This is a genomic window from Methanosarcina sp. WH1, from assembly GCF_000970005.1.
In the GTDB taxonomy this organism is placed as follows: Archaea; Halobacteriota; Methanosarcinia; order Methanosarcinales; family Methanosarcinaceae; genus Methanosarcina.
On sequence record NZ_CP009504.1, the window covers coordinates 1845012 to 1902682 of the forward strand.

Genomic DNA, 57671 nt, shown 5'->3' on the forward strand with positions numbered 1-57671 from the left:
AGGGAGAAAAGCTCTTTCTTAAATTCAGAGAAGAAAACTCTCCCTGGTACAATAATGGCTTCTATATTTTTGTCTGGACAATAAATGGGACTCAGGTAGTCTACCCTCCCGACACAGGAAGTGAAGGAAAGGATATGAGAGGGCTTCTAGACGCAGACGGCAAGCCCATAGGGGAACTCTTCATAGAGGCAGTTCAGAGTGCAAATGGCGAAGGATGGATAGATTACAACTGGCAGGAAGCAGGAAATTCCGAACCTTCCCGCAGGTTCACCTTCGTTAAAAAAGCTACCTTTGAAGGGCGGGTTTACATCGTAGGATCAAGCTTCTACGTGGATGATCATATAATATGCAAGAACCTCAGCGACTGCATATATCTTGAAGAGCCCGGAAATATCCATGTTGTGGAGCTGCTGAACCCCGGAAACGTTAATAGAAACCTTGACCTGAACTACAGCGTCGCCCATGCAGTTATTGAACCTGGCGAAAATATCGCCCCTCATCTGATGAACAATCCTGAAGTTCATTATATCCTCGAAGGGGAAGGCATTCTTTATATCGACGGGATCACGGTTAAACTGAGCAAGGACCAGCTCATATATATCCCTGCAGGTGCTGTTCAAACCACATACAATACCGGAAACACGACTCTCAAATTCCTCGCTATAAACCAGCCTGGATGGTCAAAGAAAAATATTGAAATCTTTGAATAAAGGAGATCCCGATATCAATTGAGATAATCCTTAAAGAAACTCCGGGTCACTTTCGTATATAATACATAACTCCCAGCTGTCAAGGCTGCCTTCATTTCCTTCTGCCTGGTCTGCGACCTTCAGGGTCCAGGCCCCTTTCATCTCTTTATTCACAGCAGGCAGCAGGACCTCATCAGATTCGGTACTGAACATTTTCTTGAGATCTTTTCTCCCATATCCGGCTCTGTTATGCAGTACCAGTTCCTCCTCGGAAGGCATGACGAGTACGGCTCTCAGGTCTCCTATCGAGGGGTGGGTAATTTCCAGGGACACACCGAAGCTTACTATTTTTCCCCTTCTTTCGATCTCAATGAGGCTTTCTACGCCTGCGGGATCGTTATCGGGAACTTTGAGGAAGGGAAAAATCTCCCTTTTAAGTTCTTCCTTTTCGACCTTCTGTACCAGAAACTTAATTCCCCAGCTGTGGAAAGAACCTGTATGTTTCCTTGCAAGATCCTCAACCTTTAGAATCCATCTTCCCCAGACCCTTTCCCCTATACAGTCCATGAGAGCAGGAACTGAGCCCGAGTTATATGTTCTGACAAGGCTCCTGTCCTTCCGGGCTAGCCGGTCATGCAGGACTATGCTCTTTCCGGCAGGTGTAAACAGTTCAATTCTGAGGTCCCTTAGATAGGAGTGTTCAATGTTTATACTGACACGGATGTCTTTTATAAGCCCTTCTTCCGGAACATATATGGAGCTCAGGACTCCGTCAGGGCTTACATCCGGGATAGGGATTCCGGGAGAAACCTCTTTTTCAACCAGAAACAGGCCTTCAAGGTCTCCTGCCGGTTTTCCAAGGCCTACTGCAGCCCAGGCATTTTTGATTGCCGCGTACTCGGACCCTTTTTCTCCATACAGTTGGCGGCAGGCGTTCAAAAGGGCATATCTGGCTTCCCGGAACGTCCATCTGCTAAGGGTCGCACTGCACAGGTATGCGGTAAGGGCAAGATAATAGATCTTTTCGGCTTTTTCCCTGGGAATTCCTTTGACTTTTATCCCGTAGTGTGTCCCACCCTCAATGGTCAGATAAGCGGCCTTGTTAAGAATCCCGCTGTTCAGGTGAATATACCCTGCCTGGTTCCTGTGAAGGTCAGGGACCTCCCCGGGAGCAAGCTGCATGTAATTGTCAATGTGGTCAGGCTGCCAGAACCTGGGTGGGTCGGAAAGGTCCCTCAGGGCGTCTCCTTCATGGAAAGGGGTGTAGACTCCTTCCCCTATTTCCCAGTTCGTGATTTTCTCTTCGTTTGAGATAAAAACTGCAAAAACGTCTGCAAAGGACTCATCAAGAGCTCCGGCTTCTTCACAGTACACGAATTTGGCTGTCTGGGCGGTAACGGCATGTGTCAGCTCATGAGCTACAATGTCGAGCGCAAACGCCATGGGTCTCCAGCGAAAACCATCTCCGTCCCCGAAAACAAGCTGTTTGTGGTAGTCGCTCCAGAAAGAATTGTTGTAGTTTCGCTGAAAGTGGACCGTAGAAACGAGAGGTGAGCCTTTATTATCATAACTGTCCCTTCCGAAAGTGTTTTTATAGTAATCGTACACTATTCCCATATTTTCATGAGCTGCTCGGGCTACCTCATCTGCGACAGTCTGATCGTTTTCAAGCAGAAGTTCGCCGGGCAGGGAAGATTCGTTTTTTGCAGTGTATGTCTTTCTAAAAAGGGCGGACCTGATCTGGGAAAAATTGTAAAGCTGCTCGCCGGTATGGGCATCAATGAAATGGAACTTCCCTGCAAACCCTTCGGCAAATATGGACTCAATCTGCCAGACCAGATGAAGCCTTTTCAGTCGAAGCTCTTTCGGATGAAGCTTATTCAGCTGGAAATCTTCCGCTGGAAGCTGTTTTTTACTGTCCAGAAAAAGCATCAGCCTTGAGCGGGGAATCGTAACAACGTTTTTTGAGCTAATATCCCTGCGGACAATTTCAATGGCTTCTTCTATTTTTATTTTCGGCTCAAGCGCAACCGGCACCTCAGTCACGCGAAAGTCCTTGTGTGCAATTACTTCCCCGGCGGGGTTTATATGGACCTGAACAGACCCCTCAAAAACAGGGATGCCTTTTATGTGCTGGAGGTAAATAACATGGTGAAACCCGCTGAAATCAGTCTCTACGGTGAAAAGTTCCAGTTTTTCATCAAGCCCGGGCTGCATGTCCAGAAGCGCCCTGTATTCTTCCAGAAACGTTCTTGCTATTGTTTCAGGATTTTTGGCTGAAGGCTTTGAAAGGGTGCCTTTTATGAATTTAGGAATTTTCATGCGGGAATCCCAGATAATTTCAGATTCGGGGTCGATTTCTTTTAGTTTCTCGGCAGCTTTTGCCTGCTTTTCGCTCAGTACCGGCATATTACCCTCAGCTTTCCAATCCCCTTTTTATACAATCCCCGGCTATATTCAATCCTGTTTATCCGGTCCTTACCTGATTCATTCCCTTTTGTGGCTATTACTTAATTGATCCGATTAAATTTAAAGCTAATTTGAACTTTATTCAATTCCTGATTTTAATTCCTGCCTTTACCCGCCGTCTGAAACTTAAAGCTTAAACAGGACTCGGTCAGCCCGGAGGAGAGGTTTCTCGAAGAAAAAGAGTCAGTTAGGAGGCATGACTTCCGTAAGGATACTCCAGCAAACCAGAAAATAGGCCAGAATGTAAAAGTTACTCCGTGCCAAATATTTTATTATATTCAGTGAACGATTCACAGAAGATCTGAAACAAAAAACATTAATCCCATGCCTGCTATCATTCAACTCGAATGTACAGAGCAATTCGGATTCCGCCTGAAAAAGGAGAAGAAATCAGGGAAAAAGCAGTTGTCGAGAAATTCCTGGACACTACGAGAAAAATCCGACGAATCCAGACCGAAGAAAGTACTTTTCTCGAAATCCCGGTAACTGAGGCTGCAGGAGAAAAGGTAGGAGATTTTCCGGTAACTGAACAGGAATACCCTGAATTTCTGGAAAAAACCGGGTCCATGAAAGAATACCTGAAAGGTTCCCTTTCCGAAACCGAACTTTCTCAGGTCCCTTCCGGCTGGCACATTTTAGGAGATATAATAATAGTCAGCATCCCCGATACGCTCGAAAGCAAGAAAATTCAGATTGCAAAAGCCCTGCTTTCTATGTACCCGAAATGCAAAAGTGTTGTCAGAGATTTTGGGATCGAAGGGCAGTTCCGTCAGCCAAAAAGAGAACTCCTCCTCGGAACCTCCACCGAAACTATCCACAAAGAACATGGCTGCTTTTTCAAGCAGGATGTAACAAAAGTGATGTACTCCAAAGGGAACCTTGAAGAAAGGAAAAAGATGAGCAAACTCGGGAAGGGAGAGGTTGTTGTAGATATGTTCGCAGGAATAGGGTATTTTTCAATTCCCGTGGCTGTTCATGCGCATCCGGAAAAAATCATCTCGATAGAAATAAACCCTGAATCCTTTGCCTACCTGAAAGAAAATATCAGGCTGAACCATGTGGAGGCCATAATTACCCCGATTCTCGGAGACTGCTCACAGGCTGCTCCTGAAGGGGAAGCTGACAGAGTTATTATGGGGTATGTGGGAACAACACACCACTATCTGGAAACGGCTATTAAATCCTTGAAAATAAGCGGAGGAATCCTGCATTACCATGAAACGGTGCCTGAAAATCTCGCCAGGACGAGGCCTGAAGAAAGGATTAAAAAAGCTGCCAGATGCCTGGGAAAAAAAGTTGAGATCCTGACAACCCGAAGGATAAAGAAGTATTCTCCAGGTGTTCTGCACGTGGTCGTGGATGCACGGATTTTTGAATGAAGGCTTTAACTCTGCTTTTCTCGCCTGCCGTCAGCTTTTATTCGGGAACAGATGGCTATCCGGGAATAAGCGGTTATCTGACATTTTTACACCGTGTGGGAGTCTGATATGACACTTACATTCATGTCAAGAATCTTCCTGTAAACACTTCTCTTGTGCACAATGGGTCACCATCCATAGAGGTAAACATAAATCGGTTCCCACATGGCAACCCAGCCGATGACGGTCAGGTCCTCAGAAAGCATGGTCGTTAGCAGCCCGCCTTCTAAGGCTGAAAGGAGCCGGATCATAAGCAGGCAGAGAAAAAGGAAGAAAACGGCGATTGTCATGTTTTTTCTCCCCCGTTGAAGAAGCCTCCTCAGGTCTATTTCCGTAAGGATTTTTTTGTAGAGAAAATGGTTTCTGATTACTTCTTTAAGGATACGTTCCGTTTCAGCATTTAATTCGGAAGGGGGGATATGTATAATAATTTCAAGAGGCTTTTTTAGAGGGATTCCCCAACTATGTCATAAATATACACTTCAGCGTCTTCATCAAGCTCTTTTTCCTGAAACGGAGCGGGACCAAATGAATTAAAGATCTGCATCATACTGCGAAGTTCAAGTTCGATTAAGAGCTTCCCCTCACGCTCTCTGTAAAGGGCTTCCGTCCCCTTTGGGGAAAAATCCACTCTTCGGACCATTTTTTATCTACCTTCTATAAAATATTTTTTCAATTCACATAAACACCCTTAAAACTGTTGTTATGATTTTATATCAGGCTTTACTTTCCTGTTCTCGGATATTAAGCTGTTCAGGGAGCTTTTTTTGGAGTAAAACGATATCCTTGAGACCTTTCCCCTGATGGAGACCTCTTCCCTATGTAGACATCCATATGTACAATTTTTTCGAAAATGTTCCGCCTGTGGACAATCGGCCACCAGCCGTAGAGGAAAATATGTACCGGTTCCCACATCGCGACCCACCCAATGATAAGGAGTCCTTCAGAGAAAAGCGTGTTCAACAGGCTTTCTTCAAAACTCGAAAGCAGCCGGATCACGAGCAGGCAGAGAAAAAGGAAGGTAAGGGCTATTATAAGGTTTTTTCTCCCCTGATAAAGCAGTCTTTTCAATTCTATTTCGGCGAGGAGTCTTTTGTAAGTAAAATGATTTTTTATAGCCTCTTTAAGGTCGGTTTCGAGTTGTGCGCCGACCTCGGCAGATGGCAGATATATCATTATCTCAAGGGGTTTTTTCAGGGGGAATTCATCTACAGCATTATAGAGGTATTCTTCTGCATCCAGATTAAGCTCTTTTTCGTGAAACGGGGCAGGGTCAAAAGAATCAAAGAGCTGAAGAAAGCTTTTGAGTTCGAGTTCAATCACAGGTATTCCTGCATGCTCCCTGTAAAGAGCTTCCGTCCCTTCCCCTGAAAACCTTTCCTTCCCGCCTGCTCCGTTGCCTCCTCTTATATATTTTCCCCCTTGAAGGTTTCATGAAGCACGTATCTGCATTGAAAAATAACACAACTTCTCCCCTGTCATGCTCATGTCCTATAATCTACCAGAAATCCCTGATTAATATTGGGTTGGCAAGATATAAACCTTTAGATAGTTCACAAATCAGGAAATAGTCCAAAAAACTGTTTTAATCGAGCTTTTTCCGGAATCCGGAAAGTAACAAGCTGTGTGTAAGTTATAACCTTAATGACCTCTTTCAATTTCCCGCTGAAATCAATCTAACAAATTGATGTTTGGGTCTTCAGGTATCGAATTTGGAAAATAAGCAAAAAACAAAAAATGCACTCAAAAACAACCTTTCCTCTTGGCCTGAATACAGGTTTCCTTCTAACATAGTCAGCCGAACTAACCATAGATATATATCGTTCTCATTCAAAATAGCCAATTGTGACCTCTGGAGAAACTGTACGGGCGGCTATCCTTGTATCCGGAAGGGTTCAAGGCGTGGGTTTTCGAAGGTTTGCGAGAAACGCTGCAGTTCGCTTTGGGGTGGACTGCAACCCTATAAACCTCAGGGATGGAAGGGTTTTTGTTCTCGCTGAAGGCAGACGGGAAGCTCTCGAACTTCTGATAAATGAGCTTCGGAAAGGGCCTACTTTTGCCCACGTAGAAGATGTTGATGTCACTTTTGAAAAAGCCCTGGGAAACGTTTATGAGCTTTCTTGAGATTAAAATGATCTTTTTTGAAGCTAATGATTTTTGAAGCTAATGATTTTTGAAGCTAATGATTATTGAGTCAAGTAATCTTTTCAAATTTTTATAATTTATTGTTTTTACCCCTTTTTTATCGATTGCTTTCGAAGGCAGACTTCTTTTTTTTCAGAATGTACTGGATGTTCCGGAATTTTTCCGTCCTCGGGGTTTCCTGTGGGTTCGCGTTCATAGGGTTCGGCTTTTACAAGGACATAGGTATAGGACCCGAAGGCTTTTTTCAGGTTATGTTCCACGTGGATGGAAATTCGGTTTGCCTCTCCGATGTCAAGGGCATTGTCAACTTTGATGCGGACATCCACAGCAATATTATTTCCTATCTTCCGGGTCTTGAGGTTTGAGAGAGTTTTTACTCCTTCGGTTTTCTGAATAATCTGTCTGATTTTACCTTCGGTTTCTTCATCAAGAGAGGCTTCTATGAGTTCGTTTATGCTGCTGCGGAATATCTTCAGGGCGATATTCAGAATGATAATACTAAGAAAAACCGCCATCAAAGGATCGAGTATAACCCATTTTCCTCCCAGGAAGATTGCAGCTCCGATTCCAATCATGGTACAGAACGAGGAAAAAGCATCAGAACGATGGTGCCAGGCATTCGCGGTTAGAGCCATGCTGTTGATCTTCCGGGCATGCAGGATTGTATAGTGGTACATGAGTTCTTTTGAGATTACGGAAAGCAGGGCTGCATAAAGAGCAATAAGGGCAGGCTGCTCAAGGGTCTCTCCTTCTACAAACAGCAGAGTCCTCCGAAGCCCGTAAATAAAAATCTGCCCGGCAACCACAAAAAGCATGAGCCCAACAAGGCTTGCACTGAGAGTCTCAATTTTCCCGTGTCCGTAGTTATGGCTTTCATCCACTGGCTTTTTTGCAACCTTGAAGCCAAAGATCACCACAATGTCAGTCAAAAAATCCGAAAGGGAATGGACAGCATCTGCAACCATTGCTGCACTGTTCCCAAGAATTCCTGCAAATAACTTGAAAAGAGTTAGCCCGAGGTTCAAGAAAAGCCCGGCACCAGTAACCTGGACAGCCTTCTCAAACCTTTCTTCATGTTCCATTTTTGGTCACTTCCGTTAAAGGAAATCTATTTTTCGGGCTTTCTTCCTGCTCTGCGGTCCTCTTCAGGAAGCCAGGGATTTTCACCATTTTCAAGCCAAATCGTTTCAGGCAGTTTCAGATTGGTTCAATGATATTCTTTCTATGATATTCACTCAATGGAGATTGGTTCAATGATATTCTTTCTATGATATTCACTAAATGGAGATAGGTTCAATGTCGTTCTATGATATTCACTCAATGGAGATATAATAAATATGTCTCTATAAACTATATTAAATATATCTTTTATATAGTAAAGTTTTCGAATTCATTGTATAATATTTTCAGCTATTGTTACCGTTTTTATAGCTTCATTACTTTTTTGATAGTGTGTCTCGAAATTAAATTTGATTCTACAATGGTGACAGTAATTATCATTTTAACTGAAAAATAGTGTCATAAAACTGTTAAATGTCTAAAGTGTAAATTTTAACCATGATGTCTAATGTATTTGCTTTCATACATCGAGCGAGTAAGCCTGATGTAATAAATTTACAGTCTGAATTTAAAGCCAGCAATGCCCACTATCCAAATGTAAAAATGAGTTGAATTTTAAGCAACCTCTAAGAGCTCTCAGTGGTCCTTCAGTATTTTTTCAGAACCTTCATAATGATAAAAAACCCTGCAATGTTTATTGCTCCTATCAGGAAATATCCTATCAGGTAACTTGAGTTTCTGCCAAAAATTGAATTTCCCTCTTCTAAAACACCTGCAGAGCGGATCCCTTCTTTTGGTTCCGTCAGAGAATATTCATTTTCCTTTGTTTTGGTTCCTTCCATCCCAAACTCGATCACCAGGTCAGCTTCAGGAAAAACCTCTTTTTCCTTTTCTTCAAGGCTTTTTCCGGAGTCAAGCACAGCGTTGACCGTATAGGAGTTATCCGGTTCCAGGCCGAAGAATATGAACTGGTCATCGTTTCCTGCGGATTCGATAAGTTCCCCGTCTTTCCTGAGTTCTATAGTTCCTTTTTCTGGAAGTTTTACTTTAAGATTTACGTGCCCTGTAAGCAGGATCTGTTCCCCTTTGGCAAACCTGGGCCTGGCAGGGATATCAAGGACACCGAGCAAAGTCTGAGCAAAGTCTTCCTGTCCGAATTCTCCTCTGATAATCCCACTCTTAACATCCCGTGCAGATACGATGAGCGGGACCATCTGCGCTTCATCCGAACCTGAATATTTTTCGGACTGGTGTCCTCCTTTAGAACCATCTGCCGAAAAAGCCATGCCATGGTCTGCAGTCAGTACAAAAGCAAGGTTGTTTTTCTCACAGAGGGTATAGAGAGACAAAAGTTCGGAATCAAGGCTTTCGATGCAGTCTATATATCCGTAATTGCCCCTGTAGTGCCCGCTCATATCAATTGCCCCTACGTTGATAGTCAGAAGGTACTTTTGCCCTGGCCTGTTTTTTGCCATGTATTCCACAACAGCACAGGCAGTTTCAATGCCCCACCTGTTATACCCGTTATATCTTTCCCTTGTTTCCTTTGAAGTGACATATCCCGGAGCCCTGTCAGCCTCCTCTTCCATTAGCTGCAAAAGTCCAGAAGGCACCGGATTATCCTGGGAATGTTCATACTGCTTAAGCATTATCTCCATATTCTTTATGGAGTTTTTTTCATCCCTCAGGATAACGTCCTGTTCGGCGCAGATTGACCAGAAATCCCCTTTTTCCATTACAGCAATACAGAGGTAGCCCTCACTGTGCAAAGCATCGAAAATACTTGCGTCTTTAAAGCTAACAAACTCACTGTCTGCACCCGGGTTTCCGGTAACAAGGACTGAGTGCCCTCCTTCGGTAAATGTCTGAGGAGCACGAAACTCGAGAATCCGGGCACTGTTTTTGCCTATTTCCGGAATATTTTCAAGCCTGGCTTTTTCAAGGGGTGTACCGTCAAGTGCGTGTGGTGTGAGCTCCGGATAGATAAAAGGGGAACTTAACCCGTCAACGATCAATATGACTGCACCGTCAGGTGTATTGACAGGGTTTACCTCGACTTCGGTAAGGGCAGATGCAGGAGCTGGAAAAGCTGCAGAAAAAATCAGTAGTGTTGTAAATAAAACCAGAACTGAAAATAACTTGAAGTTTGGGGTCCTGAACATCATTGTAAATTATTTTACACACACCCAATATAAAGAATTTACCTTTTCGAAAAAAATCCTGCTGGCAAAGTTCGCTGCTTTATCCGTTTTACTTCATCAGTTTTATAAAACTTAGAGGGAATACATTGGAGCTGTAGTGAAGTCTTCAGATTTAAATTATTTCTTTTATATTCAGGTTTACAGGTTACCTTTTTAAAGGTTTATTTTTTAAAGGTTTATTTTTTAAAGGTTTATTATACCAGAAGGGGTAAAGGTATGAGTAAAGGTATAATACTTGCCGCAAATACCATTAATACTTGCCGCAAATACCATTAATACTTGCCGCAAATACCATTAATATTCCGAAAACGCCTATCCCTTAATCCAAAAAATAGGGAGAGTTCCCATGAAGATGAGCCCACGCTGTACCTACTGCATGCTTTCAAGAGTGCATTTTGAATCCAAGCTTTCAACGGATGATGAAGATCTGATCTGCAAGACGCTTCATGAATGCCTTGGCGTTATGAATAAATACTATGATCCTGAGGCTATATCAGCATCTGTAGCCACTAAAATTCACCGAAAGTGCTATGAAATCCTCGAAGATAATGATCCATATGCAGTCACAAAAAAGCTCATTAGCCAGGCTGCACTAAAAGTCCTGCCCGTAGCAAAAGAAAAAATTTACGAAAACTCTCCCGACGACGGGGAACTCTTCAGGCGAGCAGTGCTTGCGTCGGTTATCGCCAATTATTTTGATTTTGGGATTATGGGCTTTGATGCTAGCGAAGATAAATTTGAAGCTGCTTTTCTAAAACTTTTCGAACATGGGCTTGACGTTGATGATACCCCGAAAATGCTGGGGCTCCTTAAGGATGTTATTTATATTGCCGACAACTGCGGAGAGATCCTTTTTGATATGATTGTTTTCGATGTGATTAAAAAACTCGGTGGAAATATCACACTCGTGGTCCGCGGAGGCCCCATTCTTACAGATGTTACAATGGAAGAAGTAAAAGAGTTCGAAATCGACAAAAAGGTTGACAGGGTACTGACCACGGGTTCAAACGCCATAGGTATCCTGGTCGAAGAAGCCCCTGCCGAATTTCTCGACGCAATGAAAGACGCAACCCTTATCATCAGCAAAGGCATGGCAAACTACGAGACTCTCTCCGAACACAACTTTGGGCCTATTGCCTATATGCTCCTTACAAAATGCGAGTGTGTAGCTGAAGAACTCGGGCTTGAAAAGGGCCTATCAGTTGCGAAACTGATGAACTTCCCCTGACAATCACACCTGCTGGATCTTTTGTCCTGATATTCGTGGAATCTTTTCCAATATTTTTTGGTTGTCGGATCTTTTTCGACAACTTTTTATTGAGCAGGGTTACAACTTAAATATAGTTAATGAAAAATACTTTAAGGTCAGTGTGGTATTTTATAATATCTGACAGTTTAAAAAATAGGCATCTAGATATTTATTGATATTCATCAGAACAGTATAAGAAGAACAGTATAAGAAGAACAGTATAAGAAGAACAGTATAAGAAGAACAGTATAAGAAGAACAGTATAAGAAGAACAGTATAAGAAGAACAGTATAAGAAGAACAGTATAAGAAGAACAGTATAAGAAGAACAGTATAAGAAGAACAGTATAAGAAGAACAATGTAAGGAGAGATACAATATGTGTGAAATCAGTATAATTATGCTTCGTGGAGAAAACCGTGAGAAGGTTATGGAGTCTGTAGCAAAGATTCTGGTTGAAGGAACCTCAATCCAGCTTACCGGAATCCTCGGAGACAAAATGACGGTTGAAGGCTCAATCAAGGAAATCAATTTCTCACGCGGGGAAGCCCTTATTATATCAAAATGATTTTTTTACTTTACTTCTTCCTGATTTTTACCTGCTTATTAACATTTTTTCGTTAGCAGGAGTTAATAAACCTGTTTTAGTGGTACAGATAGGTTTGATAAGAAGCTTTGCTAATTTACTGAAAAAACAGTGAATTTCTAACCTTTTGAAAAACCATCTGGAAGCTCCGAAAGTACTGAATATGTCTCACGGTTTCTTTAATTTGTAATAGCTACCCGGGAAAAGCATTTATTTATTCTAATCTATTATCTATCGCAGTGTTATTTCTCAATGTAATCTCAAATACGGATCTCATGTAAATTGAGATATAACAATCAATAATCGGGCGTAAATTAAAGCACTCAAAATATTTATTACTTAAATCAGTATCTTAGATCGAATATCGGGTATTTTTTAGCGTCTCTTAATTTCAGACGTACATTATAAATCAATAAAACACTTTAAATTTATGCATATACTTTAGATTAATGTAATTCACTGCCTGAAAATCACAAATTCAAAAAAACAGTTTTCAGCTACTCAGACTGTTAATTAGACCATAATTCTCTGTAATTTAGTCTAATTTGAACTAATTCAGTCTAATTTAAATTAATTTACTTTAATTCAGATTATATTATGATATGATAGTACAGGATAGGATAATAAATGGCTAAAGCAAAAATTGCAGTAAACGGTTACGGAACAATTGGAAAAAGAGTTGCAGACGCCGTACTGGCTCAGGATGACATGGAAATCATAGGCATTTCCAAGACAAGACCTAACTATGAGGCTGCAGTAGCCCACCAGCTCGGGTATGATATCTATGCCCCTGCCGCCAATCTGGAAGCTTTTGAAAAGGCAGGAATGCCTGCTGCCGGAAGCATTGAGGAAATGGTGGAAAAAGTCGACCTGGTTGTGGACTGTACTCCGGGGGGAGTGGGGGAAGCCAATAAAGCCCTGTACGAAAAAGCCGGGGTAAAAGCCATCTGGCAGGGCGGTGAGGAGCACGAGCTTACAGGCTTCTCCTTTAACGCGGTCTCAAACTACGAAGGGGCTCTTGGCCTTGACTTCGTAAGGGTGGTTTCTTGCAATACCACAGGGCTCTGCAGGATCATCTATCCCATAGACAAAGCGCTTGGGGTAAAGAAGGTCAGGGCAACCCTTGTCCGGAGGGCAACCGACCCCAACGACATAAAGAAGGGGCCGATCAATGCAATCGTGCCGAACCCGATCAAGCTGCCTTCTCACCACGGTCCCGATGTTAAGACCGTTATTCCCCATATCAATATCACTTCAGTCGCTATGAAAATCCCGACGACCCTCATGCACGTTCACACCGTGAACATGGAGCTTAAGAACGAGTGCACTGCCGAAGACGTCAGGAAAGTGCTTGGTTCCCAGTCTAGAATCCGTTTCGTAGAGCAGGGAATATCTTCCACGGCCGAAATCATCGAAGTTGCCAGGGACATAAAGCGCCCCAGAAACGATATGTGGGAAAACTGTGTCTGGACTGACTCCGTCACCATACACGAAGGGGAACTCTACTTATTCCAGGCTATCCACCAGGAGTCCATTGTGGTTCCCGAAAACGTGGATGCTATCCGCGCAATGATGGAGCTTGAGAGCGACGGTGCAAAATCAATTGCGAAAACAAATAAAGCCCTTGGGCTCTAAGCCTGTCCAGGGCTCTTGATTTTCAGGGCTCTTGATTTCCAGGGCTCTTGATTTCCAGGGCTCTTGATTTCCAGGGCTCTTGATTTCCAGGGCTCTTGATTTCCAGGGCTCTTGATTTCCAGGACTCAGGGTATCTGATGCACTTTCTTACGAATTTCCTGAGTCCTTATTTTCAAAATCCCAGTTCCCGGCACCCAAAATACTGGTCAGTGTACCTGGAAAACTGAGAGAAGAAGGATCCGAACTTTGATGACTTCAGATTCAAATTTTTTGAAATTGTGTCGGGAGGCGTATAGGGCTGCACATGATGCAACCTGTGAGCTTGTAGGCACTGAGTCGGCAAGCAGCTTCATATGCATGGGAGCTGACGGGACGCCGACTACCGGTATAGACCTTGCAGCAGAGGATGCCATTGTCGAGGTGTTTAAAGCTGACGGCAGGTCCATGAGGATACTCAGTGAAGAACTCGGTGAACTTGTTATCGGAAATTCTCCTGAGTTTTCTGTTGTGCTTGATCCCCTCGACGGGACATATAATGCTTCTGCAGGAATTCCTTTCTACAGCGTTTCAATAGCTTTTGCTTCTCATGACCTCTCAGACATAAGGTTCGGGTATGTGAGCAACCTTGCCTTCAGGGAAGAGTATTATGCAGAAGCTGGAAAGGGAGCATATCTTAATGGAAATAAAATTAAACCCTCTATGAATTCAGACCTGAAGAGTCTCTGTGTCAGTGTATACGGATACAGGCAGAACGTGGAAAGGACTCGAAAGATCTACAGCAATGTCCGTCGTGTGAGGTTGTTCGGAAGCGTGGCTCTTGAACTGTGTTATGTAGCCTCAGGCAGGCTTGATGCCTTTGTGGATGTCCGGAAATCTCTGCGTGTAACAGATGTGGCAGCAGGTCAGCTTATCCTTGAAGAAGCCGGTGGGCTTGTTACGGACGGATACGGAAAGAATTTAAGACTTCCTGATAATGTTACCGCTAGAGTGGAGATGGTCGCTTCCAATGGGCGCGTACATAAAAAAATTTTAAGCTTACTCTCAGGGGGATAATTTGGCAATTAAAAAAATAGGGCTTGCATCGCGCTGTGATAGACCTGAAGTACTTCAGATGGTAAGGGATATTATCACGAATTTCCAGTCGAAGGTGCAGATCTGTGTTTCCACTGCCACAGCTGATGTCCTGGGCATTGAGGGAACTCCTGTTGAAAAAATGAGGGACCAGGGAGTCGAACTTATCATAAGTGTAGGAGGCGATGGGACAGTCCTGCGGAACATTGCCAAAATGAAAGACCCTCTCCCTGTATTGGGAATTAATATGGGCACTCTCGGTTTCCTTGTAGATGTGGAGCCTGAAGATGCGATTGAGACCATAGAAGAAGTCCTCTATGGGTTTTCGTATCTTGAAAGGATGCGTGTAGACGTCTTCCTTAACGGGGAGATGCTTGAAACAGCCACCAACGAGGTTGCTGTAATGTCTGCCAAACCCGCAAAGATTATCCAGTTTGAAGTCCACATCAATGACTGCCGTCTTGATGAAATTCGCGCGGATGGTGTGGTTTTTGCAACCCCCACAGGCTCAACTGCCTATGCAATGAGTGCTGGAGGACCTATAGTAAATCCTAGAGTAAATGCAATTGTGGTGGTTCCGGTTGCTCCTTTCAAGCTATCTTCAAGGCCCTGGGTTATCCCTTCGGACAGTGAGGTTACAATTAAATTGTCAGACAATAAAAAAGAGGCTGTAATTGCAATTGACGGGCAGAAGTCTTACAGGATCAGGCCTGATGATGTTGTCAAACTGAAAAAATCAAAATACCCTGCACGTTTCGTAAGGATTGCCGATACATGTTTTTACGAGAGAGTACAGCGGAAACTTTCCTGAAAAAAAACCTTATTCAGGTTTGATTTCTAATTAACTTTAATTTTTCTTATGGACCCATGTTTTTTAGAATCTTTTTCCTTAAGATCCTGTTTTACTCCTGATATTTCCCTGAAATTTATTCTCTGGCATTTTCATCTCTCAGGTTGAAGAACTGAAAGCGAATTTTTTACCCCTATTTTTTACCAAAAATAGGAATATTGCTCACGGAAACTCTTTTCCTCCAAGGAAAACATTTATACATGTGTAGGTAAAGCTAATGCTTATCTTAGCTAAATATAAGATTTTTTGACTTCTAATAGTGTTTTAGCCTCTTACTTTCTTATCTATGCCTTTGAATTGCTTTTCAGGGCAGTTGAGACAAATATCATTAAAAATAATCACAAATTCCTCAAAATAATAAAAATCACGGGAAACAATAACCATGTCAGAGAGCGAGCAGTACTCCAGAAATACACTTATGGACTTCGTCGAATATCGCCCCCTTGATATCGAAATCTGTGACGTGACTCTACGCGATGGGGAACAGACCCCTGGCGTTGTGTTCACAAAAGAACAGAAGCTTGCAGTAGGCAGTGAGCTTGATTCCATGGGTATTGAAGTTATAGAAGCCGGATTTCCGGTAGTTTCCGCATACGAAAAGGAAATCGTAAAGGAAATTGCAAACCAGGGCTTTAATTCAAGGATCTGCTGCCTCTCAAGAGCAGTAAAAGGGGATGTTGATGCTGCCCTTGAATGTGACGTCGATATTGTGAGCATTTTCATTGCAATGTCCGACATGCACCTCAAATATAAGTATCACAGAAGTTTTGAGGATATGCTCGGCTGTGCCAAGGAAGCCATTGAATATGCAACTGATCATGGTTTAAAGGTGCGTTTTGCAGCTGAAGATGCAAGCCGTACGCCGGTTGACCGTCTCAAGCAGGCTTTCAAGGAAGTTGAAACCGAGTACAAAGTGCAGTATGTAAGCCTTGCAGATACAGTGGGCATCCTGAATCCAATCACAACCCACTACCTTGTGAGTGAGATCTTTAAGTCCGTAAACACTTCAATCTGTATCCACTGCCACGATGACCTTGGAATGGCTACAGCTAACACTCTTGCAGCTGCTGAAGCCGGGGCGAAGCAGCTCCATACAACAGTCAACGCTATTGGAGAAAGGGCAGGAAACGCCTCCCTTGAAGAAGTGATGGTAGCTCTCAGGGTACAGTACGGGATCGACCGCTATGATACAACAAAGCTGACCGCACTTTCCAGAATGATCTCGGAATACTCAGGCATTACACCCTCGGTAAACAAAGCCGTTGTCGGACAGAATGCCTTCACTCACGAATCCGGAATCCACGTCGCTGCAATCCTTGAAGAGCCGAGGACCTACGAACTTTTCCTTCCCGAAATGGTTGGTGGAAAACGCAACCTTGTTGTCGGAAAGCACACCGGGACAAAAGCCTTGAAAGGCATAATCAACAGCATCGGTTTCTGCCTTGAAAGAGACGAACTCTGTGCCCTGATCGAAAAAGTCAAGGTATGCACCGAAGAAAAGCGTAAAAGCATCTCACGGGAGCAGCTTGAAAGGCTCATTACCCAGGTCATGCAGGAACAGAAAACAGGTACATTTGAAGGTGAAGAGAAGATTTCTATCTAAAGTGAATAAAAAATGAAGATGTCTTTCACGCCCGAATTGTGCCTCACCCGAATTGCGCTTTGGGATCGCAGGAAATCGGAGATTTTCTGAGAGTTGCGATGTAATCGCAACAGTACGCGGTCCTTTTCGCTGCGCTCAAGAGGACTTATTTATGGGTTTTAGCAGTGAACTTTGTCCAGGGGACTAAATTACGATTTCTTTAACCCGTACAACCTGCTCGACGCAGGAGCAAGGTCTTAGAAGCTTCTTAAAATTCAAACCATTTCTACATTTGGATAGTGGTCATTACTGGTAAATTCAGACTGTAAATTTATTATATCAGGCTTATTCGCTCGATGTATAACAGTTTAATGACACTGTTTTTCAGTTCAAATGATAATTACTATCACCATTGTAGAATCAAATTTCATTTTAAGACACGCTCTTACAAAGAAATATGTAAAAAATCTACAAAGTATATCGGTAGAAAAATCGGCTCTTCGTTGTTTTGTGTGGCTATTCTCATAAAAACCAACGCGGTCTTGAAGTGAAAATCGTCTTATCCATAGAGAATGATAAAGAGCCGAAAAATCTGTGTCTGAATATCTTACCGATTCAGGCACCTCAAAAATTAAAGTAAGTTAAAATAATAGAGCCCAATGTCTTAGTATTTTCTGCACTGGCCTTTTATATAAATTACTGAAATTCCCGGAAGGGCGAGTTTTTCCAGGATCAGGTCAGAAAGTTCTGAACCGGGAGTCGGTTTTTTTCCTTCTTCTCGATCTAAATCAAAAAAAGACACATCAGGTACTATTGCTTTTACCACTTTTCGCAGGTCAGGGACTTTCTGCCCACCTGTCATGGCTGCAACTTCGTTCTGGAGCACGAGTACAAGCACTTCAGAACCTTCGCTTGCAGCATTTAAGAGCCCGAGGATGCCGGAATGTGCAAGGGCAAAGTCTCCGATTACAGCTATGCCTTTTTTCTCAAAGCCGCAGGCAACCGAGATCGCCGAACCCAGGGCAAAGCTGACATCAACTGCAGCAAGGGGTTCGGGTGCGCTCCGGACCGAACATCCCATGTCTCCAGCGATTTGAACGTCAGGTATGCGGAGAAAATGGTACAGGGGGAGATAAGGACAGTCCTCGCAGATGGCAGTCCTGTCTTTTTTCCCTGATTCGGTACGAACAGAATCTACAGGACTCGGGATCATTTTATCTTCGATATGCTCAAGGGCAAACTCGATATCTTCCGGCATTATTTGCCCGTATGGGAGGTGCCCCGTTTTTTTGCCGCAGACATTGCCTGCGATAAGAATCTGCTCTTCTATGAAAGGTTCTGACTCTTCAGCTACCAGGACTCTCCGGTTATTTTTAAGGAAATTTCCGATTTTCTGCAGGGGAAGGGGATTTACAAGGTTGAGTACAAGATGGGAAACTCCAGGGTAACAGCCTGATTTTTTCAGCGTATCTTCCACAATTGAGGACGCAAAACCCGAGGATATAATTCCGAATCGTTCAACTCCTTTAATCCGTTCTACTTCTTTTTGTTCAGAAACCTGTGTTTCCGCTTCGATTTCTTCTGTTCCTTCTTTTATTTCGTTCAGGTCGGTGTTTTCAGCTTCAGCTTCAAGCACCGGGTAAACTTTTGAATGAAAATGCTGGTGTTTTTCCACCATCCGGAGGCCCCAGATTGAACGGTCAAACCGGGGGTGAACTGCTGAAGATGTAGGGAGGCGCCGGACTTTTCCTTTACTTTTCTCCAGGCCTGCGGTTACTCTTATAATGACCGGGACATGGGTTTCTTCTGAAAGTTCGTAAGCCCGCCGGAGGGTTCTGTATGCAGCATCGGGACCTACCGGGTCAAATACTGCAACTTCAGCGATCCTGCCATACCAGCGGGAATCCTGCTCATTCTGAGAGCCTTTTACTCCGGGGTCGTCCCCTGCAATGATTACCAGACCTGCACCTATAGTGTGCGTAACCGAAGTTATAAGGGGGTCGGAAAGCAGATTCATCCCAACGTGTTTTACAAGCACAAGAGCTCTTGTGCCTGAAACCGACGCTCCAAGTGCTATTTCCAGCGCAACTTTCTCGTTTGTAAGCCATCTGGCTCTATAAGTTGAACTGTGTGTGGGAGTTGATGAGTTATCGGTTTTAATTGATGAAGTTGATGGATTAGCTGTTTTCAAAAAAAGTTCCATTAGGGAGGTAACAGGATATCCCGGTACCCCTGTTATAAGTGTGACATCACTGTCGATGGCTGCAAGATAAAGGGCTTCAAACCCATTACATGGTGCTACTTTTTCATTCAAGTCGACCCCCCTTCCGGGAATGATAGGATTTTCGATAAATTCCGGCACCGTTTTATCAGTTTTTAAACAGTTTTTTCCATGTTCATTGACTTTATTTCTGTTCCGGGAATAATGGATTCTTCGGGTTTTGCGAACCAGGGCAGGGCGGCAAGAGCGCCTATTACCCCGTTGCCGTCAAGCAGGACTTCCACATTGTTTTCTTCGGCGCAGTGCAGGGCGTCTGCCTTCGAGACCCTTTCGGTTCGGCAGCGGTTGCTGTATGAGTAAAGCCCTTTTGCGTAAAAATCAGATAGTACTACAAGCCCTGTTTCTCTGGATGCGCTGTATTTTTTAAGGGCTTTTTTCAAAGAGTCTATGAGCCTTGACTTTGCTTTTTCGTCCACGCAGCCGAATTCCAAAACCGTTGACATGCAGTTCTGAGTCTTTTCCGGAACAGGAAAGAGCTGGACAAGGGCATGGGAAAGATAAACGGCTTCCTGGCAGTCCAGTTCCTTTGCGATGTTATGGGTCAGGGTCCAGGTGGCTCCTACATCCTTTGAATCGGTGTCATCTATGCCTATAAGGACGCGGTCCCTGCGGGGAACCACAACTGTTCCCTTGGCACAGCGTTCTCCTCCTGATTCAGAAATCCTGTAACGCAGAACTCCGTCTGCAAGTGCTCTGCAGCGGGTTGCACCAACGCCTCCGCCTCCCAGCCCTGCATAGGTGATCTCCACTTCGTCCCCCTGCACGATCACGGATTCTATGCCTGCGGCTGCAATCGAGGGTTTGAGTTCGAGTTTTGAGGTTCCGGTTTTCATTAAATAGCGTATCATATTTCCCGTCGAACGGGCTTTCAGGATAAGAGGAGCTTTTGCGTAGTGGTAAAGGGACCAGGCTGCTCCGCTGTAGCAGTTGGAGTGTTCCATAATCTCCGCGTACTCGTTTTTCGCGTCACAGACCGCATAAATGCCCCTGTAAGGTACAGTATAGGGGTCGTCCAGAGTAATCTCCTCAATCTGTCTATTATCCAGTGCACAGGCGTTTATATGTTTTGTAATGCCGAAGACCTCCTTTTTATAGGGGATAGAAAGTGGGAGGATAAATTTGTTTGATCGGAAAGCCCATTTCCTATAAATATATATAGGTATCGTAGGTTTGCCCTGAATAAGGTAAAGGTTTACCCTGAATAAGGTAAAGGTTTACCCTGAATAAGGTAAAGATTTACCCTGAATAAGGTAAAGGTTTACCCTGAATAAGGTAAAGGTTTACCCTGAATAAGGTAGAGTTTTTCCGGGTAAACCGGGCTCGAGTATAAGAATCTTACAATACAAGTATCTAACTGTTTTATCTCAATTACAATGAGTTTTTTTCAAGAGCCATGCCATATTTTGCCCGAGATTCATCAGATTCTCGATGCCTTCCTGATCTTGTTCGACCTCTCCTTTGACATTTCCGTGAACCATGCTCAGTAGCTTGAGCCTGCAAGAAACATTTCTTTACTGTATAATAAGTTGTTCAGGGTATCAAATGCTCTGATCGCTCCCCCACGGCGGGCAACTACAACTGATGCTTCGACTTTATTTGAAAGGCCACACCAGCAGAATATACGGGAGAACCAGGAATTATTCCATCCGAAGTAGCCATTTTTGCCATATACTCATTAAAAAAATCATATGTAATGATACATTGTTTATTTTTATTTTTACCTTACAAAGCCCTCATCTTTGAGGCTCACGTACCTGCCATCTCCTATGATGATATGGTCAAGAATATCGATCCCAAGAAGCTTTCCTCCTTCAACAAGTTTTTCAGTGACCATTATGTCCTCCCTGCTAGGGCTCGGGTCTCCTGAGGGGTGGTTGTGAACCATGATCACCGATGCTGAGGATTCAAGAAGAGCCAACTTAAAAACCTCGCGCGGGTGCACGATGCTGGCGTTCAGGCTGCCTATGGATACTACTTCTTCTTTCAGGATCTGATTTTTTGTATCAAGGTACAGTGTTATAAATTTTTCTTTTTTTTGTTCCCGCATTTTAGGATACATCAGAGTATAGACATCCTTCGGAGAACAGATTTTCCGTTTCGGTTCTTCCACAAACGTCTCAAGCCGCCTTGCAAGTTCAAAAACTGCAGCTATCTGGGTAGCCTTTGCTTTTCCAACCCCTTTGACCTGTGTAAGCCTTGAAACATTTGCAAGGCTAAGTTGCTTGATGCTGTATTCCGATAATATCCGGCCGCACAGGCTAACAACATTCTCTTCCCTTGACCCTGTCCTCAGGACTATTCCCAGCAGTTCAGCGTTTGAAAGGGCTTCCGGCCCGTTCTTAATGAGCCGTTCCCTGGGACGCTCTTCCTCAGGAATATCCTGAATCCTTATTTTGGTTACTTCCACATTCCATCCCCCCTCTTCCATCCTGACCGAATAGATACTCATGACTGGCATGTTTGCTGTATACAGAGCACTAATCTGTACCCTTATTGGCAGAATCTGTACCCTTATTGGTAGAATCTGTGCCTTTATTGGCAGTAACTGTTCGGGCGAACAGTCAATTATATTATAAACAGTTTCTATTGATCGTTTTAATATTTGAATGTTTTTACATATAAAGTCCAATTAAAATTATATATATCCAGACTCGCCATTGTTTTTGACAATAAATGAACAATGCCCCGACATACAAAGAGTTGTATTTAAATCGAGCCGGGTAAAAGGCGCCGACCCTTACTTATACCGGGAAGTCCATAAGGCTCTTTGATGAAGGTCATTTCTGTTGTAGGGTATAAGAAATCTGGGAAAACAGCCCTTGTTTCAGCCCTGGTCCGGCAACTTTCCGGGTTTGGGACAGTAGGTACTGTAAAGCACATGGGAGAACAGCGTCTCAACTCCGAGGAAACAGATACTGGCAGGCACTTTGATGCAGGGGCAGACATGGTAATAGGGATCACGGGCTCTGAACTTGTCAGCTTCTCCAGAGACTCCGACCTTGAAGATGCCCTTGATATGCTCTGCGACCGGGGGCTTGATTTTGCGGTTGTGGAAGGGTTTAAGGACAGCAAGCTTCCAAAAATAGCACTTGGTGGCCTTGAAGGCGTCTCTAATGTCATCATGAAGCTTCCGGAAAACTCCGATATACACGAGGAACTGGCAGCCTCTCTGGTCGGAATGACCCTTGCCCAGCCTGACCACTACACTCTGGACGCGCTTATAAAGAAAGCCCGGAAAAACCCGGCTATCCAGCAAGCAGGAGCAATCGGCACCTTTACCGGTATCGTCCGCGAGCTTGCAGGAGAGGAAAAGACAGCCAGGCTCGAGTTTGAGAAATACGAGCCCGAAGCCTCAAAGGTCCTTGACAAAATCCGCGAGGAAATCAAGCAAAAAGAAGGCATCCTCGAAGTTTTTATTCACCACAAAACCGGCGTCATCGAAGCCGGAGAAGACATAGTCTACATCGTCATCGCATCCGCCCACAGAACCGAACTCTTCCCAGCCCTCAGTGAAGCTATCGAGAGGGTAAAAGCCGAAGCTCCCATCTGGAAAAAGGAGTTTACGGAAAAAGAAGAGTTCTGGGTCCACGACAGGGAACACACCTGAATACAAAAAATGTAACAGGAAAAGAAGAAAATAAAAATAGAAGAGAAGAATAGAAGAGAAGAATAGAAGAGAAGAATTGAAGAGATGAATAGAAGAGAAGAAAAGAAAAGAAGAAGAGCCGATTAAAAAAAAGAAGCTAAGAGCAGCAAAAATCGGGACGGAAATTGAATGAGCGGAAAAACAGAACTTAAACCGGGGAGAACAAAAACCAGAAGCGCAATCATTCTGGCAGGAGGCAGGGGTCGCCGGATGGGCATGGTCGAAAAAGCCCTCCTCGAATTTGAAGGAAAAACCATCCTCGAACGTCTGCTTGAAAACCTTTTCAATGTTGTAGACGAGGTAATCCTCTCGGTCCGCGACAGTTCCCAGAAAGAAAAACTCCTCCCGGTGCTTGAAAAATTCCCTTCCCGTGAAATCCGTTTCTGTTTTGATTCCATAGAGGATGCCGGCCCCCTTGAAGGTATCCGGGCAGGACTGCTTGAATCCAGATCAGAATACTCTTTTGTCTGCGCCGGAGATATGCCTTTTGTAAATATTAGGGTTGTAGACCTGCTGTTTGAAAAAGCTGAGGGACATGACGTTGCTCTCCCGAGGTGGAAGGAGAGAATGTTTGAGTCTCTGCATGCAGTTTATTCCAGAAAACTGATTCCCAAAATTGAAAAAGCCTTTGAGAGAGGTAAACATTCAGTGCTTACGCCGGTTTTCGAAATGCCTGATGTTATTTTTGTAAAAATATCGGAAATTCAGGTACTTGATCCTGAACTTAGGACTTTTGCGAATATCAATACGGTTGAAGATCTTGAAAGTATGATCGAATCTGCGGTGGAAAAAGCGAAATTATAATAAAATTCCGGTAAAACGTTGTTGATCTATTTTCTAATTCCCTAAATAGCCTGATTCGCATTGCCTCGGATGATTGGGATGCCTCAAACCGTTCATTTCCCGCGCTTTGCGCGGCTTTTCCGTAATTTATGTTACAAAATAGAAAATTATTTAGCTGACAACCCTCTCTACTTTTTAGTTTCAATTATTTTTTTATGCAGGTTTTATCTCTGGATAGCTGCTGAAATATTATCTTAAATTTTTCTTGGATATAATAGCAAAGTTGATTTTCTTAATCTTACTTTCGGCAGGTCGACATTAGATATTTGAATATTTTTTACGATACCGTTTTAGAGCATTAGATAACTATTTTTTATGTTTAAAGCTGGTTAACGTGTGATTTCTTCCTGACCTTTTAGCAGTTCCAGAGCCAAATTTTGATTTTGATTTTTATTCTACAGGAGTCCTAAAGTTTTTCATCGAATATGATTTCTGTCGCGTTCAGTTATGCCTCGATTTATAGTGAAGGGGGTCATTATGTTGAAACCCAGCGTGGCAGGATGCGGATTTGATTTCAATGAAGCAATTAACCTTTTTTTCAAAAGGAACTGGTATCTTCAGGTTTTTACATCTTTGTTTATGCTTCATTATGAGAAAGCCGGTCATTTACGAATACCGGTGAGAGCCCGGGGTTTTTAGACCCGATTCAATCTGGTGGTTCTGGCTTACTGAATTAAAACTGAATCTTACTTTTCCTACGGAAATTTTTACTCAATTTCTTTACTGGTGGGCATCCTCTATCTCAAACTTAACCCCGCGCCTTTCAAGCTCTTTTACAATCTCTTCCATAAACACACCCGGTCCCGGGGCATGGCTGTGGTGGAATTCTTTTACTTTTCCGGGCTCGCCGCCGACGCTTGTGATTTCCACGGCGCAGGAGGGGCTTTTTGGGATGCCGATTATCCTGATGTTTGTGCCGTTTGTTGCGAGGTCTTCTAGGAGGTCTGCAAGGGGGGTGAAGATTTTCCGGCAGAAGCGCCTGTAGGAAGGGTGTTCGAGCTGGTCTTTCGTGATTTCCCGGCGCCTCATTCCGAAGTACATGGCTTCGGGGCAGGGGAGTTGGATCACGTTTATTCCTCTTGCGTCAACAGGGGTTGCCGGCTTTACGCCTTTGATCCTTGCAAGGGGGTTAAGCAGGCAGTGGCCAACGACAACAATTTCATCCATGGTGTCGTTTGCTTTGGATTCTTTGGGGGCCGGAGAGGTATTATAATATTCAAGTTTTTTCATGGAATCATTTACTGCGTTTGTTTATTTAGTTTTTACCTGAATAAGAGATTATATATTTATCTTCTGCATATGTATGCGAAAATGGTATCTGTGAGCCTTCATACCAGCCCGATTTTTATAATCAGTAAAGGCGGAATTTCAGGAGGCAGGCAGGACCACTGCTTTATAAGCGGAAGGTCATTTCACATGTATGAAGATTTTGAAATAACACTTAATAGAGGCTTCAAGACCTGGACCAGGAATTTAAACATTTGTATTCCATTTATCCTTAATTTTTTTGTTAGTTTGATTCTTTATTTCTTTTTCTTTGGCTTAATGGGGTTCTTGTTCTTTGCCTCAAACACAGGAAGCGTAGTTGATCTTTCTACTCTCCCTCCCGCAGAACTTTATAACATGATCTGGACAGGGGTTAGGGACAATATGGCAGTCTCGGTGCTAGCAATTATCGTTTTTTCCCTGCTTGGCATGTTCTTACAGGCATTTTTCACAGCAGGGGCAATCGGGATGGCAAAAAAAGCTTCTGAGACCGGGGATACCGTACTATCCGATATGGTCAAATCCGGTTCGAAAAACGCTTTCAGGCTTTTCCTCACAAACCTGCTGGTCACCGTCATGCTTCTTGCGGGCATTGTCTTCATAGTGCCTGGAGCCCTTACAATCGGGGACCTGAGCGGTCTGATACAGAATCCGGAGGCATCTGTGGAGAGTATGGGCACACTCGCTATAGGAATCCTTGTATGGGGAATCTATATCATAGTTGTAAATATCGTACTTTCCCTTGCCCCTTACGCTCTCGTAATCGACGAACTTGACCCTCTTGGTGCTCTAAAAACAGGCTACAGGTTTTTCATGAGGAATAAACTCGATGTTTTCTTGATCTGGATAATTGTCATCGGGCTGGCTTTCGTCAATAGTATCGTCGGGGAGTATCTGGGTTCACAAAACACTCTGGTCTTAGGCATTACATATATCGTCCCGCTGCTTGTACTGCAGCCACTTACTGCTGTCCTATGGACTCGTCTCTACCTGGCCGGGGAGGGGAGGGATCTCTATAACCATTATGACCTGCTTTCTAATCTTGATGGATTCTAAATCCTGAAACCAACACTTTTTTCTATTTCTTTTCTGCTTTCATTTCTTTTCTGCTTTTTTTCAGGTCCTTCCAAGCAGTTTACACGCCTGGCAGAGATCTTCAGTACAGGTGTCCCCGCAGATTCTGCACTTATCGATTTTTGCAGGAGGAAGCTCCTTTGCAAGGGCTCCTACGAGCTTGTCAAAGCCGCGGAGAAGGGAATACTTGGTGCCCGGATGCTTTGTCTCAAAACTGTTCAACAGTTCCCTGATTTCCCCTCGAAGAGCTTCTCCTGCATACGGACACTCGCTGAAGTCCACAGGCAGGGAGTTTATCAGGGCATAGAGTGCCACTTCCTTTTCAGGAATATTCCGCAGGGGTTTTGCCCTCATTACGAGCCCTTCGATTGCTGCAGAAGGAGAAAGCCTGACCATTCGTTCCATATCTCCCCTGAAGTGGTTGAGGAGAATGGTCTGGGCTTCATCATCCAGGTTGTGCCCTGTTACCAGTTTCGTTGCCCCTATTTCAAGCGCTGTCCTGTTAAGGATGCTGTTTCTGAGAACTCCGCAGTAGCTGCATGTGCCTTTCTCCCGATCCATTACAGCCAGTTCGTCCATTGTAACCCCATGTTCATCTTTAAAAGACTTTATGATGTGCCGGACTCCAAGTGTTTCTGTAAGCTGTTTTGCAAGTTCAAGGGATTGGGGACGATATCCATGTATGCCCTCATCGACTGAAATTGCCACGATCTGAATATCAGGTCTTTCTCCCAGGATCTTATGAATTATATAGAGAGCAACCGAGCTGTCTTTTCCTCCGCTCAGAGCAACGGCTATTACATCATTTTTCCTGATGCTGTACTCTTTCCGGATTGTCAGCTTGATTTTCCTCTCAACATCCTCTATAAAATGTCTTTTGCAGAGATGCATACCGGAGTATTTTTGAAAAATAACAGCTTCATGATTACATTTTTTACATTTAATCGTCATTTGAAATCCTTTTTAAATCCTTTTTAATTCTTTTTAAATCCTTTTTAATTCTTTTTAAATCCTTTTTAAATTCTTTTTAAATCCTTTTTAAATCCTTTTTAAATCCTTTTTTTAGGAAGGGGACCCCTCGTATATATGGTTTATTACATGTCTTCTGGAGAAGCCGGAGTATTTTTTATATCTACCTCCGAAGGCTTCCTCAACTTTATTCCTAAACTATGTTTCCAAAGGTATATCCTTCTCAGCAATCAAACCTTACTTATTATTCATGTATTCAAATAATTACAGGGGAAATGGGAAAGGGGGCCTCTTTGTAATAGGAATCATTCCGGCAGAAGCCAGGCATTTTGAGGATCCCGGATGGATGAAGAGTTACATGCTTTTTTCGTTTTCAAATTACTATGATCCGGATAACGTCCAGTTTGAAAGCCTGTGCGTTTTTAACGATGACACTGTCCAGCAGGGCAAAGTTTTTTCAACTCACCCTCACTCTGATATGGAAATTATATCGGTTGTGCTTGAAGGGGAGATAACGCATGAAGACAATATGGGGAATAGAGGACTCCTTGGAAAAGGAGATGTACAGTGCATTACCGCAGGTACCGGAATACAGCATTCTGAGATAAACACAGGAAACGAACCTCTGCATTTTTACCAGATCTGGATTTTACCTTCCGGAAACAGCCTTGAACCTGCATACTTACAGAAAAAATTCGAGGGATCCGGGTGGAAAAATCGTTTAACTCTAAGGCGGGAAGTCCCCTTCCTCAGAGCGGCAGCGACAGGTGGGGGATGAAAGCCATCAACTTTTACAAAACAACAGTAACATATTTATTTATACTTATAGATATGTCTATATAGTTATAACTATTCAGAATAAAATGAATTGTAGGGGCCATTCTGTGTATTCACTCCATTCTCATTTCATTCAGTGTGTGAAATATAGAAGAAAAGATCTAACGAATCCTCCGATAATTGATTTTCTCAAAACAAAAATCCATAACATAAGTGAAACATTCGATGTTGAAGTGCTGAATATAGAGTGTGACAAAGACCATTTTCACTTATTATTTTCAGCAAAACCTTCGCTTGATATTCCAAAGTATATTAACACCATCAAGACAATAACTTCAAGGGAGGTTCGCAAAAAATTTTCAAGAAATAAAACTATGTTATGGAAAGATATGTTCTGGTCAAGATCGTATTTTATCGCATAAACAGGGCAAGTAACCTTAGATATACTGATATGTGGAAAACCAGGGCAAATATGCATCTGACGAAGAAGATCAAGATCAATCCAACTGAAGAAAAGACGCGACATGCCTCTTTGGGAAAGAATTATGAAATGTGATTGCGGAAACGTTATTGATAAAGATAGAAATAGTGCTATCAACATCATGAAGCGATTCTTATCACAAAATGCTTTGCGGACAAGCTATCAGAAAGATTCTGATTATCTTCGACAAACAGGATTATAGATGGATACTTTCATTATGCAAATATCCAGGTGACGTAATCACTCGAAGGAAGTTCCGTCCTCGCTTTCATCAGAAAGCAGGGTGGGGTAGTTCACACCATAGGAGAACCGTCGTATCTTCATTTACATTTCTGCAGGTGAGCTCTCTGTAAATAGTTAGAGAATCGGACCGGGAGACCAGGCTCGTACCTGGAACAGGCTATCCATATGGAAGCTGTTTCTTCCGGTGCACCTGTAGAATTTGTCCTTATTGATGTTCCCCCGCAGGAAGCGGAAACACAGGCAAAAAGGTGAAAATAGCTGAAAATAAGATCGGAAAAATTAACGGAAAAAAGCAAAAAGACTGAAAAGAGGAGATGAGAAAATGCATAATCGACCGGGAAGGGGAAGCGATAGGAAAGAAATACAGCCAGGGAGAGGAAGTGATATGATAGTGGATCATCCAGGTAGGGGAGAGTCAGGAGAGGCAGAAGTAAGTAGAGAGGGAGATAAAAGGCAGAGAGGAAGATAAAAGGAAGCAAAACGAAGACTGACCGAAAGGGCGCAAAAATCGAGTGAGATAGTTTAGAGCGTGTCTTGAAATTAAATTTGATTTTACAATGATGACAGTAATTATCATTTGAACTGAAAAACGGTGTCATTAAACTGTTAAATGTCTAAAGTATAAATTTTAACCATGATGTCTAATGTATTTGCTTTCATACATCGAGTGAGTGAGCCTGATGTAATAAATTTACAGTCTGAATTTAAAGCCAGCAATGACCACTATCCAAATGTAGAAATGGTTTGAATTTTAAGGCAACTTCTTAGAGAACAGGATGGAAGTGAGAGGAAAAATAGTTTTAGAGAGGGATTTGCCTCCCACTTCTCCGTTGTTCTGATATCTGCGGGGGCCGGTTGAGGAATGGCGAACCTCATTTCCGGCTTCCGTATTTGAAACCTCTCCCGGTGCCGGGGACCGAGGAATGGCAAAAAACCTCAATAGTCACCTCATCCGGGCGGGGTTCCGGGTTGGCAAAGCAGGATTGAGGAATGGCGAACCTCATTTACCCTGATCTGCTGTTTTTTGCTAAATGCTCTCATGAACCCCATTCAATATTGGCATTTAGGACTACATTACATAATATAACTGTTAGATATAAAACATAAGTGGAAATGATTTTTCTTTTTCTTTGATGTAATAAAGCGCTTTCAAAATTTTCAAGTGGGTTATCGTATAGATAAGCTAAAATTGTCCGTACAGGCAAATTCTTTATTTAATATTTTCTGTCGGAAAGCCATCCGTCCAGTAAAGGGACATTATTCCAAGGGAAATTTATTTATAATATCAGGTTTTAAATTATTGACTTAAATTTAAATTCAAATCAAATTTACTTAAGTTACCTTTTCGTTTTCTTTTTCTGTTCTATTTTTTCTGTTCTGTTTTCTTTTTTGTCCCTTTCTGTGGTTCTGTTCTCTTTTTCTTATTCCCGGTCTATTTTCTTTATCTTACCTTCGGCAGGTCGACATTTAATTTTTGATAATTTTTGTTGATGGCGATTTTGAAATGATGCCCCATAATTGTGTGTAGTTGTTAGGTTTACATATGACCAATTATTAATCTATCATACTAAACTTTAATGAAAAAATGATTCAGTGCTTATATAGGTCTTGAGAGTTGGGTCACACGTTAACCAGCTTTAAATTTAATAAATAGTTGTTTAAAGGTAACAATTCAGGTAGCCTTTGAAAGGCTACAATTTTTCCTCTTTTCGAGGAAAAATTGCATATAAATTGAATCCTATTTTGTTTCGTTATTATGCTTACACGTGAAGAGATCCTCGTTATCTATGAAGCTGGTCCTGAAGCTGTAATTTCTGTAATCCAGAGACTTGAAACTATCATAGAAGAACAAGCTATTCGAATTGCTGAACTAGAAGAACGTGTAAGGATTTTAGAATCTCGCTTAAATCAAAATAGCAGAAACAGCAGTAAACCTCCTTCTACTGACTTTTTAGTCAAAGAAAAACCTAATCCCAAGAGTCTCCGGAAAAAGAGTGGGAAGAAACCTGGAGGTCAAGAAGGTCATCCAGGCACAACTCTTGATATGGTTAATGATCCTGATTAGGTAATTGAACATTCTTTGACCTGCTGCAAAGAATGTGGACATACTCTTGAGGATGTTGAAGTTGAAGCTTATGAGAGAAGACAAATTTTTGATATTCCTCCTGTAAATCTAATTGTTACGGAACATCAAAGTCAGATTAAGACCTGTACTCACTGTGGAAAATCAAATAAAGCTTCTTTTCCAGAATCTGTGAAATATCCCGTCCAGTATGGTCCTAATATTTTAGCTTCAGCAATTTACTGTAAAAACTACCAGTTTATTCCCTATAAAAGGATTTTAGAGTTTTTTGATGACGTTATGGGGATAAAAATCTGTTCTGCTACGATAATCAGAGCAGAAAAAAGAATGCTTCCGGAATTTAGAGGAGTTTGAAAATGTGAGTCAGGAGAGGTTAATAACTTCTCCTGTAATCCATTGTGATGAAACTGGGATGAAAATTGAAGGAAAAAGGCATTGGCTTCATGTAGCTTCTAATGACAAATACACCTGTTATTTTGCTCACTCAAAAAGAGGATCAGAAGCAATTAATGCCATGGGAATTCTTCCAGAGTTTAAAGGAATAGCAGTTCATGACGGATGGAAACCCTATAACAGTTATGAATGTGATCATGCTCTTTGCAATGCTCATCTCCAGAGAGAACTTACTGGAATTGAGGAGAACTATAAACAGCAATGGGCTAAAGAGATGAATGAACTGTTAACAGAAATGAAAAAGTATACTGATGAGTGTAAAGAGCAGGTCAAAGATCTGGACTTTGAGCAAATTAAAGTGTTAGAAGAAAGGTTCGATGCTGTAGTCATGAAAGGGATTGAAGAAAATCCACCTTCTCTAAACCCTGAAAAACAAGGAAAACGTGGTAAAAATCCAAAAACAAAAGCAAGGAACCTACTTGACAGGTTTATAGAAAACAAAAAACAGATCCTGAGATTCCTCAATGACTTGAGAGTTCCGTTTGAGAATAACCAAGCAGAAAGAGACATAAGGATGATGAAATTACAGCAGAAAATATCAGGAACTTTCAGAACTATACAAGGAGCGGAAGCTTTCTGCAGAATTAGAGCTTATATCTCAACCATTAAAAAGAACGATTTACCTGTTATAGACGGTATTCTCGCGGCGCTCAAAGGAGCGCCGCTATTATTCTGAGAATTTCAGCATTTTGCTGAAAAAACATACTTTTTTATCAGTGGCTGAATAGTTACGTTTAAAGTTCTAAAACGGTATCGGAAAAAATATTCTAATTTATAATGTCGACCTGCCGAAAGTAAGTTTATAGTTATTCATTTTGTTATCTTTATCCCACATTCCGCAGTATTTTTTCAAAAATCAATATTTTCCCTGATAGCATTTTTGAAACAAATCAAATTAATTTGGACTTTTAATGGAACCTGGTGAAAATTGAATGATATCGTTTTTTTGTCTTTATGATACACCATATAACTGCTTTACCTCCTGCATAAAAGTCCAATAAATCCACGTTTTATTGAAAATCGATAGCAAGAAAAATTGTGAATATGCAAAAATTTACTGCGGAAAGTGGGTTTATATTTATTTATTCTGAATTTTTCTCTTTATTTCGGATTTATTCTCTGTTTTAATATTTCTTTCAATTGCGAATAAACAGTATCAGGCTTCAAATTTAGACTTCAAATTTAGACTTCAAATTTAGACTTCAACCGGTCATCTATGAAACAAAATGTATTTCGTAGCAAGATTAAGTATTAATAGTAAATGTGGTGAAATTAATAGTAAGTGTTTGAAATATGTGGTGAAGTGGGTCCAATTATGAAATAATTATTTTATGGGGTGCCGGTTGAGTGGAAGACGTTTCTTTGTTCTTGATCTTTTTTTCTGTGCTTGTAGGTTACCTGCTTGGCATATTTTCAGGGCTTTTGCCTGGCATACATACAAACAATTTTGCACTTGCACTTGTAGCTTTTGCCCCTTTTCTGGCTGAGAGGGGAGTTGCCCCTTTTTACATTGCCCTTATAATCCTCTCAAATGCTGTCTCGCATACTTTTCACGACATTATTCCGTCTGTGTTTTTGGGGGCACCTGACGGAGACACGGCACTTGCAGTTCTTCCGGGGCACAGGCTTTTACTTGAAGGCACAGGAGCAGAAGCGGTACGTCTCTCTGCACTCGGAAGTGCAGGCTCGGTGGTTGCATCCATGCTTTTTGTATTACCTTTTTCCCTTTTCTTCGGGGCTGTTTACCCTTACCTGCAAGAGTATATGGCATGGGTCTTGTTAACGATTGTAGTTATCATGCTTGCGAGTGAGAAAGGTGAGGAGGCAAAGGGGCAGGGCTCACTTGCAAAATACAGGTCCAGAGCTTTTGCTCTCTTCCTGTTTTTGATCACAGGAGCTCTGGGGCTCTTTGCTTTTTCAAGAGAAAATTATCTGGTCCCTGTTATAAGCCTCGGGCAGGCATCCGTGCTCCTCCCTCTCCTCAGCGGTCTTTTCGGGGCATCCCAGCTCATTATAAGCCTCCTCACAAGCTCCGAGATTCCCGAAGAATCCGTTTCTAAATTTGAACTTTCCCGAAAAAGAATCCTGAGAGGAGTCTTTACTGGCAGCACCGCAGGTTCCCTTGTAGCCTGGCTGCCCGGGGTTTCTTCTGCTATTGCTGCCCTTCTGGCAGGGCTCTTTGTAAAGTCTGACTTCGACAGAATGTCCATAAAAAAAGAAAGCTCTGAACCTGTGCCCGGAGGGCAAAAATCCTCTCTTTTTTCAGACCCCTATGCAGACCCCCAGACTCTTGAAAGCTCAAAGGAATTCATTGTCTCGGTTTCCGGGGTAAATACTTCAAATGCTATTTTCGGGCTGGTAGCCCTCCTGGTTATAGGAAAGACCCGGAGCGGGGCAATGGCTGCCGTGAATGAAATCCTGGGTATCGGGTCACTTGGTTTTCAGGTAATCCTGCTCTTTTTTGCCGCGATCCTGCTGACCGCCCTGTTTTCGTACTTTTCCACGATCTGGATAGGGAATAATGCCCACTACATACTCCAAAAATTTGACTACACAAAACTCTGTACCGGGGTTCTTGCAGGGCTTGCAATAACGGTCTTTCTTTTTACAGGGGTTTTTGGGCTCTTCCTCTTTGTAATTTCTACCCCCATTGGCATGCTTCCGTCTTTTATGAAAGTCAGGAAATCCCATGCAATGGGAGTTATTTTACTGCCTGTAATTCTTTATTTCTTTTAAAGGGGAGGGAATAGTTGACGAAACGGAGCTTTAACTCTCCGTAACCATCTGCATCTTCCTCTGTTTATCAATGCGCAGGAGCTTTTCCTACAATTGCCCTTAGCCCTTCTACCAGATCCTTCAGCATTTTTACGGGAATGCCAACCGTCAGTTCTGACTCCTGAATACCCGTATATGTCCTGCTGCCCGTACAGCCGACTGTTATTCCCATTTTGCCTGTAAGATAGGGCTTGGCAACAGCATCGGAACAGATGCTCTGCTTGCCTGCAAATTCGGTTTCAATTCGCCCTCCCTCATTGTAGAGGGCTGCCTGGGTCAGGAGCATCATCTGTTTAGGGGAACAGATTATCACAATAACATCGGGCACGAAGGTTACACTTTCAAGAGGTGCATAAAGGGTTGCCTGAGTGGATTCAGCCTCAAGCATGGGGACTCTTTCAAGAGTCTTTTTCGAAGCTTCCAGGGTCTTAAAATGCTTCAGTTTGTCGTAATAGAACTCCCCGCTTGCCAGTTTGGGAGGCATGTGCCCAAGCCCCATTGCTGCAGCTCCTCCTTTACAGGCCTGATCTTCAAGAACGGCATAAAACTCTTCTTTTGTTTTGCGTGTATGGTCCACCATCTCGCAGTGTTTCATTTTCCCTTTGATCCGTGGTATCCCTTCCGGAATTTCAGCGCCTTTCGGAACCAGGGCTACTGCTACTGGTGAAGTTTCCAGTTGAAGCAATTCGATTATTTCTTTACCGTACTCATTTATCTCGTTAATTTGCTCGGAATTTACTGTTTCCATCCAGATGACTCCTTATTTCAAAGATAGTGTAAGGTTTAAGGTTTATATAGAAATCAGAAGCAATGATTCTTTCAGTTTTTTTCTGTATACTTTTCTGAACGTATATAAAGCTGCATAACACTCATTATATAACATTCATGAGATCCTTTACTGATGAGCGAAAATATAAAACTTAAAATGTATTGGATTGAAATTATAGATGAAATAAAATAAAATGATCGAATGAAATAAAAGGATTGAATAAAAAACAAAACTACTTAATTTAAAAGAAGCTGTTTAGAAAGAAAACTGAAATTAAGGCCAAAGCCTGATTTTGGCTTAATTGGAAGCAATGAATCATGAAGCGGGGTTTACAAGACAATGAAAGCACAACTTGAACAGCGTTTGGTAGAACTCAGGGCTGAATATGAGTCAGGCCAGAAAATTCTCCAAGATATCGAGATAAAACTTGTGGAACTTGAAAACAGGAAGAAAAACCTGAAAGAAGTGCTCCTCAGGATCAGTGGAGCCATCGAGCTTCTTGAAGAGGTTCTGGGAGAAGAGAATAAAAGCAACATTCCGGACGTACCCGGTTCAGAAGCACTCAGTCCAGAAGTACCTGGTACAGAAATACCGGATACTGAATCTAAGAAAAAAGAAGTTGAAGTGCCCCTTGTTATAAGGTTACCTCTGGAACAGGCTATTAAAAAGCTAGAAGAAGCGGGGCTGCGTGCCGGTAATATTGTAGAAAAGAGTATTTTTGTAGTAGGTGTACATTTCGGAGATGTTATCCAGCAGAAACCAAAGGGTGGAATGTTCGTTGAAAGAGGGTCAGCCGTAAATCTGGTCGTGGCAAAAAAAGGGAATTTTAAGCCTGATCTGAGCCAGAACGCCCTTTTATGCCCATATTCAAGGCACTGAGAACAGGGGTCTGCCCTCAAGCTTGCAGGTTCCTGAACACAAATATAGAAAACTATTATGAACAGAATGAAAGAGCACTGATGAGAGGATCTGGTACTGATGAGAGGATCTGGTACTGATGAGAGGATCTGGTACTGATGAGAGGATCTGGTATTAATAAGAGGATTTGGTACGAATGAAAAGACTTGATTCTGAATATGATATATTTCTTCCGGAACTCCGGGAGCAGTGTAATGTTGCACTCAGGAGTTTCGAAAATTTAAATAGCGCAGGGAACAGGAACCTGTACGTTTGTCTTAATGAATTTTTCGCTGCATGCAGCCGGATTTCAACCATTCTCTGGAATAAAAATAACAAAAAACACAGAAAGCATCTCAGGTCCATCTTTTCCATAGCCAATGACTCTCCTATTTCCCCCAGATCTCTATCTGAACTGGAGACAGTGCTTGGAAGTATTGAAAACACTCTTGAATATAATGAAATGAAAAGTGCCCTGCAAGAACCAGCGGTTTTTTCATACGATCCCGGAACAAAAACCTTGACAACTGGTGGAAAAAAGTATGAAATCCTGCCTCTTTTTCTGGCTGTAAGGGACCTTTATGCTTCCCTCCCTTTCTTCAACGAACTTCAGGCCTGCACTGAGATGCTTGAAAAAGACTCTCTGAACGCCACAGCGCTCTTTCAAAAAGCCATGCTGATATATAACACAAAAAGGTTTGAAACTGCCCTGCAACTTCTAGAGCAGGTGCTTGAAATAGTCCCTGATGATTTCAGAGTCTGGTACAACAGGGGTGTACTTCTCTCGGAAATGGGCCGGCTTGAGGAAGCAATAGATGCTTATGATAGGGTAATTGAGCTTGAACCGGCTTTTGAAATTGTATGGGACAATAAAGGAGTTGTCCTTGCCAGGCTTGGCAGGCTTGAAGAAGCTCTCGAATGCTACGAAAAAGTGCTCAGGAGAAAACCTAAATATGCCGAAGCCTGGGCAGGAAAAGGTGCAATCCTTTCTGCACTTGACCGGAAAGAAGAAGCTCTTGAAGCATACAGTTCAGCCCTCAAAATAAGGCATGATTATATGGAAGCCCTTAAATGTATCAGCAGTCTGTTTTCCAGGATGGGAAGATTTGAGGAGGCTCTGGCAGCATACGACACGGCTCTTCAGTCTGCCCCGGAAGATCCCAGCCTCTGGGCAGGCAAGGGGCTTGTCCTTTCAGAACTGAACAAACAAGAAGAAGCTCTGCAAAGCTGTAACAGAGCTCTCGAACTGAAACCGGGTTTTGTTCCTGCTCTTGAAATCAAGACCGAAATCCTTTCTAGAATCAGCCGGCAAAAAAACCAGAACGCTCGATAACCTTTTTTCGGAATAAAACTGTGTCTTTTTTTTAGTCAGTATAATTCGAATTCGAAAAGGGTCCGAATAAATCTTTATCTGAAAACGGAGGATTCCGATATGGTAGAGGAAATAAATACCACAGAAAGTGCTAAGATAAAACAAAAGGAGCTGGAAGCGGCAGGAAAAACTGAAGAAACCGAGGATCCCAGACAGCTCCTTATCACAGCAGGTGAGGCTGATAATTATGAAGACAAACTTAAGCTCTATGATAAAGCCTTAAATCTGGACCCCATGTACCTTGATTCCTGGATCCAGAAAGGTTTTGTCCTGGATAGAATGGGAAGGTCCGAGGAAGCTCTTGAATGTTATAATAAGGCTCTAGAACTCAATCCTGATCACCTGGGAATAAAGTGCCTCAAGGGTTTTGCCTACAATAACTTAAAGGATTTTGAAAAAGCCATAGAGTGCTATGATGAAGTCCTTAAGGTCAACTCCGAGGATGTCTTCTCCTGGTACCAGAAAGGTTCGGTTCTGGAAAATCTTGGAAGATACGGAGAGGCTATGGAAGCTTACGACAGAGCTCTGGAAATAGACCCTACTGACACCCTTATCAGGGAGAAAAAGCTGAGGCTCTTGGGGCTTATTTATAAAAAGGGGACTCTAACGGATTCTCCGGACAGCAACTTTAATTGAGCCTGAAAAATACAAAAAATTTACAGGAAAAAATCAGGAAATAATTAGAAAAAATTGAAGGGGCTGTGTTTCAGCCTTTATTTTTTACTAGCCTCGTTTTCTTTTTTGATTTCTTCAACGGTTTCTATGAGTTTTTCTTTGATTTTCACTATGGAATTAACAGCTTCACCGCCGATTTCAATAGGTGCCCTTTTTTCCAGGTCAGCCTGCATTAACTGCTGGTCAAAAGGAATTTCTCCAAGCACCGAAATGCCAAGCTCTTCAAGCCTGGCGTTGACTTTTCCAGCGCCTCCTTTGTTAATTACGGCAGCAATATGTTTTATCCCAATCTCGGAAGAGAGTTTTTTAATCCTTTCGGCTGTTTCAAGGGACCGGGCTCCCGGCTCCACCACCACAATCATAAGGTCCATTCCGCGTGTGGTACCTCTTCCCAGATGCTCGATTCCGGCTTCCATGTCCAGGATAACTGCACTCTTTTCCTTAAGCATCAGGTGCCTTAGAAGAGCCCTGAGGAAGGCTGATGCCGGACACATGCACCCACTTCCTCCCTTATCCACAGTACCCATTACAAGCATCCTGACTCCGTCAGGCCCTATTACTCCGTATTTGCCTGCAATGTCGTCCACTTTTGGGTTATAGATAAAAGCCCCGCCTTCGGTACCTGCCCTTTCCTGAATGAGGTCTTTGAAATCAACAAGGGGCGTTGGGGGGTTTTCGATCCCTAGGGAAGATGCCAGGTTCATATCCGGGTCTGCATCTATTGCCAGGACTTCGTATCCGTCTCTTGCAAGCAATCTTGCCAGAGTGCCTGAGAGGGTAGTTTTTCCAACACCGCCTTTTCCGGTAATTGCTATTTTTATTTGAATTCCCCCTTAAATTTTGGTTATAAATCAAATGTAATAATTTTCTACTCGAATATAACTCTCAAACTGTTTATACTTACTCATTTGTGCCGGCTTTTTTCAAAACATTAGGAACACAGGTATTTATTATTTCCTGCTCTACGCTCCGGAATGCGTTCTGAAGGTAAGTATGAACCCTGAAGACGAACCAGAAATTCCGGAGGCGGTTCAGGGGAGTCCCTGATAGGGACACATACGTAGTGTTTCCGCGCCTTACGTTCACACTATCCTTTACCCATTCACTCCCGTCCCGGCAGCCGGCTGTTGACCTGAGGTGATAATCATGATTTTCGAGGTCAGCAAAGAAGGGGTCCAGATAGATATCAGATGCCGATGTTGCATTTTTATAGTTCCCTTCTGTGTTGTTGTAGAAACAGCTGTTTTCCAGTACAAGGGTGTGGGTTCCCGAAAGGTAGTTAGTTACCCCGTACCCTGTCTCGGCAGGATCTTTTACTCACTGCAGGGTGTTTGTAATGATGTTATTGCTGACAGTAGTTGTGTATCCCGTGCCTTTTGGTAAAAGTCTGTCGAAGTGTCTGCAGAATACATGAGGACAACGGCAACATGGTTGGTATACGCCGTCAAACACGTTGTTTTCAATAAGGATATCATGGAATCCGCTTGCTACGATACCGCCCGACCCAGTCAATATTCGGGTTCGTGTCCATATCCTGAGCCCGGTATTTGTCCTGCAGGTTATCGTATTGTTCCAGGCTTCTACATTCGTGCACTCGATTGCAAACATGCCGTCATGCCCTAGTTTATATACCGTGTTATTGTAAAACTGAACATTTTCTCCATATTTTATCCTCAGCCCGTCTCCATGCTCGTCGTGTATGTACATATCATATACTTTTACATCGTTGCAATGAATAAAGTAAATCACGTTATAGTAGTTTTTACCTCTGGCGACGTCGGTGTTTTTGTCATGTTTTCCGTCAACTTCGAAACCTCTTATCGTAATGTTGTTATTTCCCGAACTGCTCATCTACTGGTTGAGGGATTTTGCGGCAGCCCAGCCTGCGTTGTCGATCAGCTTTATTCATAGATATATAGCATAAAAAATAAAATTTTTTGAACGAAGCTAACTGTTACAACCTCTCAATTGCTTCTCATTTATTTATAAACCCGGAGTCCTTTTTCGAAGCAATTTGCATAAGGTATCTTTCTATGTGCTCCCCCTGCTTTTTAGAAAAGCCCGAATCCCTGGCAAGCCGGTCGATCACCTTCTGTACTCCTGTCCCGTACTGCATTGCTTTTTTCTTTTTCCAGAGAATTTCCGGAGGGATCAGACCTTCTGCCGCCTTTCTGAGAATATATTTTCGTGTATAAAAGCCGTCTTTTTTCAGTACCTTAAGCTCCGGGCTTATTGCAAGCCCGGTTTTTATTACTTCTTTATCCAGGAAGGGCACCCTGAGTTCCACAGAATTGGCCATTGTAACCATATCGTCCCTTTCAAGGTTAATTTTTGAGATGTTTTCAAGGTCCGAGTAAATCTCCCTGTCGAGTACCTCAGCCCCCTTTTCGAGAAACTCCTCATGCCTCCTGTATCCTCCAAAGAGTTCATCTGCCCCCTGTCCGGTCAGAAGGACTCGTTTTCCATCTTCTCTTGCAGTTTTTGCAACTATGTAGAGAGGAAGCCCTATTGCCACAGTCATCGGGTCAGTAGATTCGGTTGCATAAATTACCTGAGGGATTGCTGCCTCTATTTCTTCAGGGGAAAGGAAATGGACTTTCAGGTTTCTCTTCATTCCGATAGCCTCAGCTGCACTCTCTGCCTGAGCAACGTCGTGAGAATCCGGAAGCCCAACCGCATAAAGGGGGATCTCAGGATCAAGACATTTTGCAAGGGCTGCTAAAAAGGTACTGTCAATACCCCCTGAAAATGCAATTCCCGCAGCCGGGGTAAGCCTGAGTTCCACAGCCTTTTCAAGGGCTGTTTTCAGGTGAAATAAAGCCTTTTTTTCGGCGTAAATTCTCTTCTCAGGGGATTTTCTCTTCAGGTATCCTTCAGGGGTTTTTTCTGTGACTTTCTCGTTTTCGGTATTGAAACCCAGAATCCCTCCCTGAGGAAAGGACTTTGCTTTTCTGCCGATAAAAGCAAGGGCTTTTTTTTCGGAGGCAAAGGCTATTTCTGGCTTTTCTGCTCCTTTTCCGGAGCAGTAATAAAGGGGCTTCACTCCTGAAGGGTCCCTTGCAAGTACAAGTTCTCCTCCGCAGGCATATGCAAGGGCATAGTCCCCGTTTACTTTAGAAAGTGTGGAGCAGACAGCGTCTATTGGTGTACTTCCTTCCTTTACCCTGGTTTCTAGAAGTGAAAAAAGAAGTTCTGTATCGGAATCGGTTTTTATCCCTTTCTCAGCTGCAAGCTCGCGAAAATTGAATAACTCTCCATTGAGTACGAGAGCTCCTTTCCCTGTAAGCGGCTGGGGCATATCTCCTGTTATTTTTAGAAGGGTATTTCCTATGCTCAGGTTTCCTGCCGTATAGGTCCCGCAGGCATCAGGTCCCCTGTGTCCCAGAACTGCAAGCATCCTCTTTACTTCCATATTACTGTCAGGGGTTCCGAAAACTCCTGCTATTCCGCACATGATTACACCTTTTTTCCTGTCCTTTCTGTCCGGTATACACGAGCGCAGCCCTGTATTTATTATTTTGCAATCTTCTGGCAATGCATCTCCAAACGGTCTGAAGATGGGACATTGTCCGTGAAGTAGATCGATCCGGAAAAATGTGTTGCCAATGCAGGTTAAAAATCCCTGGTCAAAAAATGTTGTGGTCCCTGATTAACTGGTTGATCAATTCGGGGTCCGGGAAGAAAGCTTTCAGTATTTTCTCCCTGCGCAGCATGGGATCCAGGCCATCCAACCATGTTAGTAAAAAAGAATCTTCAAGCCAGTGCTGCAATTAAGAAAAATTGATACTATGAAAATACCTCGGGATAAGAAATACTTCACCTTACCCTGAAAACAGCCTTTTTTATTCTCATTCGTACCGGTTTTTCTATTTTTTAGTATTTGCACTTTTTATGTCACTTTTGCCTGTTATAAAGGAAGTTTTTTATCTATGTCTTCCAATATACGCAATGTTTTTAAGCATCTTATAATTATTATGGTGCAGACCGGAAATTGTTTACCTTAAAGTTCACCTTCTCTTTCACCTGATGCCGCATTCAGGCTACCGAAAAGCAGGTGGAATTCCGATTAATTTTAAATTCAAAATTGAGGCTTACAAAGATGCAGTACCAGGCAACAATAACTATTGAGCAGAAAGCAGGCATGCTTGACCCTGAAGGCACCACAGCTAAAAGAGCTCTCGGGCACCTTGGATATGCAGTTGAAAGCGTAAAGACCGCAAAACTATACGAAATCGTCCTCGAAGCCGAATCTGCCGAAGTTGCGGAGCAGAAAGTTGATGAGATGTGCCAGAAGCTTATTGCAAACCCAATCATCCACAACTATACTATAAAGCTCAAGGAACTTAACTGAGGTTTCCCCGGGAACAAATGGATTGAAAATCCAGAAAACAAAATGTTTTAAAAATACTAAAGGAAGATTGAGGGAAAAAGATGAAGATTGCCATTATTCAGTTCGGGGGCACAAACTGCGACATGGATGTCCAATATGTCCTTAAAGACGTGGTTGGTGTGGATGCCGAAACTGTCTGGTACAAAGAAGAAAACCTGGCCGGATTTGACGGAGTCGTTGTTCCGGGCGGCTTTTCCTATGGAGATTACCTCAGGGCAGGGGCTATTGCAGCCCGAACTCCGATTATGGATTCCGTAAAAAAAATAGCATCCGAAGGAAAACCTGTGCTTGGGATCTGCAACGGTTTCCAGGTGCTGACCGAAGCCCGGCTGCTCAAAGGAGCTCTTACTACAAACGAATATCCGAAATTCAGGTGCCACTGGACCAATCTCAGGGTCGAGACAACTGATACTCCCTTTACCTCGAGGTTCAGGAACGGCGAGGTGATAAGGATGCCCATTGCCCATATGGAAGGCAAGTTCTTTGCTGAAGAGCCGGCCCTTGAAGAGCTTGACAAAAACGAGCAGGTCGTTTTCCGTTACGTAGATGAGAAAGGAAGAGTAACAGATGAAGCCAACCCAAACGGTTCTCTGGAAAACATTGCAGGAATAGTAAACGCTTCAAGAAACATTCTTGGTCTCATGCCCCATCCAGAAAGAGCTTCCGAATCAATCCTCGGTTCGGATGACGGAAGAAGGGTTTTTGAGTCCATGGCGGATTATATTACTGAAAACTTTTAATCCACTTTTTATTTCTTTAAATTGAGTTCAGTTTTCTGCTAACTCAAACTTTTTTTGTCCAGTTTTCTATTTTTCAGGTGCTCCCTGGTTAATTGGTTGGTATTATTCCGATATGATCTTTTGTTATATCTCCTGTTCCGTGTAACCAGGGACAACCAACCAGTTTCTTCAAGGTGAAAATAATGGGAAGCCAGAAAGTAATTCAGGATTCACAGCAAATAGAAGCCGTCCTTTCAACTGCAAAATACCTCTGTCTCGCCCTTTCCGATTCAGAAACCCCCTATATCGTCCCCATGTCCTTTGGCTATAAGAAAAACGCTATCTATCTCCACAGCTCCCGGGAGGGCAGGAAAATCGAGATTCTTAAAAAGAACCCCTGGGTCTGTTTCGAAGCCAACATCGAAACCGAAGTGATCACTGCTGACGACCCCTGCAATTATAACGTCCGCTACAGGAGTGTCATCGGGCACGGGCAGGCAAAGTTCCTGGAAGATTACAATGAAAAAGTCGAGGGGCTTACCGTGCTTTCGGAACATTACGGAAAAAAGGGGCTGTTTGAGTTTGAAGAGTGGAAGGTTAACAGGCTGTGTGTGATTAAGATCGAGATTGAGACGATGACCGGGAAAGAAAGCGGGTTTTAATCTGCTTTTCTCTTAATTGTTAAAGCCTTCAATGAAGAGTTTACTGTAAAGTACTGTAAACATGAAAATTTAACAATAAACCTTTTGTTGCCTTATCTGATAATTAGCATACCTCTTCGGGGCTAGATAGAGAAATCTCAGTTTTTTCTCCCTGCGTCGCGCTGGGCCTGAGCCCGCCTTCCACCCAGATCAAAAACAACCGAGAAAACGACCCCGCAACAACGAGAAACAATAAGCTGAAAAAATGTCCACGGGATGAGAGAATACTTTCCTTAAGTTCGGAAGCCACTTTTTAATTTATAAGTAAATATAAGCGCCTTCGCCAGCTTGTCTGGCAGCCCTGAAAAAAGAAAGAAAATTGAGACTGAAATACCTTAATTGAATAATAAATATACATCAGCCGGGATTCGAACCCGGGTTCGAGCGTTGGCAACGCCCGGTGATGACCGCTACACTACTGATGTACAAGGTTGGCAGGGTGCCCATCGCTTTTTTAACTATATAATTTCTTATTAATTAAGTTGACCCCGGGAGAGATTTTGTATGTCCTTTTGTATGTCCTGGTCCAGGAAAAAAATCCCGTTTTAGTTCCGACAGTATTGGTTTTCCATTTGCCTGTCAGGTATGTTCTTTTTGCTTTTACTGTATTTCTTTTCCTTATTCTTAATTCTTTGATTAGAATCTATTCCCTGTACAATTGTGGGGAATTGTGTTTTATATTATCAAGCCAGTATAGATGGCATCTTTCGTGAGCTGGCAACTAAGTATTATATATCTCTATAATATATCGATCTCTGTACTTGTCTTCTTACTTTTATATTGAATTTTATGAGTGATGGGTTTTGAGCGAGCTTGAAAAACTGATTAACCTTGCAAAAAATGCAGCCGATAAAATCCGGAAGCATAGATTTGTGCGCATAGTTTCACATAATGATGCTGATGGGCTGACTTCAGCCGGAATTATGGCTCAGGCCCTGCTAAGGGCAGGCATCGGTTTCCAGCTTTCAATAGCAGGAAAACTAGACGGGGCTGTGATTGAAGAAGTGAACAGTGGTATCTCTCAGGGAGACCTGGTCATTTTCTGTGATATGGGCAGTGGACAACCTGAGCTTATAGGCAAGGTGGCGGCTGACGTCGTGGTGATTGACCATCACCAGCCAGTAGGGCATTCCCCCGCAAAAGCCGTGGTAAACGCCCATATGGTAGGAATCGACGGGGCAACAGACATCTCGGCTTCCGGCACGTGCTATCTTGTAGCCAGAGAACTCGGGACCGGAAACATCGACCTTGCAGGGCTGGCAATTGCAGGGGCAGTTGGAGATAGGCAGCTTTTCCAAACTGCCAATGCCTTTATTCTGGAAGAAGCCCTGAAAGCAGGAGTTGTGTCAATCAGGAAAGGGCTGAAGGTAGGGGACGGAAACCTTGCGGATGTGCTCGCGTACAGCACAGAACCTTTTCTGGATGTAACCGGTTACCCGGAAAAAGCAGCGGAATTCTTAAACCAGCTAGGGCTATCCGGAAACATTGAAGACCTGTCTGCGGAAGAGATAACAAAACTTGCCAGCGCCATTGCCCTGAAACTTGTCAAACAGGCAAGTCCCGAAGCAATTGAAGCTGTCATCGGAGATACCTTCCTGCTTAATCTGGAACTGGTGCACAATGTCTATGATTTCATCTCCATTCTTAATACCTGCGGGAAGCAGAAGGTTTACGGGCTTGCCCTGGCTCTTTGCCTTAAAGACTCAACTATTGTTGATGAAGCCCTCACCCTTACAAAGGAACATGAAAAGAACCTTGCCGTGGATGTCCGGGAAAATGTGGGAAAAATTCGCAAAGGGGGAAATATCTGGTATATCAACACGGTTGATACCCTTTCCACAGGAAGCCTTGCCACAACTGTAGTCAGATACCTTCATCCCGAATTCCCTTTCATCTGTGTAAACGAATCCGAGGGAATCCTGAAGGTTTCTGCTAGGGGTACCCGTGAACTTGTATCAAAAGGTCTTGACCTTGCCTTTGCCCTCAGGGAAGCTGCAGGCGCAGTCGGCGGAAGCGGAGGCGGACACAGTGTCGCATCCGGAGCCTCAATTCCATTAGGAAGTGCGGAGGAGTTCCTGAATATCGTAGACCAGATAATAGGAGACCAGCTCAGGAAAAACACCAGTGGGAAGGCAAAGTAAAGGCAAAGAAAACAATAGCAAATAAAAGTAAATAAAAGAAAGGAAAATTTAAAAACGCATGGGGCATGTTTATGAAAATCACAGGTACAATTGAGTTCTCTGACCCGAAGTCAAGAAAGTCTGCAGCCAGAATCCTGAAAGCCCTTTCCCCGGACAACCTGAGGAGTATGGAAAGTGAAATCAGTGATGAAAGAGTTGCTGTGTGGTTTCATTCCAAAAAAATTGGCTCTCTTCTTGCAACCGTTGACGATTTTCTTATGAATGTGAAAATAGGAGAGGGAGTTGAACAGACTCTGGAGAACGAAAAATAAGAAGGGAAAAGTAAAAATTAAGAAATGAAATTAAGAAATGAAATTAAGAAATGAAATTAAGAAAAGAAACGGGAAATCTGGATTCTCTTTCCCGGTTGTTGTTAAACTGTTTTTTAATTTGCATGTCCTTCATACCAGAGCTTTATAAGTTTCTCGAGCCTTTCACTCGTTAGTTCTACTTCTGTAGCAGGGACCGGAAGACTGTTTTTATAGACATGTATTGCTTCCTGGAGTTCTTCTGTACTTATATTTTTTCCTCCCTGAGAGGTCGAATTGTCCCAGGGGTTCCAGTCACGGACTGTCCAGTTCCAGGTGCGTATAGCCGTTTCACTCCCTGTTAAGGCCCTTGAGGTAACGTTATAAATTCCGGGAGAGGAAGCACCGGAATAGGAACTGCTTTTAACACCGGATTCAGAATGCTTTACCACTCCGTTAAGGTACCAGGTTACAGTGCTGGCATGGTTTGTGCTGATACTGAACTCCTGCTCCTCCCCTTCATAGGTCGTGATATTTTCCCCTGGGTTTGCAGAGAGAATAGTGAGTGGAGTCACTGTTATGTAATTGCTCTTTGTCTCTGAGTCAGGCCCGTTCCTGTTGCTTATATTCAGTGAGACAGTATAATTTCCGTAGGAGCTATAGGTGTAGACCGGGTTCTTGGCTGTTGAGTCCACAATTCCGTCTCCATTCAGATCCCATTCCCAGGAAAAGGCACTCTGCGAGAGATCGGTAAACTGGACTGTAAGAGGAGAAACCCAGCTGGTGATATTTGAAGAAAAGTCAGTATCAGGGAGGTCATTAACAGTAGTGAAAGCTTTTATGCAGAGGTTTGCTTCTGAACATCCAGCCTCTGATGTCAGGTCTTTCCAGTTGACTCCATCCGAACTTAGATAGCTCTCTCCGGAATTAGCCTGTGCCTTGCTGCTATAACCGAAAAATGGCTGCTCAATTGCAAGAGGGTACAGGAAGAAAGGATTGCTGAACTTTATAACCACTGAAAATTTCTCTCCGGAAGTCAGGTTTACTGGTGAATTCAGCAGGTGAGTATGGTAGCCAGGCAATGAGCATGTTCCGTTTTCTTTTACAACAAAATTCCTTTCCTGGTTAAGAGGGCCATTAGTCGGGTTTTTGTAAACATATATCTCATAAGCCGTATCAAGATCTGTGGTATAGAATCCTATAGCTTCAAGTTTTTCGTTTCCTCTCGAAGAAAATACATTGCCGCCCCAGGCAGTTAAATATCCAGAGTCAGGGTATCCAAAAGAGGTTATCCATCCGAGTGGGTCATACTGGTAAATGCAGTCAAAGTTGTCCTTCTCTGCAGCAGTAAACACGGCGTTTTCTTTGTATGCGAGCCTGGTGTCATAGTAAGAAATATAGAAGTATCCTTCTTCTCCCCAGGCTTCTCCCCAGGTGTTCTTTATAATAAAAGCTCCGTCCCCGGGGGGTACCTGTTTGAACATGTTCCTATCAAAAGAATCGTTCCAGCCTACGATAGTTATTGCGTGATTGGCATTACTTGAATCTGTGCATATATAGGTACAGTTATTCTTCTGGTAATAAAACGAGCTCCAGTACATTGTGGAGTACACAGCTCCGTAATCCATAAGAGCTTCTTTGATCACCTCATTGTCCAGGGGTCCAGTTCTCCCGGGAAGTATAAGCACTTCCTGGACATGTTTTTGCACAGGAAGTCCTGTCGGAGAGTAGGTAGAAGTTTCGCTAAAAGGGTCTTCGGAGTAGTTTACAGGCCCGGACCAGCGGGCAAGATATGCCATGGACATGAAGGCATTCCCACCGTCATTGACAGTAAGGTCAAAACCGTCTGAATAATATTTTGTAACTAAATTTTTCATGTTATTTTCGGAAAAATCTCGATATTCTCCTTCTGTCCCCAGGATATAAGATTCAAGGGATTCAAGGCTCGAAAAAGCCCAACAACTTCCGGTCTGTCCCTGGTCCTTCACATAGGTGACCTGTCCTTCCTCACGCAGGTCATAGGTTTCAGGGAGTTCCGAACCTGATGCCCTGAACAATAGCCTTTCCGCAGGCTTTGAGAGCCCCGATAGGCTTACCGGAGAAGGAGTATATCCAGTGCCTGAAATGCCCCTGCCGTCAGAAGGTGAGAAGGAACCAGCTGGATCTGATCGTTCAAGATCCAGAAACTCGGGGTTCAGAGGAGCCGTTTCAATCATAGGTTCTGAAAGAGATGTATTTTTAGGGGACGGCTCGAAGTTTTCGGTACTTCCGGCAGCAAAACTCGGGCTGCCGGAAAAACACGAAAATAAGATTGTAAGTGCAAGCAGGAGAGAATTTATTTTTTTCAAGAATTTCGGCCTCGGATAGTATCGATTTTTAGATAACTGGCTGAGATAGTACGGAGTGACTTGTACAGAGGGCTTTTTCGAGATTCAAATCTCTGGACTATATACAAATCATAAGTGGATCTTCATCAATCATCAGTATAATTAATATTCCCCAGTAAATTTCTTTTGAATAAGTATTAGTACTGTTAATTTATTAAATTTATGTACAAGTTCTTTTCTAACAGCATATATTTTTTACAAAAAGTAATTAAGTTTTTTTTTGTATTAAATAGCCTCTAAATATGAATATATTTTCGAAAAATAGGTTTTAATAGCCTGATATTTCCTTTTTGTTCAAAATAGATAAATTGGTATGAATGCAAAAATATATATATAGTAAAATTAGATTTTTTTTAACATATTTTATTCTTGGAAAACTATCTTTTCATTATAAGGGGCAAAAATAAGTTAATTTGTAGATACTGTTGTGGTCTTTCTTCTGATTATTTAATGTTTAACAAGGATCTGTTCTAATGAGTGTTTCCAATAGAAAGAGACATTAAGTTTGCCTTCCCATACTCTTATAAGGCATACTTACAGGGGGGAGAAAGCCTGCTTTCGGAAACACTTGCAGACCTTGAGAATACCAGCCAGGAAGACCTTGATAAGGAAATCCTGAGAGCCGCAATGATCGCAGAACTGGATGCTATAAACATCTATGAACAGATGGCAAACCTGACAAAAAACGAGGAGATCCGTACAATTCTCCTTGACATCGCCAGGGAGGAAAAGGTTCATGTAGCCATGTTTGAGACCGTGCTCCTTCAGACTGATGAGGAGTTTTTAAAGATTTATGCAGATTATGCACTTGCCAGAAGATAAATGAAAAATAGTTAGAGACCTTTTTTAACTTTATATGGCTTTTTTAACTTTATATGAATTTTCTTCATAGATTTTCAGGTATCTTTTTCGCAAGCCTCTTTTTTAAGCTTTACCACATAATCATTTATACCCGACACCGCCATATTTTCTATTGATCTTCCATGCTTGAGGAATATGCGAAGAAGAGAGATTTTAAAAAGACCTCCGAACCTCCAGTTAATGAGTTAGAAAAAAGTTCCGGTAAACCTATTTTTGTGGTCCAGCGCCATGATGCAACCAACCTTCATTATGATTTTCGCTTGGAGATGGACGGAGTCCTGAAAAGCTGGGCAGTCCCTAAGGAGCCGCCTAAAAAAGCCGGCATCAGGAGGCTTGCCATCCAGACTGAAGACCACCCACTCGAATACGCCGATTTTGAGGGAAAAATCCCAGAAGGAGAGTACGGAGCCGGTAAGGTTGAAATCTGGGATAAAGGTACTTTTGAGCTTTTGAAGCGTAACGAGAAAGAAATTACTGTCACACTTGAGGGGGAAGGGCTGAAAGGGGTTTATGTGCTGATAAGGACAAACTACGGTAAAAAGGGTAAAGGGTGGCTTTTTTTTAAGAAAAAAGCCGATTGAAAAGTTATTGGAACTCAACTGATTAATATAATTTGTAGTTAACCGATAAAGATTATTGATAGTAAATTTAAAAGTAACTTAAGGGCAGCTTGATCAGGGTAAATAGACACGATGAAATTTCTGACGCAGGGGTTTACAGGCTCATACCTTAGACTCAAACTGGGCTTCTTAAACAGATGCAGGAGTGATAATATGGGGAAAGTTACGGAAGAGAGGGTGAAAGTAAGAATTATTGAGACTGCAGGAAGCAGTTGCTGTGTTGCAGCCTGTGATGGACAAAAAGTGCATGACAGGATTGCAGACGATTTCCACAAAAACAGGAAGGTTGATCTCTCTTTTGCAGAGACTAACGAAATTACACCTGCCTTTCTGAACGCAGCTGTGGGGCAACTTTACGGAACTTTTCCGGCTGAACTGATTGAGAAAAACCTTTCTTTTACGGACCTTGACCCTGAAGATGAGGCTTCCATAAAGAGAGTCATGGAGAGAGCAAAAGGCTATTTTGAACATGCATATTCCTGCAGAAAGGCTCTCAGGGATGTGATCGGAGGCGAAGATGCATAAGAGTATCCACCGCGCAACAGTTTATCCTTTAAGGCGCAGTGTGAAACTTCGTCCTGGAAAAACCCTGCCTGTAAAGCCGAGCCCTGCTCCTATCCATTCCACAGCGACGTATGATTTTCCTGCCGAACAGAATTATTTTTTTGACACCAATATCTGGCTCTATATTTACGGTCCTATAGGCTGGCCTGACCAGAGGTCTGCCATATATTCCAGAATGTTAAGAGAAATCCGGGAATCAAACGGCACTATCTATATAAACTGCATGATTATCTCGGAATTTATTAATGCCTTCTCAAGAATCGAGTTCAAACAGCAGACAGATTATTCAAGGTTCAAGGATTTCAGAAACTCATTAAGCTTTCGTCCCATTGCTGTAGATATCGCCTCAAACGTTAAAAAAATCCTCAGAAATACCCTTGCCTGCGACCCCGATTTAAAAGTTATAGACCTGCCTGAAATCATGCGTTTCTTTGAGCAGGGAAAGTACGACTTTAATGACCTTCTCTTTGCAGAAATCTGCCGCGAAAAAGGCCTGGTCTTTGTAACCCACGACAAGGACTTCAGCGACATGGGTGTTGAGATCCTGACCGCAAACGAGAAGCTGTTTCATCACAGGTGAGCAGGAAATAATATCTGATTTAAAGAATGTGAGGAGAGTAATCCATTAGATTCATGGGTTTCCCATGTTTAGTTTTACAGTCAGCACATTCCTATTCTCTATTTTTTAAGATGAGCTTAGAGTTATGGAATCCATAAACATTATCAATTTTAGGAGATATTTCAAAGCACAGATCTTCTGCAGTTTAACTGAAAAACCAGTGGCAATAGACATAGAGCATCCAATATTATATTTGGTGAGTCGCTGGTTGCGGTAAGTTTCCGGAACTTCAACGTATCAGCCTGAAAAATCATGTCGTGGTTAAGCGGGATGACGTAGACACAGTCAGGCTGGACGACCATTCCGTCTTTGACCTCATAAACCGGCATCCGTGTATAGCATCCTGTCAGGTTGCGAGAATGCTCTTGTGTTTAGGGGTCAGGTGCTGCACCAGGATAAACGCCATGCTGCGGGATTGGTGTCGTTGGGAATAGCTGGAAATATATTTTCGAGCGCAGCCGGCCCACCAGCAGATGCGTCTCTACCAGGTAATATCACCGGTGGGTTTTGCTACAAATTTCAAACTGGCACACACCGCAGCAAGCTGCGGGGTATTAGACTGAAAAAATAGTTGAGTAAGAGGGATTTAAATCCTCTCTTACTTTAAAAATTTATTAACAAAAGGTATGTAACTAAGCCAGAACTTTCTGGTTTTCGTTTCTGGTTTTTCCACAGGTTTTTCCAGCTTCTTTTTAGTACTCTGCGAGGTTTTCTGGTTGTTCTGCGGCTTCTGAACATCCTGTGGGTTTTTCGGGTGATCCTGAGGATTTTTTGGTTTTTCCGCGGGCTTTTCCTCTGGAGTTTCCGTCTTTTCCTATTTGCTTTCCGGAAGCTTCAGAAGCACTTTCATGTCTTCTTCGATTGTAGTGTTAGGCCTGATGTTGAAGTTTTCTACCAGCACTTTGAGGACGTTCGGAGAGACAAAGGCCGGAAGCGTCGGACCCAGGGTGATGTTCTCTATGCCGAGGCTCAGGAGGGCAAGCAGGACAAGCACTGCTTTTTGTTCGTACCAGGCTATGTTGTAGGAAACAGGCAGATCGTTTATGTCCTCAAGCCCGAAGGCTTCTGCAAGCTTCTGGGCTATTACCACGAGCGAGTAACAGTCATTGCACTGCCCGGCATCGATAACTCTCGGGATTCCTCCAATGTCGCCAAGGTCGAGTTTGTTGTACCGGTATTTGGCACAACCAGCGGTCAGGATGACAGTGTCTTTTGGAAGAGCTTTTGCAAAATCTGTGTAGTAGGCTCTTTCTTTGTGCCTGCCGTCGCAGCCTGCTATGACCATGAACCTGCTGATCTTTCCGGTTTTTACTGCGTCTATGATTTTATCCGCAACAGCGAGGGTTGCTTCGTGAGCAAAACCTCCGACAATTGTCCCGCTTTCCAGTTGTTCAGGGGGTTTGCTCGTTTTTGCCTGTTCGATGAGGGCGGAGAAGTCCTTTTTGCCGTCTTCTTTTTCATCTATGTGGGGGAGTCCTTCAAAGCTCACAACCCCTGTAGTGTAGATCCGGTTTCTGTATGAATCCCTGGGGGAAACGATACAGTTGGTCGTCATGAGGATCGAGCCGTTGAACTTTTCAAACTCTTCGTTCTGTTTCCACCAGGCATTCCCGTAGTTACCTGCGAAGTTGCCGTATTTCTTGAAGACAGGATATGAATTTGCAGGCAGCATCTCTCCATGAGTGTAGACATCGATTCCTGTACCCTTTGTTTGCTCAAGGAGCTGTTCCAGGTCCCACAGGTCATGCCCACTGATAAGGATGCCTGGGCTGTCTCTCACACCTATATTAACTGCAGTAGGCTCGGGATTCCCGTAAGTTTCGGTATTTGCTTTGTCAAGCAGGGCGAGGGTTGAGACGCCTTTCTGCCCGCATTCCAGAACAAGACCGATGAGAGCCTCCACTCCCACACTGTCGTCTGTTGTAGAAACCAGTCCCTTTTCCGGAAAGTGCTTCTTCACATTGATTACAGAACATATTTGATTTCACCTCAAATCTATTTACACAGTTAATTTCCTATTTTCCCTTTCTTTTCAATGTTTTCTGTAGTTTTATGATACTTTTTGCCGCTCTTAAACGCAATATCTTTTTAATACTACTATTATTATGATACCAGTTTCTATATGGTACCAAATCATATATAGCAAACAGTTTCAAAGCCGATACCTGAATGTCAACCCATTGTTAACGAAAACATTTATCACTAAGTAAACATTCTCTTTCGCTATCATTTTGAGTTTATTTTACGGTTGACAATAAGACCGGTAAACAATTGGTCCGCTGGCCAGCAAGAAGAAGGGAAAATCTAAAAATTTACCCTGTCAAGCAGTGAGGGTTCAATTTCATGAGCATGAAAACTACTTATCCGAAAGTTATGTGCACCCAGCACCCGGACTCTGCGTCAAGGTATATCTCTACGCAGGAAGAGCCAGGGGAAGCTATTGAAGCTGCGGTGGTATTCGGCTGTGACGAATATATGCCGGATTATGAGGGAAAGGCAACTCCCTATCATCAGAATGTCCAGATCGTATCCAAATTAATAGAAGAAACAGACCTTGTGCCCGGAAAAGATGTTTTTATCACGCCGAGGGCTCCAAGTGCGGTTCAGGAAAACCGGTTCAGGCAGCTTATGGTCATGATGTCCATTGCCGAAGCCAACCACGGGGCTCTTGAATACTCTGATGTACAGGCAATCAATGAATTCGTACACCCCATGACAGGCACGGTAAAGGAAATCCTTGATGCCCAGCAGCATATGGTGGACGTAAGCGAGCTTGCAAAAAAAGAGTTCGGGTTTGCGATGGAGGTCCCTCACATAATCCCTCTTATAGAGGACGCTCCTGCGCTGCTGCATGCAAAGGAACTTGCCGAAAATACACTTTTTGCCTGGAAAGAACGTTTTGGGACAGCCCCTGAAAAATTCAGGGTTTTCCTGGGCAAATCCGACTCTGCCCTCTCTTTCGGGCATGTGGCAAGCACCCTTTCATGCAAATACGCCATAAACGGAATTTCCGAACTTGACTCCGAACTCGATACCGAAACAGGCATAATCTTCGGAGCCGGGACTCTGCCTTTCAGAGGGCACCTGGACCTTAAAAATGCGGAAAACTTCTTCAGGGAATACAGGGGCATAGAAACAATCACCCTGCAGTCAGCTGTCAGGTACAGCCATGGGAAAGGGGATGCTGAAGCCCTGGTAAACCTTGCAAAGGAGAAGCTGCCCGAAACCCCCGAGCCCTTTTCCGGCAAAGAAAAGGAAGAGTTTGTAAACCTTATAGGGATTTTCGGTGCAAGGTACAGTCGCATTATCCGTGAACTGTCCTCTACCATAAACCAGCTTGCCGGCCTCCTCCCCCAGCAGCGGGACCGCCTGATGCACAGGGGAAGCGGCGGTTATTCAAGAAGCGCCCCCGATATTTCAGGCATAGTAAGCCTCTGCCGCAGCGACATCGGAAAAGAGCTAAATGCCAGCATGCCTGCAGAAGCCCTGCACCTCCCGCGGGCTATCAAATTTACCGGCGCCCTCTATTCAATAGGCCTGCCTCCGGAGTTCATAGGTACCGGTACTGCTCTCAAAGAAGCACGGGAAAAACTTGGCGATGAGGCCTGTGAAAAGCTGCTTACTAAATATTTCCCCTCCCTTGCGAGTGACCTGAGTTTCGCATCCGGCTACCTGGACCTCAATGTAGCTTCCCGTTTCCTTTCCGGAGCATGCTTTAAGGAAGTCCGTAAAGACATCGAGGTTTTGCGAGATACCTTCAGCCTTGAAACCAGGCCCGAACCTTCATACCGCATCCTGCTTGAGATGATGCAGCCTGACCTCCTGCAGGCGGGTACGGCAGGGAGCTGCATGGATGAGGAAGTCTCGCAGCTTGTGTGCTCGACCCTTACCAAAATGGGGAAAATAAGAAGGGCTCTGGGTTGAGGGCAAAACTTTCCTTAACCCCCGAAACTGCTTTTCAATTCACAGGTAAATATAATTGCCTCCGCCAGCTTGTCTGGCGGTTTTTCAAAAAAGAGAGAAATAAAAAAGAGGTTTAAGAAAGAGTGTTTTTCAAATAGAATTCACTTTTGTTTGGTTTACTCACTACCGTTTTTTCGGTCTCTTTGACCTGTTTGGTTCTCGTTTCTTACTTCCAAGTTTATTAGCAGCTTTTACTTTTTTGCTTTTTTCTTCTTCTTTATCGGAAAGACTGCTCTCCTGCGTCGAGTGTGACAAACACGACATAATAAGGCGAATGACGTGGTACGGGTCAGATATATAATCTAGTATCGTGACAATTTAATTATGACACATAATGTTTTGACAGCTTCTCATCAGCATTCTTCTTCGTAAACTTCCAGTTTATTTTCTTTTTATTCTTATTCCTTCTTTGCATCCATGCATCTACTTCTTTGCTAAGTGTTTTTATGTCAGGTATTCGCCTTTTTGTACATTGTGTATCCATCACATTAATCTCTATTTCTGCAGCATTTAGCCAACTCGCATGCTTTGGTGTGTAATGGAACTCTATTTTTTCCAGTATCTTTTTTGCTTCTTCTTCGCTAAATGTCTCATAGAATGATTTTTCTTTGTGGATATTTAGATTATCCGTAACCAGTCTGATGACTTCAGCTTTTGAATATTCTTCGATAACAAGATCTTTCATAAATTGTGCAAAATCTATCATTGTTCTTCTTTCAGTAACTTGAGTTATCCTTTTTCCCGCTTTGAATTCCACAGCCATAAATATGTTTGCTGTTCCATTCCTTATATACTCATAATCATACTTCTCTGGACTTCCAGGCTTCATTAGAATTGGTGTTATCTTATCTTCGATAAGTTGTTTTGGTTTCTCATCGAGACAGACAATAGGTCTTTTCGGGTCGTAATCTTCTTCGTATAGGTCAAGAACATCGTACATCCTCTTTCTGTATTCGGAATCAATTGTCTTAATGCACCACATCTTTTTCAGTCAGGGCTTAATTTTGCTTTTTTTCAAAATAAGTCTGATACTTGACACAATTCCATAATCTAGTGATTTCTCTTATTGTTCCTCCCTTAAACCTACAATTTTCTCTGCTACTACCTGAAAAAGCTGCAATAATCTTGAGAAACAAATTCTTTGGCAAGAATGCCAAAGAATCAGTTTATTCATTTGATATTTTTTCTGACTTTTTCAACTAAAATCGATACGCTCCGCTATTCCCTTAAGTAAAATTTAGATAAAAATAACTCACTACAGCTTAAATGGAGTAAATAATCTGAACAACTCCATGAGTGATTTTTCTGGTTTCTGGAGTAGATTCGCTCTTTTCATTTCAGCAAGTTTTATCTGATTCTCAATTCCCTTGTTGGTTCTGAACTGCTTCTTGCTATCAGTTTTTAGACTTTTTGAATAATAACTTTCAATAGGGTTATTTGTCGCTGGAGCTCCAGGAAGATAATGAAACAAAGTAAGATTAAACCAGTGTTTATTGATCATCCACAATCGTTTTTGAATCACTTCGTCATATGTTCTTATTTGTTCCATTAATTTGTCAAAGTTGTTTTTTGACTTTTCAATACTGTGAAGTGGAAGATTCTCCTTATTTCGTCTTCTTCCAAGCTTTAATTCTTGCCTAAATTGACTAAATTCTATTTTTGCCCTTTTAATCCATTCTTTATGTCTTTTTTCATTATTAATCACCTTAAGTTCCTCAGATAGGAGCCTTTCCAGGAATTTAATCTCATTTTCACGATTGTAAAATATGTTCAATAATCTATATTTCAATAATTCCTGTTCAATTGTTATTTTCCTTGGAAAATCATTAATATAAGCTTGTTCAGGTGCATCAAGCAATATTGGTGCACTAAATTATTCCCAAAAACTTCCTTTAAGATTTCAGGATACTTATTATCAAAATCTGTAACTATAAACACAGACTCTGATGTATCGAGATTTTTTTGTAGAAATTTTTTAATGGTATCTGAACTCTTGTCATCAAAAAGTTCATCTGCTAACGGCCTTTGGGTTTTAGCATCCAGTATGGTTAAACGGTATTTCTGGCAACGTCCTTCTTTTGGGTGTTGTTCATCATAATGCACTATGCGTATATTTTCAGATTTTGGAACATTTTCTTGTTCCATTTCTTTGTTGAATGCTCTTAAAATAGTGCTTCTTGATCTTGGATATATGAAATCCATTATAGCAGAAATTCCATCATATGAAACGTTATGGTATCTGAGTACTTGGAAAAAATTATTGAATGAATCAAAAAGTAAAGTCTTCATATCTTCCCAAAAACTATGATTTTCTTCCTGTGTACTACGGCAATTTGAACATTTATATCGACCAATATTGGTTCCTCCAAGACCCTGTTTAGTGTATGAATTATAGCCATTATGAACCATAGGAGTACCGCATATGGGACATGCTGGAGGAATTTTTCTACGAAAAATTCCTCGTGTAGTATATTCATAATCGTTTCCAAAATGAGCAAAAAGGTCTAAAAGAACCGGTAGTTCAGAAAAGTTATTAAGAGTAAGATTTATAGTTACCATTGTTTGTGCCGTAACATCATTACATAATTATAAAATTATAAATTTTATGTAGTGATGTTACACTTACTTTTATCACTAGATTTTGGAACTGAGTCATAACTACCATTAGTTTTATTCTTCTGTAATTTTGCCATAATTTCGGCGAGATCCTCTCTCATATAAATAGCTGACTGATTAGCTTGTTAGCTAGTCAATAAGTAACAAGCCAGAGTCTAAAAGGGTCGCAGGCTCGTTTATAGAGTTGCAGTTTCCGAGAATAGTTTTAACTTCGGGTTTAGTAGTTCCTTCAAATTTCATAAGTAAG

General features: G+C 42.6%; 48 protein-coding genes, 1 tRNA gene and 5 pseudogenes (1 of these 54 only partly in view). 31 read left to right on the forward strand and 23 right to left on the reverse strand.

Annotated features, from left to right (window positions below; genetic code table 11):
• A protein-coding gene (locus MSWH1_RS08115) for a cupin domain-containing protein (protein WP_048127628.1) crosses the window boundary here: on the forward strand, positions 1-710 show its 3' portion. The gene continues 343 nt to the left of window position 1, outside the view; only the last 710 of its 1053 coding nucleotides appear in the window; its start codon lies off the left edge, out of view; the stop codon is at positions 708-710.
• 30 nt (positions 711-740) lie between these two features.
• Here MSWH1_RS08115 and MSWH1_RS17505 read toward each other — a convergent pair whose 3' ends face one another.
• Positions 741-3098, reverse strand: coding sequence for a M4 family metallopeptidase (locus MSWH1_RS17505; protein ID WP_052723146.1), 2358 nt, complete (start codon positions 3096-3098; stop codon positions 741-743).
• Between the two features lie 407 nt (positions 3099-3505).
• Here MSWH1_RS17505 and MSWH1_RS08125 point away from each other — a divergent pair, with 407 nt between their 5' ends.
• Positions 3506-4537: a class I SAM-dependent methyltransferase family protein gene (locus MSWH1_RS08125; RefSeq protein WP_048127630.1), complete on the forward strand. Its 1032-nt coding sequence runs from the start codon at positions 3506-3508 to the stop codon at positions 4535-4537.
• A 167-nt stretch (positions 4538-4704) separates the two neighbouring features.
• On the opposite strand, the gene MSWH1_RS19995 is transcribed toward MSWH1_RS08125, so the two are convergent.
• The 3 genes from MSWH1_RS19995 to MSWH1_RS08135 all read right to left on the reverse strand — a co-directional run bounded on the left by MSWH1_RS19995 (position 4705) and on the right by MSWH1_RS08135 (position 5899).
• Positions 4705-4866, reverse strand: coding sequence for a hypothetical protein (locus MSWH1_RS19995; protein WP_231585370.1), 162 nt, complete (start codon positions 4864-4866; stop codon positions 4705-4707).
• A 155-nt stretch (positions 4867-5021) separates the two neighbouring features.
• The gene (locus MSWH1_RS20000) at positions 5022-5219 is read right to left on the reverse strand and encodes a hypothetical protein (protein ID WP_231585369.1); all 198 of its coding nucleotides are present in this window, start codon (positions 5217-5219) and stop codon (positions 5022-5024) included.
• A 110-nt stretch (positions 5220-5329) separates the two neighbouring features.
• Positions 5330-5899, reverse strand: coding sequence for a hypothetical protein (locus MSWH1_RS08135; RefSeq protein ID WP_231585368.1), 570 nt, complete (start codon positions 5897-5899; stop codon positions 5330-5332).
• A 522-nt stretch (positions 5900-6421) separates the two neighbouring features.
• Between MSWH1_RS08135 and MSWH1_RS08140 the strand changes: the two genes are divergently transcribed.
• Positions 6422-6700 (forward strand): acylphosphatase, encoded by a 279-nt coding sequence (locus MSWH1_RS08140; RefSeq protein ID WP_048127631.1) that lies wholly within the window; start codon positions 6422-6424, stop codon positions 6698-6700.
• A gap of 107 nt (positions 6701-6807) precedes the next feature.
• On the opposite strand, the gene MSWH1_RS08145 is transcribed toward MSWH1_RS08140, so the two are convergent.
• Positions 6808-7803 carry a cation diffusion facilitator family transporter gene (locus tag MSWH1_RS08145; RefSeq protein ID WP_231585367.1) on the reverse strand — a complete coding sequence of 332 codons (996 nt, stop codon included), beginning with the start codon at positions 7801-7803 and terminating at the stop codon, positions 6808-6810.
• Between the two features lie 624 nt (positions 7804-8427).
• Complete coding sequence (locus MSWH1_RS08150; RefSeq protein WP_048127633.1) at positions 8428-9945, reverse strand: alkaline phosphatase family protein; 1518 nt, start codon at positions 9943-9945, stop codon at positions 8428-8430.
• A gap of 382 nt (positions 9946-10327) precedes the next feature.
• Here MSWH1_RS08150 and MSWH1_RS08155 point away from each other — a divergent pair, with 382 nt between their 5' ends.
• The 6 genes from MSWH1_RS08155 (at position 10328) to MSWH1_RS08180 (ending at position 16973) form a co-directional block, all read left to right on the forward strand.
• Positions 10328-11209, forward strand: coding sequence for a DUF89 domain-containing protein (locus MSWH1_RS08155; RefSeq protein ID WP_048127635.1), 882 nt, complete (start codon positions 10328-10330; stop codon positions 11207-11209).
• Between the two features lie 398 nt (positions 11210-11607).
• Entirely contained in the window at positions 11608-11796 is a 189-nt protein-coding gene (locus tag MSWH1_RS08160) for a CooT family nickel-binding protein (RefSeq protein WP_048127638.1), read from the forward strand.
• Between the two features lie 645 nt (positions 11797-12441).
• On the forward strand, positions 12442-13449 hold the full coding sequence (locus tag MSWH1_RS08165) for a type II glyceraldehyde-3-phosphate dehydrogenase (RefSeq protein ID WP_048127640.1): 1008 nt from the start codon (positions 12442-12444) through the stop codon (positions 13447-13449).
• 249 nt (positions 13450-13698) lie between these two features.
• Positions 13699-14502 (forward strand): bifunctional fructose-bisphosphatase/inositol-phosphate phosphatase, encoded by an 804-nt coding sequence (locus MSWH1_RS08170; RefSeq protein WP_048127642.1) that lies wholly within the window; start codon positions 13699-13701, stop codon positions 14500-14502.
• 1 nt (position 14503) lies between these two features.
• Entirely contained in the window at positions 14504-15331 is an 828-nt protein-coding gene (locus MSWH1_RS08175; protein WP_048127644.1) for an NAD(+)/NADH kinase, read from the forward strand.
• Between the two features lie 421 nt (positions 15332-15752).
• The gene (locus MSWH1_RS08180; protein ID WP_048127646.1) at positions 15753-16973 is read left to right on the forward strand and encodes a homocitrate synthase family protein; all 1221 of its coding nucleotides are present in this window, start codon (positions 15753-15755) and stop codon (positions 16971-16973) included.
• A 643-nt stretch (positions 16974-17616) separates the two neighbouring features.
• On the opposite strand, the gene MSWH1_RS08185 is transcribed toward MSWH1_RS08180, so the two are convergent.
• Positions 17617-19266 carry an indolepyruvate ferredoxin oxidoreductase subunit alpha gene (locus MSWH1_RS08185; RefSeq protein ID WP_048130318.1) on the reverse strand — a complete coding sequence of 550 codons (1650 nt, stop codon included), beginning with the start codon at positions 19264-19266 and terminating at the stop codon, positions 17617-17619.
• A 62-nt stretch (positions 19267-19328) separates the two neighbouring features.
• On the reverse strand, positions 19329-20174 hold the full coding sequence (gene mmp11, locus MSWH1_RS08190; protein WP_231591940.1) for a methanogenesis marker protein 11: 846 nt from the start codon (positions 20172-20174) through the stop codon (positions 19329-19331).
• Between mmp11 and MSWH1_RS20005 the strand changes: the two genes are divergently transcribed.
• Positions 20166-20360, forward strand: a complete 195-nt coding sequence (locus MSWH1_RS20005) for a hypothetical protein (RefSeq protein WP_231591942.1) — start codon at positions 20166-20168, stop codon at positions 20358-20360. The genes mmp11 and MSWH1_RS20005 overlap by 9 nt on opposite strands.
• 590 nt (positions 20361-20950) lie before the next feature.
• Here MSWH1_RS20005 and radC read toward each other — a convergent pair.
• The gene (gene radC / locus MSWH1_RS08200) at positions 20951-21640 is read right to left on the reverse strand and encodes a DNA repair protein RadC (protein ID WP_048130319.1); all 690 of its coding nucleotides are present in this window, start codon (positions 21638-21640) and stop codon (positions 20951-20953) included.
• Positions 21641-22003: 363 nt separating this feature from the next.
• On the opposite strand from radC, the gene MSWH1_RS08205 reads away from it, so the two are divergent.
• Together MSWH1_RS08205 and MSWH1_RS08210 are read left to right on the forward strand one after the other, a co-directional pair.
• Positions 22004-22840 carry a molybdopterin synthase gene (locus MSWH1_RS08205; protein ID WP_048127650.1) on the forward strand — a complete coding sequence of 279 codons (837 nt, stop codon included), beginning with the start codon at positions 22004-22006 and terminating at the stop codon, positions 22838-22840.
• Between the two features lie 168 nt (positions 22841-23008).
• The gene (locus MSWH1_RS08210) at positions 23009-23683 is read left to right on the forward strand and encodes a molybdenum cofactor guanylyltransferase (protein WP_048127652.1); all 675 of its coding nucleotides are present in this window, start codon (positions 23009-23011) and stop codon (positions 23681-23683) included.
• A gap of 759 nt (positions 23684-24442) precedes the next feature.
• Here the strand turns inward: MSWH1_RS08210 and MSWH1_RS08215 are convergent.
• Positions 24443-24952: a hypothetical protein gene (locus MSWH1_RS08215; RefSeq protein WP_052722676.1), complete on the reverse strand. Its 510-nt coding sequence runs from the start codon at positions 24950-24952 to the stop codon at positions 24443-24445.
• Positions 24953-25033: 81 nt separating this feature from the next.
• Here MSWH1_RS08215 and MSWH1_RS08220 point away from each other — a divergent pair, with 81 nt between their 5' ends.
• Complete coding sequence (locus MSWH1_RS08220) at positions 25034-26044, forward strand: hypothetical protein (protein WP_231585366.1); 1011 nt, start codon at positions 25034-25036, stop codon at positions 26042-26044.
• A 60-nt stretch (positions 26045-26104) separates the two neighbouring features.
• On the opposite strand, the gene MSWH1_RS08225 is transcribed toward MSWH1_RS08220, so the two are convergent.
• The gene (locus MSWH1_RS08225; protein ID WP_048127654.1) at positions 26105-27013 is read right to left on the reverse strand and encodes a TIGR00269 family protein; all 909 of its coding nucleotides are present in this window, start codon (positions 27011-27013) and stop codon (positions 26105-26107) included.
• 268 nt (positions 27014-27281) lie between these two features.
• On the opposite strand from MSWH1_RS08225, the gene MSWH1_RS08230 reads away from it, so the two are divergent.
• The 3 genes from MSWH1_RS08230 (at position 27282) to MSWH1_RS19005 (ending at position 29001) form a co-directional block, all read left to right on the forward strand.
• On the forward strand, positions 27282-27809 hold the full coding sequence (locus MSWH1_RS08230; RefSeq protein ID WP_052723147.1) for a pirin family protein: 528 nt from the start codon (positions 27282-27284) through the stop codon (positions 27807-27809).
• An 85-nt stretch (positions 27810-27894) separates the two neighbouring features.
• Positions 27895-28230, forward strand: a complete 336-nt coding sequence (tnpA, locus tag MSWH1_RS08235; protein ID WP_231585730.1) for an IS200/IS605 family transposase — start codon at positions 27895-27897, stop codon at positions 28228-28230.
• Between the two features lie 624 nt (positions 28231-28854).
• Positions 28855-29001, forward strand: coding sequence for a hypothetical protein (locus MSWH1_RS19005; RefSeq protein WP_156148109.1), 147 nt, complete (start codon positions 28855-28857; stop codon positions 28999-29001).
• 403 nt (positions 29002-29404) lie between these two features.
• Here the strand turns inward: MSWH1_RS19005 and MSWH1_RS20520 are convergent, their stop codons facing one another.
• A complete protein-coding gene (locus tag MSWH1_RS20520; RefSeq protein ID WP_255350496.1) occupies positions 29405-29536 on the reverse strand; it encodes a hypothetical protein in 132 nt (43 codons plus the stop codon).
• A 752-nt stretch (positions 29537-30288) separates the two neighbouring features.
• Here MSWH1_RS20520 and tnpC point away from each other — a divergent pair.
• Positions 30289-31744: pseudogene (gene tnpC, locus MSWH1_RS08255) on the forward strand (IS66 family transposase).
• Between the two features lie 671 nt (positions 31745-32415).
• Positions 32416-33804, forward strand: a complete 1389-nt coding sequence (locus MSWH1_RS08260; protein WP_048127660.1) for a tripartite tricarboxylate transporter permease — start codon at positions 32416-32418, stop codon at positions 33802-33804.
• A 67-nt stretch (positions 33805-33871) separates the two neighbouring features.
• Here the strand turns inward: MSWH1_RS08260 and MSWH1_RS08265 are convergent, their stop codons facing one another.
• Positions 33872-34591 (reverse strand): DUF169 domain-containing protein, encoded by a 720-nt coding sequence (locus MSWH1_RS08265; RefSeq protein WP_048127662.1) that lies wholly within the window; start codon positions 34589-34591, stop codon positions 33872-33874.
• Positions 34592-34951: 360 nt separating this feature from the next.
• On the opposite strand from MSWH1_RS08265, the gene MSWH1_RS08270 reads away from it, so the two are divergent.
• The 3 genes from MSWH1_RS08270 (at position 34952) to MSWH1_RS08280 (ending at position 37517) form a co-directional block, all read left to right on the forward strand.
• Positions 34952-35491 (forward strand): PASTA domain-containing protein, encoded by a 540-nt coding sequence (locus MSWH1_RS08270; RefSeq protein WP_048127664.1) that lies wholly within the window; start codon positions 34952-34954, stop codon positions 35489-35491.
• Between the two features lie 175 nt (positions 35492-35666).
• Entirely contained in the window at positions 35667-36842 is a 1176-nt protein-coding gene (locus tag MSWH1_RS08275; protein WP_082088071.1) for a tetratricopeptide repeat protein, read from the forward strand.
• A 99-nt stretch (positions 36843-36941) separates the two neighbouring features.
• Positions 36942-37517, forward strand: coding sequence for a tetratricopeptide repeat protein (locus MSWH1_RS08280; protein WP_048127666.1), 576 nt, complete (start codon positions 36942-36944; stop codon positions 37515-37517).
• A 77-nt stretch (positions 37518-37594) separates the two neighbouring features.
• Here MSWH1_RS08280 and MSWH1_RS08285 read toward each other — a convergent pair whose 3' ends face one another.
• From MSWH1_RS08285 to MSWH1_RS08295, 4 genes and pseudogenes are all read right to left on the reverse strand, one after another.
• Entirely contained in the window at positions 37595-38383 is a 789-nt protein-coding gene (locus tag MSWH1_RS08285) for an AAA family ATPase (RefSeq protein ID WP_082088072.1), read from the reverse strand.
• Positions 38384-38456: 73 nt separating this feature from the next.
• Complete coding sequence (locus MSWH1_RS20010; protein WP_082088073.1) at positions 38457-38642, reverse strand: hypothetical protein; 186 nt, start codon at positions 38640-38642, stop codon at positions 38457-38459.
• A 6-nt stretch (positions 38643-38648) separates the two neighbouring features.
• Positions 38649-39407, reverse strand: a pseudogene (locus MSWH1_RS19010) (right-handed parallel beta-helix repeat-containing protein); the annotation flags it as partial.
• Between the two features lie 124 nt (positions 39408-39531).
• Entirely contained in the window at positions 39532-41091 is a 1560-nt protein-coding gene (locus MSWH1_RS08295; RefSeq protein WP_231591943.1) for an asparagine synthetase B, read from the reverse strand.
• 564 nt (positions 41092-41655) lie between these two features.
• Between MSWH1_RS08295 and purS the strand changes: the two genes are divergently transcribed.
• The 3 genes from purS to MSWH1_RS08310 all read left to right on the forward strand — a co-directional run bounded on the left by purS (position 41656) and on the right by MSWH1_RS08310 (position 43327).
• Positions 41656-41907 (forward strand): phosphoribosylformylglycinamidine synthase subunit PurS, encoded by a 252-nt coding sequence (gene purS / locus MSWH1_RS08300; RefSeq protein ID WP_048130327.1) that lies wholly within the window; start codon positions 41656-41658, stop codon positions 41905-41907.
• A gap of 80 nt (positions 41908-41987) precedes the next feature.
• Positions 41988-42686: a phosphoribosylformylglycinamidine synthase I gene (gene purQ / locus MSWH1_RS08305; RefSeq protein WP_048127668.1), complete on the forward strand. Its 699-nt coding sequence runs from the start codon at positions 41988-41990 to the stop codon at positions 42684-42686.
• A 182-nt stretch (positions 42687-42868) separates the two neighbouring features.
• On the forward strand, positions 42869-43327 hold the full coding sequence (locus tag MSWH1_RS08310) for a pyridoxamine 5'-phosphate oxidase family protein (RefSeq protein WP_048127670.1): 459 nt from the start codon (positions 42869-42871) through the stop codon (positions 43325-43327).
• Between the two features lie 392 nt (positions 43328-43719).
• Here MSWH1_RS08310 and MSWH1_RS08315 read toward each other — a convergent pair.
• Positions 43720-43791, reverse strand: a tRNA-Gly gene (locus MSWH1_RS08315).
• Between the two features lie 378 nt (positions 43792-44169).
• Between MSWH1_RS08315 and MSWH1_RS08320 the strand changes: the two genes are divergently transcribed.
• Together MSWH1_RS08320 and MSWH1_RS08325 are read left to right on the forward strand one after the other, a co-directional pair.
• The gene (locus tag MSWH1_RS08320) at positions 44170-45507 is read left to right on the forward strand and encodes a DHHA1 domain-containing protein (RefSeq protein WP_048127672.1); all 1338 of its coding nucleotides are present in this window, start codon (positions 44170-44172) and stop codon (positions 45505-45507) included.
• 71 nt (positions 45508-45578) lie between these two features.
• Positions 45579-45818 carry a KEOPS complex subunit Pcc1 gene (locus MSWH1_RS08325; protein ID WP_048127674.1) on the forward strand — a complete coding sequence of 80 codons (240 nt, stop codon included), beginning with the start codon at positions 45579-45581 and terminating at the stop codon, positions 45816-45818.
• A 113-nt stretch (positions 45819-45931) separates the two neighbouring features.
• Here MSWH1_RS08325 and MSWH1_RS08330 read toward each other — a convergent pair whose 3' ends face one another.
• Complete coding sequence (locus tag MSWH1_RS08330) at positions 45932-48142, reverse strand: lectin like domain-containing protein (RefSeq protein WP_048127676.1); 2211 nt, start codon at positions 48140-48142, stop codon at positions 45932-45934.
• A 591-nt stretch (positions 48143-48733) separates the two neighbouring features.
• Between MSWH1_RS08330 and MSWH1_RS08335 the strand changes: the two genes are divergently transcribed.
• The 4 genes from MSWH1_RS08335 to MSWH1_RS08350 all read left to right on the forward strand — a co-directional run bounded on the left by MSWH1_RS08335 (position 48734) and on the right by MSWH1_RS08350 (position 50806).
• Positions 48734-49003: a demethoxyubiquinone hydroxylase family protein gene (locus MSWH1_RS08335; protein WP_048130328.1), complete on the forward strand. Its 270-nt coding sequence runs from the start codon at positions 48734-48736 to the stop codon at positions 49001-49003.
• A gap of 161 nt (positions 49004-49164) precedes the next feature.
• Positions 49165-49623, forward strand: coding sequence for a DNA polymerase ligase N-terminal domain-containing protein (locus MSWH1_RS08340; protein ID WP_048127678.1), 459 nt, complete (start codon positions 49165-49167; stop codon positions 49621-49623).
• 111 nt (positions 49624-49734) lie between these two features.
• Positions 49735-50187, forward strand: a complete 453-nt coding sequence (locus MSWH1_RS08345; protein WP_231585364.1) for an STAS-like domain-containing protein — start codon at positions 49735-49737, stop codon at positions 50185-50187.
• A complete protein-coding gene (locus MSWH1_RS08350) occupies positions 50180-50806 on the forward strand; it encodes a PIN domain-containing protein (RefSeq protein ID WP_048127682.1) in 627 nt (208 codons plus the stop codon). Before MSWH1_RS08345 ends, MSWH1_RS08350 begins: the two co-directional genes overlap by 8 nt.
• A gap of 161 nt (positions 50807-50967) precedes the next feature.
• Here the strand turns inward: MSWH1_RS08350 and MSWH1_RS08355 are convergent, their stop codons facing one another.
• Together MSWH1_RS08355 and hcp are read right to left on the reverse strand one after the other, a co-directional pair.
• The gene (locus tag MSWH1_RS08355) at positions 50968-51174 is read right to left on the reverse strand and encodes a chemotaxis protein CheB (protein ID WP_048127684.1); all 207 of its coding nucleotides are present in this window, start codon (positions 51172-51174) and stop codon (positions 50968-50970) included.
• Between the two features lie 485 nt (positions 51175-51659).
• Positions 51660-52793, reverse strand: a pseudogene (hcp, locus tag MSWH1_RS08360) (hydroxylamine reductase); the annotation flags it as partial.
• Positions 52794-53188: 395 nt separating this feature from the next.
• Here hcp and ppcA point away from each other — a divergent pair.
• A complete protein-coding gene (ppcA, locus tag MSWH1_RS08365; protein ID WP_048127687.1) occupies positions 53189-54769 on the forward strand; it encodes a phosphoenolpyruvate carboxylase in 1581 nt (526 codons plus the stop codon).
• Between the two features lie 361 nt (positions 54770-55130).
• Here the strand turns inward: ppcA and MSWH1_RS08370 are convergent.
• Positions 55131-55841: pseudogene (locus MSWH1_RS08370) on the reverse strand (IS630 family transposase); the annotation flags it as partial.
• Between the two features lie 222 nt (positions 55842-56063).
• Positions 56064-57367: pseudogene (locus MSWH1_RS08375) on the reverse strand (ISNCY family transposase).
• Positions 57368-57671: the final 304 nt, after the last annotated feature.

Coding starts and splice junctions, on each gene's coding strand:
- MSWH1_RS17505 (WP_052723146.1), bottom strand. CDS start 3,098: ATGCCGGTACTGAGCGAAAAGCAGGCAAAAGCTGCCGAGAAACTAAAA.
- MSWH1_RS08125 (WP_048127630.1), top strand. CDS start 3,506: ATGTACAGAGCAATTCGGATTCCGCCTGAAAAAGGAGAAGAAATCAGG.
- MSWH1_RS19995 (WP_231585370.1), bottom strand. CDS start 4,866: ATGACAATCGCCGTTTTCTTCCTTTTTCTCTGCCTGCTTATGATCCGG.
- MSWH1_RS20000 (WP_231585369.1), bottom strand. CDS start 5,219: ATGGTCCGAAGAGTGGATTTTTCCCCAAAGGGGACGGAAGCCCTTTAC.
- MSWH1_RS08145 (WP_231585367.1), bottom strand. CDS start 7,803: ATGGAACATGAAGAAAGGTTTGAGAAGGCTGTCCAGGTTACTGGTGCC.
- MSWH1_RS08150 (WP_048127633.1), bottom strand. CDS start 9,945: ATGATGTTCAGGACCCCAAACTTCAAGTTATTTTCAGTTCTGGTTTTA.
- MSWH1_RS08155 (WP_048127635.1), top strand. CDS start 10,328: ATGAAGATGAGCCCACGCTGTACCTACTGCATGCTTTCAAGAGTGCAT.
- MSWH1_RS08160 (WP_048127638.1), top strand. CDS start 11,608: ATGTGTGAAATCAGTATAATTATGCTTCGTGGAGAAAACCGTGAGAAG.
- MSWH1_RS08165 (WP_048127640.1), top strand. CDS start 12,442: ATGGCTAAAGCAAAAATTGCAGTAAACGGTTACGGAACAATTGGAAAA.
- MSWH1_RS08170 (WP_048127642.1), top strand. CDS start 13,699: ATGACTTCAGATTCAAATTTTTTGAAATTGTGTCGGGAGGCGTATAGG.
- MSWH1_RS08180 (WP_048127646.1), top strand. CDS start 15,753: ATGTCAGAGAGCGAGCAGTACTCCAGAAATACACTTATGGACTTCGTC.
- mmp11 (WP_231591940.1), bottom strand. CDS start 20,174: ATGGAACACTCCAACTGCTACAGCGGAGCAGCCTGGTCCCTTTACCAC.
- MSWH1_RS08205 (WP_048127650.1), top strand. CDS start 22,004: ATGAAGGTCATTTCTGTTGTAGGGTATAAGAAATCTGGGAAAACAGCC.
- MSWH1_RS08210 (WP_048127652.1), top strand. CDS start 23,009: ATGAGCGGAAAAACAGAACTTAAACCGGGGAGAACAAAAACCAGAAGC.
- MSWH1_RS08215 (WP_052722676.1), bottom strand. CDS start 24,952: ATGAAAAAACTTGAATATTATAATACCTCTCCGGCCCCCAAAGAATCC.
- MSWH1_RS08220 (WP_231585366.1), top strand. CDS start 25,034: ATGGTATCTGTGAGCCTTCATACCAGCCCGATTTTTATAATCAGTAAA.
- MSWH1_RS08225 (WP_048127654.1), bottom strand. CDS start 27,013: ATGACGATTAAATGTAAAAAATGTAATCATGAAGCTGTTATTTTTCAA.
- MSWH1_RS08230 (WP_052723147.1), top strand. CDS start 27,282: ATGTATTCAAATAATTACAGGGGAAATGGGAAAGGGGGCCTCTTTGTA.
- tnpA (WP_231585730.1), top strand. CDS start 27,895: ATGAATTGTAGGGGCCATTCTGTGTATTCACTCCATTCTCATTTCATT.
- MSWH1_RS19005 (WP_156148109.1), top strand. CDS start 28,855: ATGCATAATCGACCGGGAAGGGGAAGCGATAGGAAAGAAATACAGCCA.
- MSWH1_RS20520 (WP_255350496.1), bottom strand. CDS start 29,536: ATGAGGTTCGCCATTCCTCAATCCTGCTTTGCCAACCCGGAACCCCGC.
- MSWH1_RS08265 (WP_048127662.1), bottom strand. CDS start 34,591: ATGGAAACAGTAAATTCCGAGCAAATTAACGAGATAAATGAGTACGGT.
- MSWH1_RS08270 (WP_048127664.1), top strand. CDS start 34,952: ATGAAAGCACAACTTGAACAGCGTTTGGTAGAACTCAGGGCTGAATAT.
- MSWH1_RS08275 (WP_082088071.1), top strand. CDS start 35,667: ATGAAAAGACTTGATTCTGAATATGATATATTTCTTCCGGAACTCCGG.
- MSWH1_RS08280 (WP_048127666.1), top strand. CDS start 36,942: ATGGTAGAGGAAATAAATACCACAGAAAGTGCTAAGATAAAACAAAAG.
- purS (WP_048130327.1), top strand. CDS start 41,656: ATGCAGTACCAGGCAACAATAACTATTGAGCAGAAAGCAGGCATGCTT.
- purQ (WP_048127668.1), top strand. CDS start 41,988: ATGAAGATTGCCATTATTCAGTTCGGGGGCACAAACTGCGACATGGAT.
- MSWH1_RS08310 (WP_048127670.1), top strand. CDS start 42,869: ATGGGAAGCCAGAAAGTAATTCAGGATTCACAGCAAATAGAAGCCGTC.
- MSWH1_RS08325 (WP_048127674.1), top strand. CDS start 45,579: ATGAAAATCACAGGTACAATTGAGTTCTCTGACCCGAAGTCAAGAAAG.
- MSWH1_RS08340 (WP_048127678.1), top strand. CDS start 49,165: ATGCTTGAGGAATATGCGAAGAAGAGAGATTTTAAAAAGACCTCCGAA.
- MSWH1_RS08345 (WP_231585364.1), top strand. CDS start 49,735: ATGAAATTTCTGACGCAGGGGTTTACAGGCTCATACCTTAGACTCAAA.
- MSWH1_RS08350 (WP_048127682.1), top strand. CDS start 50,180: ATGCATAAGAGTATCCACCGCGCAACAGTTTATCCTTTAAGGCGCAGT.
- MSWH1_RS08355 (WP_048127684.1), bottom strand. CDS start 51,174: ATGCCGGTTTATGAGGTCAAAGACGGAATGGTCGTCCAGCCTGACTGT.
- ppcA (WP_048127687.1), top strand. CDS start 53,189: ATGAGCATGAAAACTACTTATCCGAAAGTTATGTGCACCCAGCACCCG.